Source organism: Microbacterium salsuginis (genome assembly GCF_012524205.1).
Taxonomy (GTDB): Bacteria; Actinomycetota; Actinomycetes; order Actinomycetales; family Microbacteriaceae; genus Microbacterium; species Microbacterium salsuginis.
The window spans coordinates 455,572-511,603 of the sequence record NZ_JABACI010000005.1 but is presented as its reverse complement, the minus strand read 5'-3'; the positions used below and the strand labels follow the sequence as shown (position 1 = coordinate 511,603).

The window sequence follows — 56,032 nt, the reverse complement described above, 5'->3', positions numbered from 1 at the left end:
CTCGCCGTGCTGGACGCCGTCCGCGAGGACGGCGACCTTGCGGGGCTGCCTCGGTGCACCGCGCGGTGAGTCGCCCGGGACTCATCGACTTCTCGCGGATTTCGCCCAGCGCGGACTCGGCGGCCGCCCAGAACCAGCCGCCTAGGATGGGACGGTGACCACGACCTCCGCGCCGACCTCGGCCACACCCTCCCGCTCTCGCCGCGTCATCGCCATCACGCTCGCCATCATCGCCGCGCTCGTGGTGGCGTTCTTCGTCTTCGCCAGCCTGTACGCCGACTGGCTGTGGTACGACCAGCTCGGATTCGACTCGGTGCTGCTGACCCAGTGGGGCGCACGCGTCCTGATGTTCGTCATCGGCTTCCTCGGCATGGCGGTGCCGGTGTGGCTGGCGATCCAGCTCGCCTACCGGCTGCGCCCGGTCTATGCCCGCCTGAGCTCGCAGCTGGATCGCTATCAGGAGGTCGTCGAGCCGCTGCGCCGCCTGGCGATGTGGGGAATCCCGGTCTTCTTCGGCTTCTTCGCCGGTTTCGCCGCCTCGGCGCAGTGGGAGACCACGTGGCTGTGGTTCAACGGCGTGGCCACCGAGACGACCGACCCGCAGTTCCACCTCGACACCGGGTTCTACATGTTCGCGCTGCCGTTCTGGGGCGCGCTCGTCGGATTCACCTCGGCCGTCCTCCTGGTGTGCCTGCTGGTCACGGCGCTGGTGTCGTACCTGTACGGCTCGGTGCGCGTGGGGCAGCGCGAGCTGCGCATCTCGAAGTCGGCGCGCATCCAGCTCGCGGTGATCGCGGGCCTCTACCTGCTGGTGCAGGGCGTGAGCCTGTGGCTGGACCGGTACCGCACGCTCGTCGAGCCGGGCGCCGCCGGGCGCATCACCGGACCCGGATACACCGAGGCCAACGCCGTCATCCAGGGGCAGACGATCCTGGCGTTCACCGCCGTGATCGTCGCCGTGCTCTTCTTCGTCACCGCGGTCATCGGCCGGTGGCGCTACCCCCTCATCGCGACGGCGCTGCTCGTGGTCTCGGCGATCGTGCTGGGTGTCGGCTACCCCTGGGTGGTCCGCACGTTCCAGGTGCAGCCCAACCAGCTGCGCCTCGAGAGCGACTACTACCAGCGCAACATCGAGATGACCAAAGAGGCCTACGGCATCGACGGTCTCGACAAGAGCGACTTCGAGGCGGTCACCGACGTGGAGCCGGGCCAGCTGCGTGAAGATGCCGAGACGACCGCGTCGATCCGCATCATGGACCCCGCGATCATCAGCCCGACGGTGCGCCAGCAGGAGCAGTACCGCGCGTATTACCAGTTCCCCGAGACTCTCGACGTGGACCGCTACGAGATCGACGGACAGTCGCAGGACACGATCGTCTCCGTCCGCGAGCTCGACGTCGAACGCCTCGGTGCCGCCTCGAACTGGCAGAACACCACGGTCGTCTACACACACGGCTACGGACTGGTCGCGGCCAAGGGCAACGCCCGCACCGACGACGGCTTCCCCGAGTTCATCGAGCGCGGCCTGCCCACGACCGGCGTGCTGTCGGCCCAGGAGGACTTCGAGCCGCGCGTGTACTTCGGCGAGAACTCGCCGCCGTACTCGATCGTCGGAGCACCCGAAGGATCCGAGCCGGTCGAGCTCGACTATCCGTCCGGAAGTGACGGTACATCCGAGAACGAGACCCGCACGACGTTCGAGGGCGACGGCGGTCCTTCGGTCGGCAATGTCTTCAACCGTCTGATCTACGCGCTGAAGTTCCAGTCCGAGCAGATCCTCTTCTCGGACTACGTCAACGAGGAGTCGCAGATCCTCTACGACCGCGACCCGCTCTCGCGCGTGCAGAAGGCGGCTCCGTACCTCACGCTCGACAGCGACCCGTACCCGAGCGTCGTCGACGGCCGCATCGTCTGGATCGTCGACGGATACACGCTCAGCGCGAACTACCCGTACTCCTCGACGGTGAGCCTGCAGCAGGCGATCTCGGACTCGAGCAACCCCGCTCCGCGGTTCGCGCTCGACGACATCAACTACGTGCGCAACTCGGTCAAGGCGACCGTCGACGCGTATGACGGCTCGGTGAAGCTGTACGCGTGGGAGCCCGAGGACCCGATCCTGCAGACGTGGCAGAAGGTGTACCCCAACACGATCGAGCCGATCACCGAGATGTCGGGCGAGCTCATGAGCCACGTCCGGTACCCGACCGACCTCTTCAAGATCCAGCGGGCACTGCTCGGCGTCTACCACGTCGATGACGCGCGCGCGTTCTTCCAGCGCGACAACGCGTGGGCGACGCCGGAGGACCCGCAGGATGCCGGCACCTACCAGCCGCCGTACTACCTCACGATGCAGATGCCGGGGCAGGAGCAGCCGACCTACTCGATGTTCACGACCTTCATCCCGTCGTCCGAGGGCGGGGCGAGCCGCAACGTCATGATGGGCTACCTCGCGGTGGACTCCAACGCCGGAAGCGAGGCGGGGAAGAAGAGCGACGACTACGGCAAACTGCGCATGCTCGAGATCGCCGCCGACACCCCGGTGCCGGGTCCCGGCCAGGTGCAGAACACCTTCAACGCCGATCCTGCGGTCTCGGCCGAGATCAACATCCTGTCGCAGGGCCAGTCGGACGTGCTCAACGGCAACCTCTTGACCCTGCCTGTGGGCGGCGGCCTGCTGTACGTGCAACCGGTCTTCGTGCAGTCTTCGGGCAGCACGCAGCTCCCGACGCTGCAGCGCGTGCTCGTGGCCTTCGGTGACCGCATCGCCTTCGAGAACACGCTGGACGAGGCACTGGACGTGCTCTTCGGCGGCGACTCCGGGGCGGATGCCGGCGACGGCGAGATCACTCCGACGCCGGGACCGACTCCGACGCCGGGTCCCACCGACCCTGCACAGCCCACGGAGCCGACCGAGCCCGCCGAGCCGACCGACGAGTACCAGGCGGCGCTTCAGGAGGCGCAGCAGGCGATGCTCGACAGGGATGCCGCGCTGCGTGAGGGCGACCTCACGGCCTTCGCCGAGGCCGATGACCGTCTGACAGCCGCCGTGGAGCGACTGATCGAGCTCGGCGCGCAGTAGTAGCGCTTTCACGAACGACACTGAGGGCCGGCCCAATCGGGCCGGCCCTCAGTGTCGTGTCGGGGAGCACCGGAGACTGTGCGTCACCGCGTGGCGGGTCAGTCGGTGAGGACGGCGTACCAGATGAGGAGCAGCGTGATGAGGAAGCCAGCGACCTGGTTGAGCCACAGGAAACGGCGCCAGCCGCGTGTCGCTGCCGCAGCGTTCTCGTCCGCGATCGAGCGGTATGGCCACACGGTCACGAGATAGGGGAGGGTCACGAAGGCGGCGAGCGGGCCGGGCCACTCGGTGCCGAGCATGATGACGCCCGCCAGGGTGTAGCAGGCCAGGGCGAATCGGGCCGTCCACGCGGCGCCTCGGAAGGTCGCTATGGACGAGATGCCCGCCGCGCGATCGGCCACGACGTCCTGCACCGCACCGAAAGCGTGCGAGGCGATGCCCCACAACGCGAAAGCGAGAATGATCGCCACCAGCTGCCACGTCCATACCGCGCCGGCGAGGACGAGCCCGTAGACGGCCGGCGAGAAGAAGTGGATGCTGCTGGTCACCGAGTCCGCGAACGGGCGCTCCTTCAGCCGCAGCGGGGGCGCACTGTAGAAGACCAGGAAGAACAGGCTCGCCGCGAGCACCAGCCAAGACGTCGGCGACCCAATGGCGACGAGGTAGATCACGAACGGCGCGCACGACAGACCGGCCGCCCACAGGGTCGGCCGATGAAGGCGGCGCTCGAGGACCGCGCCGTGGACGCCGCCCTTGCGCGGGTTGCGCACGTCGGATTCGTAGTCGAACACGTCGTTGATGCCGTACATGGCGAGGTTGTAGGGCACCAGGAAGAACAGCGTTCCGGCCACGAGGGCCACGTCGATCTCGCGTGCCGTGAGCAGGTACGCGGCCGCGAAGGGATACGCCGTGTTCACCCAGCTCACCGGGCGTGAAGAGACCAGCAGTCGTCGGGCGAGGGCGCCGACGCCCAGGGAGGATGCGGCGCTCATGAGCGTTCCTCGGCCGGCGGGACTCGCCGGCTCGGCAGCAGTGTGAAGACGGCGGGTACGAGGAAGGCGGCGCACACCGCGTAGGAGAAGTCCTCGATGGGTGCGAGCCCGATGCGCACGCCGGAGATCTGGTCGGGCGGGTAGGAGAACAGATCGGCGGCGATCATGACGTTGTCGAACACCGCAGTGAGCACCACGACAACGGCCGCGGCGATGCCCGATGCCGCCATGCGGCGTCCGAAGCGGGGGCGCCGAAGTGTGAACAGGACCGCGATGACCGTCACGGCGGCGAACGGCAGCACGATGAGTCCGTACGTCATGCGCGGTCCGATCCTGCCGGTGCCGAGGCATCCGTCGTCCGCCTCTCGATCCCGCGGAGCGTCGCCCCCCACGTCACGAGCGCGAGATAGCACAGGAACGCCAGGAACAACGGCTCCTCGAGCGGAAGGTGGGGAGCGAGGTCGATGCCGAGCAGCAGCGGGCTCTCACCCTTGACGAAGACGCCGGCCGCGATGCCCGCTGCGTCCCACGCGAGGAAGAAGCCGGTGCCGACAGCGACCGCGACGCCGGTGCGAACGGGCGAGCGCCAACCCGCCAGCGACCAACGGCGGTCGAGAAGCGCGATTCCCGCGGCGGAGAGCAGGATCGCGCCGAGGTAGAGACCGGGCACGCTCACACTCTCGCACGTTCGGCGATCGGACCGGGGGAGCGGTCGCCGCGCAGGCGCTTGACCACCAGTTCGGCGGAGATGAGGCACATCGGCAGCCCGATGCCCGGCAGTGTGGACGCGCCGACGTAGGCCAGCCCCGGGACCTTGCGGGAGGCGTTGCGGGGCCGGAAGACCGCGCTCTGGCCGAGGGTGTGAGCCAGACCGAGGGCGTTCCCCCGCCACGCCCCGAAGTCCGCCGCGAAGTCCGCCGGGCCGACCGTGCGGCGCACCACGGCGCGCTCCTTCAGCCCCGGGATGTCGCACCAGTCCTCGATCTGACGGATGGCACGATCGGCCGCCGCCTCGATGCGCGGGTCACCGGCACCCTGCTCGCCGCCCCGGCCCAGCGAGGTGTCGGCGGGCACCGGAACGAGCACGAACAGGTTCTCGTGCCCTGCCGGAGCGACGGTCGAGTCGGTCGCGCTCGGCCGGCACACGTACAGCGAGGCAGGATCCGGCACGCGCGGGCGAGGTCCGAAGATGTCGTCGAAACCCGCGCGCCACTCGTTCGCGAAGAGCAGCGTGTGGTGCGTGAGCTGCGGCACCTCTCCTTCGACCCCGAGGAGCACCAGCAGGGCTCCCGGGCTGGGCGTGCGGCGACGCCACCACCGCTCGGGGTAGCTCTGCTGGGCTCGGGGGAGGAGCTCGGTCTCGGTGTGGTGCAGGTCCGCGCCCGACACCACGAGGTCTGCCGACAGCCGGCGTCCGTCTTCGAGCACCACCCCCGAGGCCTCGCCGCCCTCCGTCGTGATCGCGGTCACCCGCGCACCCGTCTCGATGACGGCTCCGAATGCCTCGGCAAGCCGGGCGATGGCGCGCACGATCTCGACGAAGCCGCCGCGGGGATAGAGCACGCCGTCGTCCAGGTCGAGGTGGCTCATGAGGTGGTACAGGCTGGGTACACCGTACGGCGACCCGCCGAGGAAGACCGCGGGATACTCCAGGATCTGTCGTAGGCGCGGATCGGCGAAGCGCCGCTCGACGTGGGAGGCGAGCGTGCGGGTCAGCAACGGCGCCAGCTGGGGCATCCGCTTCACCAGCGCCGGGTCCCGCAGCCCGGCGGTGGTCTCGTAGGTGTCGTAGAGGAAGCGTGTCGTCGCGAGCTCGTACGCATCGGCGGCCGAGTCGAGGTAGCGCGAGAGCTGGGCTCCGGCGCCCGGCTCGACGCTCTCGAACAGGGCGGTGGCCGCCGCGCGACCCGAGTGCACATCGAGCGGCTCGGCGCCGGTCGCGGGGTCGGAGTACACGCGATACGCGGGGTCCAGCGGGACGAGGTCCAGCTCGCCGGCGGCAGTGGTGCCGAGCAGCCGGAAGAAGTGCTCGAAGACGTCGGGCATGAGATACCAGCTCGGCCCGGTGTCGAACCGGAAGCCGTCGCGTTCCCAGCTGCCCGCACGTCCGCCGAGCTCGTCCCGCGACTCGAGCACCCGGACATGCCAGCCGTCGGCTCCGAGCAGCGCGGCGGTCGCCAGGCCGGCAACGCCACCGCCGATCACGATCGCCTCTCGGCCCGCTCCGGTGCGCATCGCCGTCATGCCCGGGCCGCCCGCGGCGCGAAACCCAGCCACGCTCGCGCGGCGAGCCGGGCCTTCACCGAGTCGGGCACCCGCACGCGTCGCAGGTCGCCGTCGTCGGCGCGCAGTCTCGTGGACAGCTCGGCGAACAGATCGTGCGCCGCCGTGACCGCACGGCGGCAGTCCGGAGGCAGGAACGGGATCGTCGCGGCCGCGGCCGCCAGGTCGGCGTCGATCCGGTCCAGGACTGCGGTGCGCGATCGCCTCGGGTCAAGACCGAGGTAGTCCCGACCCAGCGCCGTCGCATCGTGGTCGAGGTCACGCAGGAAGTTCACCTCCTGGAAGGCGGCACCCAGTCGGCGGGCGCCCTCGGTGAGGGTCGCCGACGGCTCGAGCGGCCGCGGAGCCCCGGCGTTCACGAACACGCGCAGGCACATCAGTCCTACCACCTCGGCCGAGCCGTACACGTACGCGTCGTGCGAAGCCCGGTCGTGCCGGCTCGTCGACAGATCCGTACGCATGGACGTGAAGAAGGGTCCCACGAGCCGCTCGTCGATGCCGCACTCGCGGGCGGTCGCGGCGAAGGCGTGCACGACGAGATTCGCACTGTAGCCACGGCCGATCGCCGCGAGCGTCTCGTGCTCCAGGTCGTCGAGCACGGCACGGATGACGTCGTCGTCGAGTCCTGCGGTGCGAGCGGGTCCGTCCACGATCTCGTCGGCGATGCGCACGAGCGCGTAGACCGACCGCACATGCGGCCGTGGGCGAGGCCCCAGCAGCCGGCACGCGAGTGAGAACGAGGTCGAGTAGCGTGCGATCACGGTGGCCGCAGCATCCCTCGCCGTCTCGTCATAGAGGGCGAGCCCCGTCGGGCCACCGCGTCGTCGGCGCGCGAGGCTCATGGGATGCGTCCCTCGATCCCGCCGGCGAGTGTGCGGAGCAAGTGGCCTGTGGCGGTCGGCAGCACAGGATCGAGCGATGTGTCGCGCACCTCCGCGAGTGTCTGATCGATCACCGCACGCAGCCGCTCGCGTGCCCCGCTGGCGTCCAGTGCCCGCCGTGCATCCTGCACCGCGACGGGGCCGGTGCGCGCGAGGACGAGAGTCGCGTCCACGTCCGACCACTGCGCCGACTCCCGCGCGAGCGCGACCAGCGGAGTGCGTTTGCCCTCACGGAGGTCGCCGCCGCTGTCGCGTCCCGCCTGCTCCGGTGTGCCGAAGGCGCCGATCAGGTCGTCGACGAGCTGAAAGGCGAGACCGAGGAGCCCGCCGGCATGGCCGAGGACGCGTACGGCGTCGGAGGTCGCGCCCGCCAGCACGGCCCCCGCCTGGAGCGGGGCTTGGAAGGAGTACACGGCCGTCTTGTTGAATGCGGCATCGAAGATCTGCTCGGCGGGGGCGCAGTCCGCCGCGACGCTGTGCTCGACATCGGCGAGCTCGCCGGCTGCCGAGACGAACATCGCGTCGTCGACGAGCGCGAGCAGGCGCTGGCGCACGGGCGGCTCGACATCGGCCATCGCCACGAGGCGGATCGCTTCATGCAGCAGCAGGTCGCCGGCCAGGATCGCGGCGGCATCGCCCAGCTGCGCGGCGCCCTGTTCGTCGGCACCGCTGCGGCGCCCGCGCACCCGGAACTCACCCGCGACGTTCGGAACGCCACGGCGGACGACGTCGTGATCGATGACATCGTCGTGCACCACGAACGCGGTATGGAGCAGCTCGAAGGCCGTTGCGACGCTGAGGACCGCGGGCGTGTCGCGCTCGCCCGCCGGAAAGGAGCGGAAGGATGCCGCCACCAGCGCGGGCCGGAACCTCTTGCCGCCCCGCGCGGCACGCGTGATCGCATCGCCGAGCGCCTCGAAACCGGGGCCGACCCCTGCGGCGCGGTCGCGGATGCGCGTCAGGGCGCCGTCGATCGCGATGTCGAGTTCGGCTGCCTCCGCGACCTCGATCACGAGGCTCTCCGCCGCGACGATGTGCCGAACAGGTTCAGCTGCTGCGCCTGGAGCACGAGCCACGGACTGAACGCCCAGGGCGTCGCCTCGATCGCCACGGCGAGCGCGGTGGGATCCACCCACTGAGCGTCGACGACCTCGAGAGGGTTGAGCACCGGCTCATCGTCGGTGAAGGCGGTGTAGACCGGGCAGACCTCGTGCTCGACGATGCCGCTGGCATCGGTCGCACGGTAGCGGAACAGGGGGAGGGCCAGCTCGAGGTCGGTCAGCGTGAGGCCCAGCTCGAAGTCGGCCCGTCGGCGGACCGCCGCCACGACCGGCTCGGCCGGGCGAGGGTGGCCGCAGAAGGAGTTGCTCCACACGCCCGGCCAAGCGCGTTTGCCGAGCGCTCGGCGCGTCACCAGCACGTGACCGTCGCTGTTGACGACATGGCAGGAGAACGCCAGGTGCAGCGCGGTCTCGGTGCCGTGCACGCTGCTCTTGGGTGCAGTGCCGATGGCCTGCCCCTCGTCGTCCAGCAGGATCACGTGGTCGGTGTCCACCATCGCTCGCTCCTCGCCAAGTCGCTAGCCTATCTAGCGACTTCTCTTGTGCGATGCTACAACGTATGGGGAGGCAACGTCCATGACGTCCGAGCGCTGGATGCCGCAGACCGACCACGATCACGCTGTGATGGGCGTGCTCACGTCGGTCCGTGCGTTGAGCGACGCGATGGATCGCATGCACAGCGGCATGAAGGGCGACATGGACATGAACTCCACGGATCTCGCCGCCCTCCGGTTGCTCATCATGCGTGAACAGGCCGGTGTGCCGGTCAGCCCGCGCGAGATCGCGGCCCACCTTCGAATCACCACGGCCTCCACCACGAAGCTGCTGGACCGCCTCGAGCTGTCCGGTCACATCGAGCGGCGCGCGCATCCCCGTGATCGGCGCGCACGCGTGGTCGTCTTGACGGATGCCGCGAAGCAGGCGTTCTTCCGGACGTTCGGCGCACACCTCAAGGCGATGCGCGGCGTCGCCACGCACTACGACGAGGGCGAGCTGGCCGTGATCCGCCGCTTCATGGATGAGTTGTCGGGCGCCATCGATCCGCAGCGCTGACGCAGGTTCGCGGGGACAGGATTTGGCCACGCCGCCCCTCCACGCGCCGCTGGCGCGTCGCGCGGAGCCTCTGGCGGCGCGGGACCCCCTGAAGGAGGTTCGCGGGCGCCGGACCTCGGAACAGAAAACGAAGGAAGGCGCCCCCTAGAGGGGACGCCTTCCTTCATTTTCTGTTGCGGGGACAGGATTTGGCCACGCCGCCCCTCCACGCGCCGCTGGCGCGTCGCGCGGAGCCTCTGGCGGCGCGGGACCCCCTGAAGGAGGTTCGCGGGCGCCGGACCTCGGAACAGAAAACGAAGGAAGGCGCCCCCTAGAGGGGACGCCTTCCTTCATTTTCTGTTGCGGGGACAGGATTTGAACCTGCGACCTCTGGGTTATGAGCCCAGCGAGCTACCGAACTGCTCCACCCCGCGGCACAAGAAGTAAGCCTAGCACGGATATCAGGAGGGCTCGACACGGGGCGGGCGTGGTTGCTGCCACGGTGTCGACGAGGGGAGGATGATCGCATGCCTCACGAGCGGGACACGCCCCAGACCATCGCGCGCGACGAACGGGCAGACGGCCGCGACGAGACGCCCGCCGAGCGTGCCGACCGCAACTGGAACGAGGTCCTGCAAGAGCTGCGCGTACTCCAGACCGGCACGCAGATCCTCACCGGATTCCTGCTCGCCCTGGCGTTCCAGCCGGCGTTCGCCGATCTGTCGGACGGCCAGCGCATCGCGTACCTGGCTCTGGTGGTGCTGTCGGCGCTCAGCTCGATCATCGCCCTGGCACCCGTCGCGCTACACCGGGTGCTGTTCCAGCAGGGCGCGAAACCGGCGGTCGTGCGATACGGTCACGCAGCGCTCATCACCGCTCTGCTGACCGTGTCAGTGCTCGTCGTCGGCGTCGTCGCGTTCGTCTTCGACGTCGTCGTCGGCGGCGCGACGGTCTGGTGGGTGCTGCTGGCGCTGGCCGTCGTCATCGTGGTCCTGTGGCTGATCGCGCCGGCCGTGATCCGTGTGCGCGTGCGCGCGAACGGGGGCGCCCAATGACCGACGCGCTCGCGGTCGGTGTGGCGCAGTTCGCGCCGACGGCCGACACCGAAGCCAATCTCGAGGCCATCGAACAGCTCGTGGCGACCGCATCCGGTCGCGGCGCCCGCGTGGTCGTCTTTCCCGAGTACTCGAGCTACTTCGTCGACCCGTTCGACGAGTCGCTGGCCGTGAACGCGCAGGAGCTCGACGGGCCGTTCGTCCACGCGCTCGCCCGCATCGCGACCTCGCACGACGTCGTCGTCGTCGCCGGCCTGCTGGAACGCGCCGAGGACGGACGGCGGGTGCGCAACACCGTCGTCGCGGTGGGGCCGGAAGGCCTGCGAGCGCACTATCGCAAGCTGCATCTGTACGACGCGTTCGGGCAGCGCGAGTCGGACTGGGTCGAGGCGGGCGACCTCGGAGAGCCCCGGACGTTCGAGTTCGGCGGCCTGAGGTTCGGGCTGATGACCTGCTACGACCTGCGCTTCCCCGAGGTGGGTCGGCTTCTCGTGGACGCCGGGGCGGACGTGTTCCTCGTCCCGGCGGAGTGGGTGCGCGGGCCCCTCAAGGAGCATCACTGGCGCACCCTCCTGCATGCGCGCGCCATCGAGAACACCGTCTTCGTCGCCGCGGCAGACCATCCGCCGCCGCTCGGTGTCGGCAATTCGCTGATCGTGGATCCGCAGGGTGTGGAGCTGGCTGCCGTCGGCACTGCAACGGACGTGGCCGTGGCGCACCTCGACATCGGTGCCGTCGCCCGCGTCCGTCGCGTCAACCCCGCGCTTCACTTGCGTCGTCTCGGGGTCGTGCCGCGCGGCTGATCGGTCTAGCCGGCGAGAGAGGCGAGACGGGATGCCGCCTCCTCGAGCACCTCGATGCGCTTGCACGCGGCGAACCGGACCAGAGTGGCGTACTCCGAGCGCCGCGCCGGCGTCGCGAATGCGGTGAGAGGGATGGCGACGACCCCGGCGCGTTCGGGGAGGGTGCGGCAGAACGCCGCGGCATCCGTCGCCCCCAGCGGGGCCGCGTCGGCCACCGTGAAGTAGGAGCCTGCCGGCGCGGACACCTCGAAGCCGGCCGCGCGAAGGCCCTGTCCCAGTCGATCACGCTTGCCACGCAGCGCGTCGGCGATGCCATGGAAGAACGCGTCGCCGAGCCGCAGTCCGGTGGCGATGGCGGGCTGGAACGGGCTGCCGTTGACGTAAGTGAGGAACTGCTTCACCGCCAGCACCGCATCGACGAGGTCGGCGGGCCCCGTGATCCACCCGATCTTCCAGCCCGTGGTCGAGAACGTCTTGCCGCCGGAAGAGATCGAGAGGGTACGTTCCCACGCGCCGGGAAGCGTCGCGATGGGCACGTGGCGCTCCTGGAAGACGAGATGCTCGTAGACCTCGTCGGTGACGATCACCGCGTCATGGCGCTCGGCCAGCCGTACGATCTCATCACGCACCTCGGCGCTGAACACCGCGCCGGTCGGATTGTGCGGGTCGTTCACGAGAATCACGCGGGTGCGGCCCGTCACCGCCGCCCGGAGCTGCTCCACATCGGGCTGGAAGGACGGCCACGGCAACGGCACAGTGACCAGCCGTGCACCGGCGAGCGCCGCCACCGCGGCGTACGAGTCGTAATACGGCTCGAAGACGACGACCTCGTCGTCGGGTCCCGCCACGAGCGCCAGCAACGCGGCGGCGAGCGCCTCGGTGGCTCCCGCCGTCACCAGAACGTTGCGCTCGGGATCCAGACGCTGCCCGTAGAACCGCTGCTGGTGCTCGGCGATCGCTGCCAGGAGGTCCGGAATGCCGCGTCCCGGCGGGTATTGGTTCACGCCGTGGGCGATCGCGGACCGGGCCGCCTCCAGGACTTCGGCGGGACCATCCTCGTCAGGGAACCCCTGCCCGAGATTGATCGCGCCGGTTCTGGCCGCGAGAGCTGACATCTCGGCGAAGATGGTGGGGTGGATCGAACCGTCGGAACCGACGAGTCCGGCGCCTGCCGCGGTGCGGCGCCATGCTCCAGGGATCTCTCGCATCGCTTCACGGTACCCGGCAGACGGCTCGGGATGCTGGGCCGGCTCAGGTGGATCACATAGACGGGTCCCATTCGCGACATAAGAAACGCACAGCATCGGTGGGCAATGTGGTCAGTGCTTGGCAGAAGGAGCAATCATGAGCGACATCCAGGGCGATCGCCCGGAAGACCAGACCCCCGCGACCGACCACGAGGTCTCCGCCGAGTCGCCGTCCGCGGCGCCGTCGCAGACGCCCGCCGACGCGCCGGCCGTACCGCCCGCGCCGCCGATGCCGCCGACCGCGCAGCCCGCGGCATCCGTGCAGCCAGCAGCTGCGCCGCCGGTCCCGCCCGCGGGGTATCCGACCGGCGCCCATGCCTACGCCCGTCCGCAGGGCTATGCCGGTCAGCCGGCGCCGCACCCTCACTCGTACGCGGGGCAGCCGTCCTCCGCCCCGGGTGCCGCCTTCGGTGCCCGCCCCGCCGACACGCAGCCCACCGTCCCCCTGGCCGGGACCGGCGCGGGGCACAACGCGGGCGAGACCTCCGCGCGGGACACAGCCGGCGCCGGGCCCAAGAAGCCGTCGGGCGCAGGCAAGGTCGTCGGGCTCATCGTCGCCGCCGCCATCGTCGGCGGCGCGGCGGGCCTGGGCGGCGCCTACGCCGGGGTGAACTGGTTCTCGCCGACCGGTACGGCACCGATCGCCGGGCCGAGCACGGTGACGGTCAACGACACCGAATCGGTGAACCAGACCACCGCGATCGCGGCGAAGGTCGTGCCGAGTGTCGTCACGATCGCCGCGACCAGCTCCGCCGGCAGCGGCACGGGCTCGGGCGTCGTGCTCACCGAGGACGGCTACGTCGTCACCAACACGCACGTCGTGACACTCGACGGTGCCAGCGGCGACGCGTCGATCCGCGTCACGACGGCCGATGGCCGGGTGTACGACGCCGAGGTCGTCGGCACCGATCCCACCTACGACCTCGCGGTCATCAAGCTGACGGATGCCGAGGGCCTGACTCCGGTCGAGTTCGCCGACTCCAGCGAGCTCAACGTCGGCGACTCGACGATCGCCGTCGGTGCGCCCCTGGGGCTGGCCAACACGGTGACCACGGGCATCGTCAGCGCGCTCAACCGCTCCATCTCCATCGCCTCCTCGGCGGCGCCCGACTCGGGCGACCAGCCGCAGGAGCAGCCGGACGAGGGCGAGGGCGAAGAAGGACCCTTCCGGTTCGACTTCGGCCAAGGCCAGCAGCAGCAGGCGCCGACGCAGACCATCTCGATCGCGGTGATCCAGACCGACGCCGCGATCAACCCGGGCAACTCCGGCGGTGCGCTGGTCGACTCCGAGGGCAAGCTCATCGGCATCAACGTCGCGATCGCGACGGCCGGTGGCTCGGCGACCGAGGGCTCCGGCTCGATCGGCGTCGGCTTCTCGATCCCGTCCGACATCGTCCAGCGGATCACCGACGAGATCATCGAGAACGGCGAGGCGACGCACGGACTTCTGGGCGCCAGCGTCCAGCCGGCGGCAGCTGTCGAGGATTCCGACATCACCGGCGCGTACATCGCGGAGGTCGTCGACGGGGGAGCAGCGGCCGAGGCCGGTCTCGAAGTGGGCGACGTGGTCACCGGGTTCAACGGGGTGCCGATCACCGATGCGACGGATCTGACGGCTCAGGTGCGTGCCGCTGCCGCCGGAAGCGACGCCGAGGTCACGTACGTCCGGGACGGCGAGACCCGTACGGTCGAGGTCACGCTCGGAACGCTCGAGCAGTAATCCCGCCCACGACGGACGCCACCCCTCGAGTCACGCCCACACACGGGCGATAGGCTCGAGGGGTGGCGTCCTTCTCGTTCGGGGCGGGTAATGCGATCAAGCTCGCGACGATCCCGCTGTATGCCGCGGGGCGCATGCTGACCCTCCTCGTCCCGCGCTCGCGCGACGAGTGGGTCTTCGGCTGCGCGGTGGGCATCGCCGACGGCGCCCTCGCGCTGTGGAATGTCGCGGCGGCCGACGGGCGACCGGCGGTGTGGCTCGTCGCGAACGCGCGCGAGGCGGAGGATGCCGCGACGCGCGGCATCCCCGCCGTCTCGAAGAACTCGCTGCGCGGCCTGTGGCGCACGGCGCGGGCACGGGTGGTGGTCGTGACGCATGGATTCGGCGATGTGAACCGCTACGCGGTCTCGGGCGCGCTGATCGTCCAGCTGTGGCACGGGATCCCGCTCAAACGCATCGGGCTGGATTCGCCCGAGACGCTCCGGGTGCCGCGGGTCTTCGCGCGGACACCCCTCGCCGGGCCCGTTCGCAGCGTGCTGCGCACGATGTACCGCGCCGCCCAGCGCAGGATCCGCGTGCTGCCGTCCGCCTCGCATGTCGTACGCGGCCGGCTCGAGTCGGCCTTCGGGCTCTCGGATGCACGGGTTCCCGTGACCGGCGAGCCGCGTGTCGACGTGCTCTCGCGCGGCACGCCCGAACAGCGTCGCGCCGAGGCCCGGGCAGCCATCGTCCAGGCATGCCCACGCGCGGATCCCCGAATGCGCTTCATCCTCTACGCTCCGACGTGGCGCGACGGCGCAGCGGATCCGGCGGTGCCGACAGTTCCCGAGTGGGAGCGCATCGTCGAAGTGCTGACACGTCATGATGCGGCGCTGCTGGTGCGATCGCACCCGCTGGGCGCGGGGGAGTACGCGCCCCCCTTCCCGACCGACCGCATCCACGCGCTCGGCGCGGATCTGGTGTCGGACGTGACGCCGTTGCTGCCCGGCATGGACGCCCTGGTCACCGACTACTCATCGCTCGTCTTCGACGCCGCGCTCGTTCCGCTGCCGGTCGTGTTCCTCGCTCCGGATCTCGACGGGTACGCGCGCAGGCGGGGCTTCTACGGGCGGTACAGCGACGTCGCCGACGACGACTGGACGTCGGACTGGGCAGGAGCGGTCGCACAGCTGGACGATGTTCTGGGCGACCCGGCAACGCGCGATGAGCGGCTCCGTCGTTCGCGCGAGCTGAGCGCCCGTATGCACAGCCACCGAGACGGCGGCAACGCTGAAAGGGTGTACCGTGCGATCCTGGCCGGACTGGACGAACCCGACGGAGCATTCGTGCCCATGGAAGGACCCCGATGACCCACGCGCTCTTCACGATCGACGGGGGGCCGGCGCTGGTGCTCTCGGGTGAGGGCGAACGCCCGTCCGCGGTGGAGCTCATCGGTCCGAGGGCCCGGGTGGTCGCCACCCTGACCGGGCGTGGCAAGACGTGGCGGGCGGTCCTGCCCCTGCGCGCCGCGCGCTGGGGCGGGCCGGAGCTGCCGCTGCCCAGCGGCGTGTACGACGTGCGCGTCGCGGATGCCGAGAGCCGCAGCATCCCGTCGCCCGATGCGGTGCCGTTGACTCAGCTGGGGACGCTGCGCGCAGAGCTGGATGGCTGGACGCTGCGGGTGGGTCCGCCGATCGATCCGGCGTACGACTCCGGTGAGGGGCAGGACGCTCTCGAACGTCGGTACGCGACCCGACCCACCGGGTTCGAGAACGCCGTCTTCTTCGAGAGCTTCTACGGGCGCAACGCCAGCTGCAACCCGCTGGCGATCGACCGGGAGCTGGCGCGCCGTGCCCCCGGTGTCACGCGCTACTGGAGTGTGGTCGATCTGTCGGTCGCCGTGCCCGAAGGCGCGGTCGCGGTGGTGGAGGGCAGCCCGGAGTGGTGGCGTGCCCGCGGCGCCGCGCGTCTGCTGGTGGTCAATGACTGGCTGCGGCGGCGATTCGTTCGCCGCAAGGGGCAGGTCGTCCTGCAGACCTGGCACGGCACCCCGCTCAAGCGTCTCGCGCTGCACCGTCCCGGGTTCGATCCGCGGCGGATGGTGGCCGTCATCCGCGAGTCCCGGCGCTGGAACGTTCTGCTGGCGCAGAACCCGTACGCCGCGACGATCCTCGGCAAGGCCTACGCGTTCCTCTCCCGTCCGATCTGGGTCGAGGGCTACCCCCGCAACGACGTCCTCGCCCGCGATGCGGACGCATCCGCGACACGTGCGGCCCTCGGTATCCGTCCTGGGGAGCGCGTGCTGCTGTATGCGCCGACATGGCGTGACGACAGGGATGAGATCGTCGACTTCGTCGATCCGGCGGCTCTGGCCGCCGCAGCGGATGCCGTCGTGCTCGTCCGCGGGCACTCTCGGACGCTGTTGCCCGGGCGGGACGCCGAGGGTCCGCGGGTCGTGGACGTCACCGGCTTTCCCGACACCTCGCAGCTGCTGCTGAGCGCCGACGCGCTGATCACCGACTACTCGTCGGTGATGTTCGACTTCTCGGTGACGGGAAAGCCGATGTACTTCCTCGTCCCCGACATGGAGCACTTCCGTGGGGAGCTGCGGGGGTTCTACTTCGACCTTGCGGCGCATGCACCGGGTCCGGTGGTGCGCAGTCAGAGCGAACTGGTGGCCGCTCTGGCGCGGGATGACGCCGAGGCCTACGCGCAGAAGTATGCGACCTGGCGTGCGAAGTTCAACACGCGCGATGACGGCAGCGCCGCCGAACGGGTGGTCTCGCGGATTCTCGACCAGGGCTTCATCGATCCCGCCGCGCCGCTCGCCTGAACCGAGCGACGCGCTCAGGGAAGCGGCGTGTTCCTGCTGCCCAGTCGCGAGGTGTCGACGGTGTCGTGGGCCCCGCGCACGAGGCCGACGACGAAGCCCCAGCCCCACGAGAGGTGCATCGTGGGCAGCACGGCGGCCGTCCACAGTTTGTCCCGCCAGCCTCGCCCGCCGCCGGGGCCGATCGCGACCGCCGCGATCAGCGCCGCGTACGCGACGATCGGGAGATAGACGACGGATGCCGCGACCGACGCCCATCCGTGGATCACTCCGGTGAGCTGAAGGACGCCGACGACCACGGCGAGCAGGATCGTGAGCACCAGGGCGGGCGGCGCGAAGAAGCGGAGCGAATTGCCGCGGCCGAATCGGCGGACCAGCTCGCCGCGCCACCTGCCGGTGGCCGAGAACTGGCGAACCAGACGTGTCCAGCTCTCGCGCGGCCAATAGGTCACGGCCAGTGAGGGATCGAACCAGACGCGGTAACCGGCGCGGCGGATGCGCAGGTTCAGTTCCCAATCCTCGCCGCGCCGGATCGTCTCGTCGAAGAGACCGACTTCGTCCAGCACGGCACGGCGCATGACGCCGAGGTACGCGGACTCCGCCTCGCCTTCCTGTGTACCGCCGTGGTAGGCGCCACCACCCAGGCCGATGGGCGAGTTGTAGGCCCGTGCGACCGCGCGCTGGAACGGCGTGCGCCCCTCGGCTTTCATGACGCCGCCGACGTTGGCCGCGCGCGCACGATCAAGTGCCGCGAGCGCCCGCGTGGTGTAGTCCGGCTCGAGTTCGGAATGCGCATCGACCCGCACGATCGTCGGGTAGCGCCCGGCGCGGATGGCGAGATTCAGTCCCACCGGGATGTCTGCGGCCGGGTTGTCCACCAGCACGACCCGCGCGTCCTGACGAGAAAGGTCGCGTGCCAGGTCGGACGTGCCGTCCGTCGAGGGTCCGAGCGCGAGGATCAGCTCGGTCGGGCCCGCGACATCCTGCGCGAGGACGGTCTCCACCGCACGCCGCAGATACCCGCGTTCATTGAGCACGGGCATGACGAACGTCACGCCGGCCGCGGGAGGGACGACCGGAGCGTCCCGGCGCCCACGATGCTCGACATGCACGCGTCGATCATGTCATGGGCGCCGCCGTGAACCCGCTGACCGCCCCGTGGCGCGATGCGCGCCGCGGTTAGGCTAGAGGCGTGGGTCTTGTCTCGGATGGGAAGAAGGCGGTCGCCCTCGTCCGCAAGGCGGTGAGGAACCGCTCTGCGGTGATCGACGTCCGGCGAGCGCTCGCCTCTCGGCCGCAGCATCCGGCGTTCCACTATCGCGTCGCGGTGTACTTCGCCGACGGCGCGGTCAACATGTACCAGATGCGGCAGTGGTACAAGCCGTTGGCCGAACTCGCGAAGACCTGGCCCGTCGTCGTCCTCAGCCGCGCAGCGACCGGAGCGCGCGCGATGCTCGCCGAGGACGCCCCGCCGGTCGCCTTCGTTCCCACCGTGCGAGATCTGGAGAGCTTCCTCGCCCAGCAGGACATCCGCGTCGTGCTGTACGTGAACCAGAACACCCGCAACTTCCAGATGTTCCGCTACGGCAGGCGCTGGCACGTGTTCATCAACCACGGCGAGTCCGACAAGATGTACATGACCACGAACCAGTACAAGGCGTATGACTACGCACTGGTCGCCGGCGATGCCGCCCGTGAGCGGCTCTCCCGCGTGCTGTGGGATTACGACGTCGAACGTCGTGCCCTCGAGATCGGCCGGCCGCAGGCCGACCACTACTCCGGGACGCTGCCGTATCGGCCGGACGACCGCACCGTCGTGCTGTACGCCCCCACGTGGGAGGGAGATCGACCGTCGGCCCACTACGGTTCGGTGCTCTCGCACGGCGAGGCACTCGTCGACGCCCTGCTGTCCACCGGCCGGCACCGCGTGATCTACCGGCCGCACCCGCGGTCGGGTGTGGTCAACGCGGAGTACGGCGCCGCGAATCGCCGCATCATCGCGGCGCTCGCCGCAGCGAACGCCGCCGACCCCTCCGGCCAGCACGTGTACGACGACGGACCGGAGCTCGGATGGCAGCTCTCCGCGGCCGACGTCGCCATCGTCGACATCTCGGCGATGGTGTACGACCGGCTCGCCGCCGACAAGCCGCTGATGATCACGCGACCCGCGGATCCGGCTGCGGCGATCGACACGCACGGCTATCTCTCGGCCTGCGAATGGCTGGACGCGTCCGCCGCGCCCGCGATCGTCGCCGAGACCGAGCGGGTGCTCGCGGATCCCGAAGCCGTTGCGCGCCTGGAGCGATGGGTGCGTCACTACTTCGGCGACACGGCGCCTGGTGCGGCGACCGCGCGATTCCACGGGGCCATCCGTCACCTCATGGCGGAGTGGGATCGCTGGTACGCGCAGTCGGTCGAGGAGACCGACGAAGAGGGCCGCGAGCAGGACGAGGCAGAGCTCGACGACGCCCTCGAGGGCTGAACGCGGTCAGGACACGGCGGCGGGGCGCTCGACGAGCCGCGCGATCGCCCTCAGCGGGATCGCCACCCACGTGGGCCGGTTGCGGGATTCGTAGATGGCCTCGTACACGGCTTTGTCCAGCTCGAAGGCTGCCAGCAGCGGATGACGCGGATCGAGGTCTGCACCCGTCGTGGCGGCATAGGCCTCGACGAACGCCCGTCTCGCACCGCGCGCCCACTCGCGCACGGATTCGGCCGAGCGGTCCGGGTCGTCCAGACGCAGCGATCCGGCCACGTAATCGAACGAGCGGAGCATCCCGGCGACGTCTCGCAACGCGAAGTCGTGCTGCGTACGCTCGGCCATCGGTCGCAGCGGCTCGCCTTCGAAGTCCAGCAGCACCCAGCCGCGGCCCGGCACATGCAGCACCTGCCCGAGGTGATAGTCGCCGTGGATCCGCTGCAGTGGAGGCCACTCGACGTCGAGGGCACGCCGGTACAGTGCTTCGGCCGCCTCCTTCCGCTCGGCCACCTCGGGCACCTCGGCGATCGCGATCGCCAGACGCCGCGCCCACGTCGAGGCCACGGCGCCGCGGTCGGCGGCGGTCGCGGAGCGGGTGGGGAAGAGCTCGGCCAGGGCGAGGTGGACGTTCGCAGTCGCGGTACCGAGGTCCGCCGCGGGCGACCGGAAGTCCTCGTCACGTGCCGCGGCCAGGAGGGCGACCCGCCACGCATCCTCGACGTCCGGCAGGAACTCCTGTGCGAATGCCAAAGAGCCCGTGACAGTCCCGTGGGCGGTGGTCAGGTCGGGCCAGGTTCCCTCGATCCAGCCGATGGACGCCGGCACGCGCGTGGAGCCGGCGTTCGAGAGCGCACTCTGCAGTTCGATGTCGGGATTGAGCCCGGGATGCAGCTGTCGGTACATCTTGCAGATGATCGGAGAACCGCCGCCTTCGTAGATCACGGAGGTGTTGGACTGCTCGCTGCTGACCACTCGCGCGACTCGCGCGGCCGGGGCGCTCATCGCCGACACTGAATGCCCTGCCGCGGTCGTCTGCGGCCCTTCCGCGGTGCTGCCGGAGAGTATGAGCGTGAGCAGCGCATCGGTGTACGCCGCGTCGAATGGCCCGTCGATGAACGTCGTCCCGGGCTCCGGGCTCCCGATGACGTGCTCGGGGTCGCAGACCACGGTCTCGGTGGCGCGCGCGACGATGGGAAGCTGATAGAGCACGGCCGGCAGCGCGCCCTCATCCGCCACGAGGAACGTGCGTATGTGTATCTCGCCGCCCGTCGCAGACGAGGGCAGGTCCCACCACGACACCAGGCGAAGGCTCGGTGGGCGTCCTTTCGCGGCGTACCACCGCTGCCGCGGCATCCAGGCCGCAAGGCACGCCAACGTGCTGTCCATACCTGTGAGGGTATGCCCCGCGTGCGCTAGCTGTCGAGAACCGGCTGCAAGCGCTTGCAGTGTGTCGGATCGCGGCTACTCGTCCTCGCCGGACTCCAATGGCTGGGCGATCTCGATGACGGGAGCGACGGGGATCACGATCGACTCGACCGCACCGCCTCCGCCCAGACCGACGAGATCGAGCGATCCGGCGTCGATGGGCGCGGCATCCGCAAGCCGTTCTGCGGCCGTCTCCGCGCGCAGCGGTTCGCCCGGAAGCCCAGGAAGTTCGTCGTTGTGCTCCGGTCGCTGCATGAACAGACCCATACCGACATTCTCGCCCCTGCTCGCGTGGCGCGGGTCACATCACGAACCGCCACAGGTACTCCTCGCCGTCGCCAGGACGGAACCAGGCCAGCGTCACGATCGTCTCATCGGGCTCTGCATCGCACAGGCAGAGTTCCGCAGTGTCGCCGGGCGGCATCTGTCCCCAGTGCTCCGTGACGGCGCTGCGTCCGAGGTCGAGGAAGACGCGCACGAAATCCACCGCGGCGGGGCCGACGTTCGTGACGAGCGGATGCCGATCGTAGATGCGATCGACCCGCCAGGGCACGCGGTAGGCGAGTGGCGGGCGCGGTTCCTGGGGCTCGAAAGCGTGCAGCATGGCCGCCACCGTAGGGGCCGGAGCCGACGCCACGAACCGGATTTCGCGCGGATCAGAGGGCGCTGTGCAATCTCCGCCGCGGGGTCTCGCGACGGCACAACGGGGGAGGAACCGCGGATCTCAGCGGTCGTCCGGGCGAACCCCGGGATCAGGCGCGTCCGCGTCCGGATCCGGTCGGAGCTCGTCCGGTGCGCTCGTGCCCTCGATCGCACGCCGCGGCCGATGCACCACCCTGCTTCCCAGCCGACCGACCGCACCCGCGCTCCGCGTCACCCCGCCGACCACCGCGTGTCCCGCTCGACGGATGCCGAGGCTGGCCGCACGCTCCAGGCGCTGGGCCCCGGGGCGGGGTTCGAGATCGGGCGGGAGGATCGCCGGAGGCGGGCCGAATGCGCGGCGCGCGTTGACCAGCACGCGCCTGCCCAGGATGTTGTTGCCCGCCCCGCCGATCGCCGCGCCGATGCCGAACGGCAGGGCCTTGCCGATCCAGGATGCTCCGCCCCGCGCGGCGAACTGATGGATGAACGTGGTCTTGAGCCGGTCGACGAGGGGGCCGACTGCGGCGCGGGGGAGCGTCTTGGTGACGAGCTCACCCCAGTACTTGTCGCGAGACGGGCCGCGCCCGGCGACCTGACCGGCGAGCTGGGCCACGAGATCGACGCCTTCCTTGCCGAGCATGAGCGTGAGCACGAGGGCTCGGGCACGGTCCGGATCCGCCACGGGAATGCCGTGCACCTCGGTCACGGACTGCGCGAAGAGCGCCGTCGCCTCGAGGAATGCCACCGTCTCGACGCCGCTGAGAGCGAGAGTGACGCCCGTGCCGATGCCCGGCACGACGGCGGTGGCCCCCACCGCGGCGCCACCGGTCGTCACAGCCGCGAGATAGCGGCGCTCGAGGATTTGCACGATGTCCGCGGAGGAGGCATCCGGATGCCGAAGGCGGATGCTTCGCAGATGCGCGAGCACGACCGGGCGCTGGATGGCGAGCACTCGATCGAGTGCCCGGATCGATCGAGGATGTTCGTCCGAGCCGGCAGGCGGCAGCCCGCCCTGCCACGGAGAGTCCTCGGGCAGGGTGTGGATACGGTGCACCTTCTCGGCCATCGCGCCGATCCTAACCGCCGCGCCTGTCGATCAGCGGGGGTTGACACGCCCTGTGAGGGCCGCGCGACCGAGGGTCAGACGAACAGGTTCGCGCGCTCGAGGTCCTCGGCGAAGTCGACCTCGACGGCGTACAGGTCCGAGATGTCCAGCGGCTCGAGAAGAAGCCCGTCCTCGACGATCGCCAGCTCGAGTCCGCGCTCGAAGTAGTCCTGGTCGTCGACGCGGCTCAGCTGCCGCATGAACGCCTTCTTGTCACGGCTGGAGATGTAGTTGATACCCACGGCTTCGCCGATCCCGCCCTTGACGGTCTTGGAGAGCTCGTTGATGTGGCCCTCGGCCGTGACCGTGTACTTCACCTCTTCGTCGCTCACCTTGGACGTGTTCACCGTGACGAAGGACTGATCGCGCTCGATGAGCTCGATCGCGCGCCCGAGGACGCGGGGGTCGAAGACGACATCGCCGTTCATCCACAGCACGCCACCCTTGCCGGTCTTCGCGAGGGCGCGAAGCAGGCTCTTGGACGTGTTGGTCTGGTCGTAACGGTCGTTGTACACGTAATGAACGTCGGGGAACGCCTCGACGATCGCCTCAGCGCGATACCCGACAACGGTGGTGATCTCGGCGTCACGGCCGAACGCGGCACGGATGTTGTCGTGCTGCTGCTGCATGATGCTGCGGCCGTCGCTGAGCTCGGTCAGCGGCTTGGGCAGGCTGCGCCCGAGTCGCGAGCCCATTCCGGCTGCGAGGATGACGGTTTGAAGGGTCAATGTAACTCCTGAAGTCCACGATTCACTGCCGGTTCACCGACAAGACACCCCTTCGTGCCTGGCCCATGGTAGCGATGACGCCTGGGAACGTGCAGAATGATCGGCCGCCGTTGCTGATTTGTGACATAACGCGGATGCTGAGATTCGGCGTCACCGACTTCCCCGTCTGACGGAGGCCCTTGATACGTTTGTTTGGTGACAGCCTCCCTCCCGGTGCCGAATGACATCGATCCGGAAGAGCCGGACGGTCACGCCAGTGCGCCGGTCGTCCGGCTTCCCGCGACGGTGAAGCCGGCCTCCGACGCGCACGAATCGCCCCGCAAGCCGCGGCCCAAGGGCGGGCGCAAGCCCGCCGCCAAGACCAAGCGTCCGACGCAGGCCGCGGCTCCGGTCGCGGATCCCGGTCCGCCACCCCCGCTGCCGACGGACCTGGATGTCGCAGCGATCGTGGCGGCTGACATCGTGGTCCCCCCGAAGCCGCCGCTCCCCGCGCCGCTGACCGAAGCCGTCCCCTCGGCGGTCGAGGAATCCGAGACCGGTGCCCTGGCCGAACCCGAGTCCGTCTCGGTCGAGCCCGAGATCGAGCCGGAACCCGAGGCCGAGCCTCAGGTCGAAGGCGAGCCTCAGGTGGAAGGCGAGCCTGGAGTCGAGACCGAGTCCCAGGTCGAAAGCGAGCCCCAGGCCGGAACCGAGCCCGAAGCGCACGCGACGGCCGTCGTCGAGCGTGAAGCCGATACGGTCCGGGCCGCGACAGTGGTCGAGGATGAAGGCGCCGCGCCGGTCGAGCACGAGGCGGAGGTCGGGCCGGAGCACGTGGTCGCACCGGTCATCGTGCCTGGCCGCGAGCCTGAGCCTGAGCCCGAACCAGAGCCTGAGCCCGCGGCCGCACCGGTCGTACCGCCGCCTGCGGCCGCGGCATCCGGTGACGTGCTCGTTCTTCGCGGGGTCACGAAGCGGTTCGGCGGTACGCATGCCGTCGAGGGCATCGACCTGACCGTCCCCGCCGGCACGTTCTATGGTCTGGTCGGCCCGAACGGTGCCGGCAAGACCACGACGCTGTCGATGATCGCGGGGCTGCTGAATCCCGACCGCGGCACGATCCGGGTCGGTGGCGTGGACGCCGCGGCGAAGCCGCTCGCGGCGAAGAAGCTGATGGGCGTCCTGCCCGATCGCCTGCGCACATTCGATCGCCTCACGGGGCGGCAGCTCCTCTATTACTACGGTGTTCTGCGCGGGCTCTCTCCGGCGGTCGTGGAAAGCCGGACAGCCGATCTGGCGCGCGCGTTCGATCTGGAGGGCGCGCTGGGGCGCAGCGTCTCGGACTATTCGGCGGGCATGCTCAAGAAGGTCATGCTCGCGGGAGCGCTGATCCACTCTCCGCGCCTGCTCGTGCTCGATGAGCCGTTCGAGGCCGTCGACCCGGTCTCGAGCGCCATCATCCTCGACATCCTCTCCACGTACGTCGCGCATGGGGGGACGGTGATCCTCTCGAGCCACGGCATGGAGCTCGTGGAGCGCGTCTGCACGCGCGTGGCCGTGCTGGTGGCCGGGCAGGTGCTTGCTGAGGGCACCGTCGACGAGGTGCGCGGCGAGCTGACGCTCGAACAGCGTTTCGTCGAGCTCGCCGGCGGCCTCAGCGACGTGGAGGGCCTGGAATGGCTGCACACGTTCTCCGACTGAGGCTGGCGCTGCTCTTCGGGACGCTGCGCGGCCGCCCGTCGCATGTGATCCGCGTCGTCGCGGGGCTGGTGATCCTCGCCGGGGCGACCGCTGCGGCGTGCTGGGCGATCCTGACCATGCGGGACGCCGACACCGATGTCGTCCTCGCCGTCACGGTCCTCGGCGGCTCGGGCGTCACGCTCGGATTCGCTCTCGCACCGCTCATCGGCGCGGCGGAGGATCCGCTGGACCCGCGACGTTTCGCACTGCTCGCACCGTCGCGAGGCCGGCTCGCCGCGGTGCTCGCCGTGGTGGGCCTGATCAGCGTGCCCATCCTCGTTCTGCTCGCGATCGCCGTCAGTGCCGCCGTGGTGTGGTCGGAGTCGGGCGTGCCGCCCGTGTTCACGATCCTCGGGGTGGTTCTCGGAATCGTCACGTGCTCCCTTCTCGCGCGGGTGTGCATGGCCCTCGCGGCCCTGTTCCTTCGGGAGCGCCGCTCTCGCGAGCTGTCGGGCGTGTTCGTCCTGGTGGTGCTCGTCGTGGTGGTTCCCGTCGGCGTCTTCCTGGCATCCCTCGAGTGGGAGGGCACCGTCCCGCCGCAGCTGGTCGAGGCCGTCTCGACACTTGCCCTGACCCCGCTGGGAGCCGGGTGGGCACTCCCGGGAGTCGTGGCGACCGGCGGCAACCTCTGGCTCACCGTCGTCGTCGCCGTCGCGACGGTCGCGGTCCTCGGCCTGCTGTGGACGTGGGCCGTGCACCGATTGCTCACCACGACCGAGCGCCCCCTGTCCACCCGCGACCGCGGCGGTCTCGGCTGGTTCGCCGTGGCGCCGGGCACACCGGGTGGCGCGATCGCCGCACGCAGTCTGCACTACTGGTTCAGGGACAGGCGCTATGTCGTCAACGCGTTGATCATCCCGATCGCCGCCGCGATCACGGTCGTCCCTCTGCTGATCGCCGGGGTTCCCCCCGAGCTCGTCGTGCTGGTGCCCGTGCCGTTCGCGGCGCTCTTCCTGGGATGGCTGCCGCACAACGATGTCGCATACGACTCGACGGCGGTGTGGATGCATGTCGCCAGCGGCGTGCGAGGGATCTCGGACCGCGTCGGTCGCCTCGTCCCCGTCGTCCTCATCGGCGTGCCCCTGTTGGCCGTCGCGATCCCCGTCGCGATCTCCCTGCATGGCCGATGGGCGCTGCTTCCCGCGATGGTCGGCGTGTGCGCCTCGCTCTTCCTCGCCGGTCTCGGATTATCGAGCGTCTCGTCGGTGCTGGCCCCCTATGCGGTCTCACGCCCGGGCGAGAGTCCCTTCCAGCAGCCGCAGCGCACCAGCGCCACGGGCGCGATCGCGCAGGCGCTCGTGATGCTCGGCGGGCTCGCGCTGGCGATCCCCGCGCTGTGGTGGTCGTGGCGCGCTCTGAACGGCGAGGCGGATGCCGCGACCACGGCGATGTGGACGGGCATCGGTGTGGGACTCGGTGTCCTCGTCGTGGGAGTCGTCGTCGGATCCCTGGCATTCGAGCGACGCGGCGGGCGGATCATGGAGTTCGCGGAGGCGACGTGAGCCGGGTCCCGCGCGCTGCCGACGGGCTAAACTGACTCACCATGAGCACACCTGTCGAAGGCCCCGATCAGGGTGGACTCGCGACCCTCGACCGCGAGCTCGAAGAGCTCATCCGCGAAGAGAGCGTCGAGCCGGGCGATCATGAGCGCTTCTCGCACTACGTGAAGAAGGACAAGATCCTCGAGTCGGCCATCACCGGCAAGCCGGTGCGCGCGCTGTGCGGGAAGAAGTGGACGCCGGGCAGAGACCCCGAGAAGTTCCCGATCTGCCCCACCTGCAAAGAGATCTACGAGTCCCTCGGCGGCTGAGCATCCGGCTGGGCCGGCTCACTCCGCGTCGACGTAGACCGTGGGGATCGCCGGATCGGAGCGGCTGAGCGCGAGAGCCCGTACCGGCAACTCCTCGCGTACGCGTGCGTGGTGCGCGCGCGCGGCCTCGACGCCCGCGGCTCCTTCGTACGAGGCATCCGGTTCCCCCTCGGCCATGAGCGTGACCTGCAGCGCACGCGCTCCGGGATGTGACGCCACGGTCTGCAGCTGCTCGAAGCCGTCCGAGACGGCGATCAGCTCGCTCGTGGCCGTGCCGTCGTCGAGCGTGCGGAAGGCGGCCTTGCGGCCGCCCTTGGATCCCTTGTCGGTCGAGGCCTTCGCCACCGCGACCCAGCCGCCGGCGTCGTCCTGCCGCGCGACGAGCTTGTAGACCATACCGGCCGTCGGGCTTCCCGAGCCGGTGACCACCGAGGTCCCGACCCCGTAGGAATCGACAGGGGATGCCGCCAGCGACGCGATCGCGAACTCGTCCAAGTCGCTCGTCACGGTGATCCGGGTGCCGGTCGCGCCCAGCTCGTCCAGTTGGGCACGCACATCGGCGGCCACCGTCGGCAGGTCGCCCGAGTCGATGCGGACGCCGCCGAGCCCGGCACCCGCGACCCGGACCGCCGTCGCGACGCCCTCGCGGATGTCGTAGGTGTCGACCAGAAGTGTCGTCTCCACGCCGAGCGCCTCGATCTGCGCGCGGAACGCAGCCTCTTCGCTGTCGTGCAGCAGGGTCCACGAGTGCGCAGCGGTGCCCATTGTCGGGATGCCCCAACGCCGTCCCGCCTCGAGGTTCGAGGTCGCGCCGAAGCCGGCGATGTATGCGGCTCGCGCGGCGGCGACGGCCGAGGACTCGGCGGCGCGCCGCGACCCCATCTCGGCCAGCGGGCGCTCTCCGGCGGCGACGCTCATGCGGGCGGCGGCCGTGGCGATGGCGGAATCGTGGTTGAGGACGCTGAGGGCGAGGGTCTCCAGAACGACGGCCTCGGCGAACGTGCCCTCGACGGTGAGGATCGGCGAGCCGGGGAAGTAGAGCTCGCCCTCGCGGTAGCCCGTGATCGAGCCGGTGAAACGGTATTCCTCGAGGAAGTCGAGGGTCGCGGCATCCACCACGTTCTCGTCCTTCAGGAAGCGCAGCTCGTCCTGGCCGAACCTGAAGTCGCGGATCAGCTCCAGCAGGCGCCCCGTTCCCGCGACGACGCCGAACCGTCGTGCCCCCGGCAGACGGCGGGCGAACAGCTCGAAGACGCAGCGTCGCTCGGCGGTGCCGTCGCGCAGCGACGCGTCGAGCATCGTGAGTTCGTAGCGGTCCGTCAACAGCGCGGTCGAGGGACCGCCGTCCTGAGCCTGTCGAAGGGTCATGCGGGTCAGCCTAGTGATCGGCTGGCGTAGGCTGGGGCATCGTGACCCTTCGGCAGGCTCAGGACGGCGCGGACGCGCCGATCGGAATCTTCGATTCCGGTGTCGGCGGGCTCACCGTCGCCCGTGCCGTCTCGGCTCAGCTGCCGCGCGAGTCGATCCTGTACATCGGCGACACCGCGCGATCGCCGTACGGGCCCAAGCCCATCGCGGATGTGCGCCGCTACTCGCTCGAGATCCTCGACGCGCTCGTCGATCAGGGCGTGAAGATGCTCGTGATCGCGTGCAACACCGCCTCGGCGGCGATGCTGCGCGACGCGCGGGAGCGCTACGACGTCCCGGTCGTCGAGGTGATCGGGCCGGCCGTGCGCACCGCGATGTCGACAACCCGCAACGGCCGCATCGGGGTCATCGGCACGGCCGGGACCATCGGATCGGGCGCCTACCAGGACATGCTCGAGGTCAACGAGAGGCTGACGGTGTTCGCGCAGGCGTGCCCGCGCTTCGTCGAGTTCGTCGAAGACGGCGTCACCGACTCGCCCGAGGTGCTGGCGGTCGCCGAGGAGTACCTCGCGCCGCTGCGTCACGCCGGCGTCGACACGCTCGTGCTGGGCTGTACGCACTACCCGTTCCTCGAAGGCGCCATCAGCTATGTGATGGGCCCCGAAGTGAGCCTCGTCTCGAGCGACACCGAGACCGCGAAGGACGTCTACCGGCAGCTCGTGTCGCGCAACCTGCTCGCGGGACCGGATGCCACGCCCCGCCACGTCTACGAGGCCACCGGCGCGTCCGCCGATGAGTTCCTCGACCTCGCTCACCGGCTCATGGGCCGCGAGGTGACCGCCGTCCGGCTCGTGCAGACCGGCGCCATCGACCTTCCGACCGCCTGACCCGAGGAGCCTCCATGACCGAACTTGTGCGCGCGGACGGTCGCGCCGCCGACCAGTTGCGTCCCATCACCATCGAGCGCGGGTGGTCGAGCCACGCCGAGGGCTCGGCGCTCATCTCGTTCGGCGGCACCAAGGTGCTGTGCACCGCGTCGTTCACCAACGGCGTGCCGCGCTGGCTGGTCGGCAAGGGCAAGGGCTGGATCACCGCGGAGTACGCGATGCTGCCCCGCGCCACCAACAGCCGCAACGACCGCGAGAGCGTCAAAGGCAAGATCGGTGGGCGCACGCATGAGATCTCCCGGCTGATCGGCCGGGCGCTGCGCGCCGTCGTCGACACCAAGGCTCTGGGTGAGAACACCATCGTCATCGACTGCGACGTGCTGCAGGCGGACGGCGGCACCCGGACCGCGGCGATCACCGGCGCCTACGTCGCGCTCGCCGACGCGATCGAGTGGGGTCGCGCGAAGAAGTTCATCGGTCAGAAGGCCACGCCTCTCCTCGACTCGGTCGCGGCGGTCTCGGTGGGCATCGTCGACGGCGAGCCCCTCCTCGACCTCGCGTACGTCGAGGATGTCCGTGCCGAGACCGACATGAACGTGGTCGTGACCGGCCGCGGACTCTTCGTCGAGGTGCAGGGCACGGCCGAGGGGGCGCCGTTCGACAAGCGCGAGCTCGACGCGCTGCTCGAGCTCGGCGTGAACGGCTGCGCGGCGCTGCGCGGCCACCAGCTCGCCGCCCTCGAGCCGGTCGCTTCGGAGTGACGGACGTGAGCCGGTCGTTGAGCGAGCGAAGCGAGTCGGAACGCAGCATCGTGCTCGCGACGCACAACCCGCACAAGGTCGAGGAGTTCCAGGCGATCGTCGCGGGGACCCGCCCCGACCTCCAGGTGATCGGCTACGACGGACCCGAGCCGGTGGAGGACGGCGTCACCTTCGCTGAGAACGCCCTGATCAAGGCCCGGGCCGCGGCCGCGCACACCGGGCTCCCGGCTCTCGCCGATGACTCGGGCATCTGCGTCGACGTGCTCGGCGGAGCGCCCGGTGTCTTCTCGGCGTATTGGGCCGGACACGCGAAGGATGCCGCCGCGAACCTGAACCTCCTGCTCGACCAGCTCTCCGACATCCGGGATCCCCACCGCACCGCACAGTTCGTGTCGACGATCGCCCTCGTCGTGCCGGCGGGGTCACCGGGATCGGATGCCGGCGTCGAACACGTCGTCGAAGGCATCTGGCCCGGACGCCTGGCCACGGCGGCCGCCGGGGCCGGCGGGTTCGGGTACGACCCCGTGTTCGTGCCGGACGGCCAGCCCGCGGATGCTGAGCGGACCGTGGGCGAGTGGACCGCGGCGGAGAAGAACGCGGAGTCCCACCGCTCGCGCGCGTTCGCCGCTCTCGCGCCGCTCCTGGCCGGACTCTGACCCGGTCCCGCTCAGTCGAGTGAGGCGATCGGCAGCTCGAGCGCCGAGGGATGCCCGGCGCCCGCGTGCACGGTGCAGGTGATGCGCGGGCTCGAGCGGTAGAGCGCAGGGAAGGATCCCCACAGCGGATTGCGCGGCGACAACGAACGCCCGCCGACGTGAAGGCGCAGCTCGTCGCCCGCACGGAAGAGCGTCGCCGATGGTGCGAAGTCGATCTCCACCGGCTGCGGCTCTCGCGTCGCAAGGACCCGCCGAAAGCCCGTTGCGACGTAATCCCGTCCGAATCCGTACGAGCCCTCGAAGGGGATGAAGCGGTTCGCGGTCCATTTGGACAGCCCCGCGAACAGCGACAGAGGCGCTTCCTCGGCCGCGCTGATCCACAGCCGCACGCGAGCCTCGCCGGTGACCTCGGTGTCTTCGTCGAAAGTCCACGAGAAGGCCGCCGCACGACGGCGTGCCGGAAACGTGACCGGGGAGGCGTGCTCGGGCACGGCAGTGTCGAGCGCGCCGTGGCCGCTCAGATGGAGCGTGCGGGTCTCGCCGGGCGGGGGCCATCGGTCCTCGTGGCGGACCGCGAGCACCGCGTCGCGTCGCTCTCGCACCTCCAGCCGCACGCGGGGCAGGGTCTGCGCAGCATCCTGGAGATGCGTCTGCAGAAAGGCGAGCTGCGCCGCCTTCGCCTCGTCGCCGTAGAAGGTCGCCCACTTGCCGCCGCGGTGCGTGTAAAGGTGGCGCGCCGAGGACGAGACCTCGCGGAAGGCCCGGAAAGACCCCCTCGTGTGCAGATTCGCGTCCGAGAAGCTGCCGCACACGAGCATCGGCACGTCGATCCGCCGCAGGTCGGGCACGAGCGAATCCCACCACGCATCTTCGTCCGGACGTGCCGCGACCTCGGCGCCGAGGTCCGGCGCCATGCGCGCCGATCGGCGCACGAGCGTCGTCCACAGTCGTGAGAAGCCGACTTCGCGGACGCCGCCGGGGTAGAAGAAGTCCTGGTACGCGTTCGTGAACCCCTCCCAGGGAGCGATCGCCCGCAGGTGTGGCGGGCGCGTCGCCGCCACCTTGTACTGCGAAATGGCGAGATACGACACGCCCAGCATGGCCACGCCGCCGTCGCACCATTCCTGCTGTGCGATCCACTCGATCGCGGCATGGAGGTCCTGCGCCTCCGCGTCGCTCATGAGAGATCCGACCCCGTCGGAACGACCGGCCCCGCGCACGTCGAGGTTGACGAGCGCGAATCCGCGCGGAACCCACCACGACGGGTCCGGCGCCTCCCAGCTCGTCTCGTCCGAGATGTGGATCTGCTCGGTCTGGCGCAGAAACCGGAACTGCGGGTTGATGCGATACCCGCGCCGGGTACGACGGGGAAGGACGTCCTTCCCATAGGGGTGTGCGCAGAGGATGGCGGGCACGGGTCCGGCGCCGGCCTGCAGATAGACGTTGGCCCGCAGGATGGTGCCGTCCCGCATCGGGATCTCGACGTCCTGCTGCTTGCGCACGCGAGGATCCATCGGCGTCACGACGACCGGGGGTCGCAGCATCCGGGAGACCCGTTGGAGGGCGTACTGCGCGGCGCCGGAACGTCGCCAGGGCCGATCGGTCGTGGGCGTCGTGCGCTGCATCACAGCGGCACGCTAGCACCCACCCGCACCGCCGGGGTGAGAAGGACACTCATTCCCGAGTACGTGAAGTGCGCCGCGCGGACGGAGTCCGCCGCCTAGCCTGGAGACATGCACGACCATGCGCCGAGCGGCGTCCGCGGGGCGGGTAACCGTCGCCTGCTGGCGATCTCGCTCGCGATCACCACGGTGGTCATGGTGGTGCAGATCATCGGCGCCGCTCTCTCGGGTTCGCTCGCTCTCCTCGCCGATGCGGCGCACATGTTCACGGATGCCGCTGCCTTGGTGATCGCCCTGGTCGCAAGCATCGTCGCTGCGCGGCCGGCGAACGATCGCCGCACCTTCGGGTACCAGCGTGCCGAGGTGTTCGGAGCCCTGGTCAACGGCATCATCCTCATCGCGTTGTCGGCGTGGGTCGCCGTCGAAGGCGTCTCGCGCCTCTTGTCACCCTCCGATGTCGAGGTCGCCGGCGGACTCATGCTGGGCGTCGCCATCGTGGGTCTCGTCGCCAACGCGGTGGCGATGTGGTTGCTGAGCTCGGCGCAGCGGCGCAGCATCAATGTGCGCGGCGCCTACCTCGAGGTGCTCGGCGACCTCATCGGCTCGGCCGCGGTCATCGTCGCGGCGATCGTGATCCTCGTGACCGGGTGGGCGCAGGCCGACGCGATCGCGTCGCTGTTCATCGCGGCCATGATCATCCCGCGAGCGATCGGACTGATGCGCGAGGTCGTGTCGGTCCTCGCCGAGTCCGTGCCGAAGGGCACGCACGTCCGTGAGATCCGCGAGCACATCCTCGGGACCCCCGGTGTCGTGGATGTGCATGACGTGCACGTGTGGCAGCTGACGCGCGGCGCCCCGGTGTTCTCGGCCCACGTGGTGGTCGACGAGGCGGCGCTGCAGGACGGCAGGGCATCCGGCATCCTGAGTCAACTGCAGACATGTCTGTCGCAGCACTTCGACGTCGCGCATTCGACCTTTCAGCTCGAGCCGGCCGGTCACGTCGAGCACGACGCCCACGCGTGACCCCGCGGGCCTCAGTTCTCGCGTCGCACCTCTGCCGGTGACTTGTCGGGACGCAGACCCCGCCACCGCGGGTGGCGGAGGATGCCGCCCGGCGTGAACTCGCCGTACTCGACCTCGCCGACGAGTTCGGGCCGCACCCAGAGCGCGTCTCGGGCGTCGAGCGGCGGCACGCCGACGAGGGGGCTCTCGTCGGTGCGCAGGGGAGTGAGCTTCTGCAGCAGCGTGGCGAGCATCGAGTCGCTGAATCCGGTGCCGACGCGGCCCGCGTACTGCAGCCCGTCAGCCCCCGGAATGCCCAGCAGCAGCGAGCCGAACGTGCCGCTGCGTCCGCCCTTGCCGGGACGGATGCCGGCGATCACCACCTCCTGGGTGTGCGTGATCTTCACCTTGAGCCAGGACTCCGATCTGCCTGCCCGGAGGTACCGCGACGCCGGATCCTTCACGACGATGCCCTCCAGTCGCAGCTGCCGGCTGACACCGAGCGCCGCATCGACGTCGTCGAACACCGGCGGAACCGCGATCGCGTCGACGGTGTCGTCCGCGATCGCTTCGAGCACGTCCCGTCGCTCCCGCAACGGCAGGACGGCCAGGTCGTCCCCGTCGTGCGAGAGCACGTCGAACAGGTAGTAGCGCACGGGCGTGCGGCGCGCCTCGCGGGCGATGTCGCCGGCCCGCTCGAGGTTCATCCGGGTCTGCAGCAACGGAAAGCTCGGCCGTCCGTCCGGTTCCAGCGCCACGAGCTCGCCGTCCACCACCGCCGGCTCGTCGCCCAGGCCGGCGTCGACCGCCGTCAGCTCGGGGTAGCGGTGGGTGATCTCGTTGCCGCTGCGCGCGTAGAGGCGCAGTCGCGAGCCGTCCCACGAGCCGACGGCGCGGATGCCGTCCCACTTCATCTCGACCCACGACGGCTCGCCCCATCGCTGCGCCGACTGGCGGGCCGCGGCCGGGGTCGCGGACGTCGCCAGCATCGGCCGGAGGGCGTCCGCAGGTGGAGCGGCAGCGGCGGAAGGTGCGACGTCGGTGCGCGGTGCCGGCCCGGGTGGGGAGCGGCGGGCGGATGCCGCGGGCCGAGGCTCGTCGGCCTGCGGGCTGGGCTCGACGGGGATGCCGTCCGGCTGCGGCCGGCCGTCGGCATCCGTCTTCATCCGATGCAGCAGCCAGCTGGACTTCTCACCGTCGCCCTCGGTGCGGATGAGGGCCAGCCGGACGCGTCCGAGCGGACCTCCCGGTCGACCTTCGAGCGTCGCGATGATCTCGTCATCGCGCCACTTCTCGAGGTCGTACCGGCCGTCGTCCCAGATGGTCACCGTGCCGCCGCCGTACTCGCCGGCGGGGATCGTGCCCTCGAACGTGGCGTACTCCATCGGGTGGTCCTCGGTCTGCACGGCGAGGTTGTTGCGCTTGTACGAGTGCGGCACGCCCCGGGGCACCGCCCAGCTGACCAGCACGCCGTCGCGCTCCAGGCGGAAGTCCCAGTGCAGCCGCGTGGCGTGATGCTCCTGGATGACGAACTGCGGCTTGTCGTCCGTAGGGGCCGCCCCGAGCGGATTGCGCGGCACCGGCTCGGGGGTGCGGTCGGCGCTGCGCTTGGCGATGTAGGGCGCGAGCGGGCCGGTCTCGGCTTCGCGACCGCCGGCGTGGAAGCCCAGCGGCGCCATCGGGTCGCCGATCTCGTCGATGCGCTCGAGCACCTCGGTGAAGTCGAGGTGGCGCAGGTCGGGGTCGTCCAGCTCTTCCCACGTGCGTGGAGCGGCGACCGTGGGATGCATGCGCCCGCGCAGAGAGTACGGCGCGATCGTCGTCTTAGAGCCGTTGTTCTGGCTCCAGTCGATCAGTACCTTGCCGCGTCGCTCGGACTTCTTCATGCTGCTGACCACGAGGTCGGGATGATCCGCCTCGATCGCGCGGGCGAGCTCGTTGGCCAGGGCCGACGCCTGCTCGCTCGACTGCCCGGGCGGCAGTGCCGCGTAGAGGTGGATCCCCTTGCTCCCGCTGGTCACCGGGTAGGGCTCGAGGCCCATGCCTTCCAGGATCGTCCGTGCCCAGCCGGCGACCGTGGCGCATTCGGCCAGGCCGACGCCGGGGCCCGGGTCGAGGTCGAGCACGAGACGATCGGCATCACCGCGTGCGCCGTCCGGAGCGAAGCGCCACTGCGGCACGTGCAGCTCGAGGCTCGCGACCTGCGCCAGGTACACCAGCGTGGGCACGTCGCCCACGAGCGGATAGTCCTTCGGTCCGGTCGAGTGGGGGATCGGCATCCGTCTCACCCAGGAGGGTGCGCCCCGCTCGAGGTCCTTTGCGAAGAAGACCATGCCGGGATCGTCCTCGGTGCCGACGCCGTCTGGCCACCGTTTGCGGGTGACCGGGCGCCCGACCACGTGCGGGATCATGACCTCGGCGATGCGCGTGTAGTAGTCGATCACCTCGCCTTTGGTGGTGCCCGTCTCGGGGTAGAGCACCTTGTCGAGGTTGGTGATACGCAGTCGCCTTCCGCCGATCCGCACCAGTTGCTCTCCGCCGGGCATGGGTTCAGGGTAGCCGTGACCGGTGTTACCGGTGTGTACTTGTGGGATGAGGGCGATCTGGAAGGGTGCACTGACGTTCGGGCTCGTGAACGTGCCGGTCAAGGTGTACTCCGCGACCGAAGACCACGATGTCTCGCTGCATCAAGTGCACAACAAGGACGGCGGACGCATCCGCTATCAGCGCGTGTGCGAGATCGACGGCGAGGTGGTGCCGTACTCCGACATCGACAAGGCGTACGACGACGGCGAGAAGACCGTCGTGCTCACCAAGGACGACCTCGCGTCGCTCCCGGCCGAGAAGAGTCGTGAGATCGACGTCGTGGAGTTCGTGCCGAGCGACCAAATCGATCTGCTGACGCTCGATCGCGCGTACTACCTCGAGCCCGACTCGGCGTCGCCCAAGGCGTACGTGCTCCTGCGCAAGACGCTGGAGCAGACCGACCGGACCGCGATCGTCCGCTTCTCGCTGAGGCAGAAGACGCGCCTGGCCGCGCTGCGGGTCCGCGGTGACGTGCTGGTGCTGCAGACGCTGCTGTGGGCCGATGAGGTGCGCGAGGCGGCGTTCCCGGCCCTGGACGAGTCGGTGCGCATCTCTGCGAAAGAGCTCGAATTGTCGGCATCCCTCGTCGAGAGCTTCGCCAGCGACTTCGATCCCGAGGAGTTCACCGACGAATACCAGGCCGAGCTCCGCACGCTGATCGAGGCGAAGCTCGAGAAGGGCGACGCCGTCGACACCGCCGAGACCTTCGGCGACCACGAGGAGGAGGAGACCGGCGGCGAGGTCATCGACCTCATGGCGGCTCTGCGGGCGAGCGTCGAGAAGTCACGCGCGGCGCGCGGCGGCTCGGACTCGAAGGAGTCCACGAAGAAGGATGCCGGGGGCTCCGCGAAATCCGAGAGCAAGGCGTCCGGCTCGTCGGCCAAGAAGCCGGCGGCCAAGAAGACCGCCGAGAAGAAGCCGGCAGCCAAGAAGAAGGCTTCCTGACGCGACGACCCGACTCCGGGTCCCGGTTCAGCCCTTCGGGGCCTCGCCGTGCTCGGGCCCGCGCTCGAAGACCTCGGGGTCGAGGACGAGTGCCTCGGCCTCGGCCTCGTCGGTGACGACGTCCTTGCCGGCTGCGGCGGCCTTCTTGGCCTTGCTGCGCTCGCGAAGGTAGTGCCACAGCGTGACCAGGGCGGTGCCGCCGACGGCGATCAGCAGAATGATGTCGATGTACTCGGTGACGAGGTCACGCACGAACGGGATGAAGCCGATGGCGTAGCCGAACATCGTGAGGCCGAAGCCCCACAGCACGGCCCCGATGAGGTTGTAGAGCGTGTACTTGCCCTTGTGCATGTGGCCGACGCCCGCCGCGACCGGCGCGAAGGTGCGGACGATCGGCACGAAGCGGGCGAGGATGATCGTCAGGCCGCCGAAGCGCTCGAAGAACGCGTTGGTGCGCTCGACGTTCTTGACGCTGAACAGACCGCTCTCTTTGCGTTCGAAGACCGCGGGACCGGCCTTGTGGCCGATGAGATAGCCGACCTCCCCGCCGACGAACGCGGCGAGCCCGATGAGGAGCGCCACCCACCACACGCTGATTCCGAAGACGCCGTTCGGCGCCGCCGCGGTGGAGTGCGACAGCAGTCCCGCGATGACCAGGAGGGTGTCACCGGGCAGCAGGAAGCCGACGAGCAGGCCCGTCTCGGCGAATACGATGAAGCAGACCACGACGAGGGCCCACGGGCCTGCCCATGCGATGATCGCGGCCGGATCGAGCCAGGGGATCAGGGCGGTAGGAACTGCGTGCACGGTGGGATTCCCGTCGGTCGAGGTGTCGGCGGTCTGCGAACGTCCGCGTGCGGAAGGTGGGACTTGAACCCACACGCCCGGAGGCACAGGAACCTAAATCCTGCGTGTCTGCCAATTCCACCACTCCCGCGAGTGGGATCAGTCTACTGACGCCGCTGGGGGTCGGCTGTGGGGCCGACCCCCGTATTCGTGCACTGGTCAGCGCGAGAGAACCGTGTTCCCCTCCGCCGCGAGTGCCGCGCGCACCCGCTCGGCGCGTCGCGTGTCCTTGACGAGCCACCGGTGCGCGCCCGGCTTGCGCGCCTCCGTCTTGATCTGCGAGATCGGGCTCTTGCAGGCCTCCTCCTTGAGGAGCGCGCCCAGGCGCCCGGGCACGTGCAGGCGGATGGCCGTGTCGTCGAACCGCGCGAACTGGAAGATGCCGTAGTCCCGCCCGAGGCTCACGCACATCGCGCCGATGCCGCGGTCGAAACCGGCCGGTTCCTCGCCGGAGATGCGGTTCAGCACGGTGTCGGCCGCGTGCGAGCCGAGGGGCAGCGCCGCCTGGCAGCTCATGCGCAGCGGCACGTGCGACGGGGAGGCGGCGTCACCGGTCGCGACGATGCGGTCGTCGTCGACGCTGGTGAGCGTCTCGTCGGTGACCAGCCGGCCTTCCGCGTCGGTAGTCAGCCCGCTGTGGCGGGCAAGGCCCGCGGCGGCGAAGCCCGCGGTCCAGATCGTCACGGCACTGGTCACCGTGCGCCCGTCCGCCAGTTCCACCGCGTCGGGCGTCACCGCCGCGGCAGTCGCGGCATCGCCCTCGAGCAGGACCACGTGCAGGGCCTCCAAGCGGCGGCGGATGGTTCGACGCGCGCTCGGGTGGCTGTACGGGCTCAGGATTCGACCGCATACGAGCGTGACGCGACGACCGAGCTCGGCCAGTTCTGCGGCCGTCTCGATACCGAGGGGTCCCGATCCGACGACGACGACGGGGGAGTCCTTCGGGGTGCCGGCGAGGACCCCGCGGACGCGCTCGGCCTCCTCCAGGGTCGAGATCGGCAGCGCGAACTCCGCCGCACCCGGCACCTGCAGCGAGGCGCTCGAGCTTCCCGCCGCGTAGACGAGATAGTCGTACGACAGCGGTTCGCCCTTCTCGAGGGTGACGCGTCGCCGCGCTGGGTCGATCGCGGTTGCTGTGTCGACCACCAGCTTCACCTCGCCCGCCAGCAACTCGTTGAACGGCATCACCGCATCGTCGGATCCGCCGACGAGCTGGTGCAGCCGAATCCGCTCGACGAAGCGATCGCGCGGGTTCACGAGCGTCACCGACACATCGCTCCGCTGCGTGAGGCGGTTGGCCGTCATCACTCCCGCGTAACCGCCGCCGATCACGACGACGTCGATCCTGTGTCCTGTTGCGCCCAGCATGGGTGCCTCCTTCGTGTCGATTCCTTCGACATGGAGACACCGCGCAGCGGGAGGATGTGACATCCCGCCGCCGGGCACGTCTCAGCGGCGAATGCCGAACACGAAGTAGCTGGCCGGACCGATCCAGTTGATGAGGATCGCCGGGATCCATGCGGTCTTCGGCCCGCGCACGTCGTCAGGGTGGCGGTTCGCAAGGTCCCAGAACGCCAGGAAGGCGAACACGACCTGCACGATCCCCGCGACGCCGAGGCCCGCCTTCGTACCGGGAGAGAGCTCCATCTTGGTCCTGCTCATCATGGTCCTTCCGTCTCTGAGACCATCCTGCCTCGCGCCCGCTCCGTGCGCATCTGTGGATAACTTCCGGATGCTCCCGCCCCGACTTGCGAGGATGCTTCGGTGACCCTCGCGCCCACGCCCGTCTCGACGCTCGTCGCCGAGCGCGTCCGGGAGCGGCTCCGGGCGGAGCGCGCCGATCCCTCGCGGGACCCCGATCTGGCCGCACAGATCGCCCGCGCCGAAGTGCGCAGGCACAACGACTTCGCACTCGCGAGGGGGTTGGCTCCGGTCGACGACGAGGCCGCCTGCGTGCGGGACGTTCTCGCGTCGGTCGCCGGATACGGCCCGCTGCAGGCCTACCTGGACGATCCCACGGTCGAGGAACTGTGGATCAACGCGCCCGACCGCATCTTCGTAGCGCGCGGGGGAGTGCCGGAGCGCACGCCGCTCGTGCTCACCGAGACCGCCGTACGCGATCTCGTGGAGAGGATGCTGCAGTCCAGCGGCCGTCGCGTCGATCTCAGCCAGCCCTTCGTAGACGCCTCGCTGCCTGATGGCTCCCGTCTGCACGTGGTGATCCCGGACATCACCAGGCGCCACTGGGCCGTCAACGTCCGGAAGTTCCTGCCCGCGTACCGCGACCTCGGTCGCCTCGTCGCGGCCGGCTCTCTCGATCCGTCGGCGGCGCATCTGCTGCAGGAGGCGATGGTGCAGGGCCGCTCGGTGCTCGTCTCGGGCGCGACTCACGCGGGCAAGACGACCCTGCTGGGAGCGCTCATCGCGGCCTGCCCGCCCACGCACCGGATCGTCACCGTCGAGGAGACCTTCGAGCTCGCGGTGGCCGCCGCCGACATCGTCTCGCTGCAGGGCCGCCAGCCGAGCCTCGAAGGAACGGGCGAGGTGACGCTGCGGCGCCTGGTCAAAGAAGCACTCCGCATGCGCCCCGATCGTCTCGTGGTCGGCGAGGTCCGCGACGCCGAGGCGCTCGACCTCCTGCTGGCACTCAACACCGGTGTGCCGGGCGCGGCGACCATCCACGCCAACTCGGCCCGCGAGGCGCTGAGCAAGCTCGCCGCCCTGCCCCTGCTCGCCGGACGCAACATCGACTCATCCTTCGTGCTGCCGGCGGTCGCGGCATCCGTCCATCTCGTCGTCCACTGCGAACGCGACGCGTCCGGCGCTCGCCGCGTCGTCGAGATCGTCGCCCCGGCCGGGGTGGACGGCGGCATCATCGCAGCCAGGACGCTGTACCGAGCGGGCGCAGCATGACGTTCGTCTGGGGAGCAGTGCTCGCAGCAGGTCTCCTGCTCGCGCTGTCTCCCTGGCTATGGCCGTCCGTGGTGCGCGACGCATCGGATGCGAAGCCCGGCCGGCTTTCGCGGCTGCTCGAGGACTCGGGGATGGCACGCATGTCGGCGACGTCGGTGGTCGTGGTCGCCGTCTGCTGCGCGGCGGTGGCCGCCGCGACCGCGTGGCTCGTCACCCAGGTGGCGGTCCTCTCCCTGGTCGCTGCGGCAGCCGGCGCACTCGCGCCCTTCGCATGGCTGCGCGCTCGACGTTCGCGACTGCTGCGCACGCGCCGCACCCTCTGGCCGGACGTGTGCGACCTGCTGATCGCATCGGTGCGTGCAGGCATGTCGCTCCCCGACGCCGTCGCGAGCCTCGCCGACTCCGCTCCGGCGGAGTTGCGGCCCGCTTTCGCCGCGTTCGCACGCGACGTCTCGGCCTCGGGCCACTTCGATTCCAGTGCGCAGCGACTCAAGGCGAACCTCGCCGATCCGGTCGCCGACCGCATCGTGGAGACGCTGCGCATGGCTCGTCAGGTCGGCGGCACGGAGCTCACCGCCGTGTTGCGGGCGTTGGCGACGTCCGTCCGCGCCGACGCCGCCCTGCGCGCCGAGGTCGAGTCGCGTCAATCCTGGATCCGTGGCGCCGCGGTGCTCGGTGTCGCCGCGCCGTGGGTGATCCTGGCGCTCCTGGCCATGCGCCCCGAAGGCGCGAAGGCGTACGGAAGCCCCGAGGGCATCGTCCTCATCCTCGCCGGTGCCGCGGTCTCGTTCGTCGCCTACCGCGTGATGATCCGGCTCGGCCGGCTTCCCGAGCCGCGGCGGTGGTTCGGGTGATCGGCGGCGTCGCGGGGGAGGTCGCTTACGCGGTCGTGCTCGGCACGGCGCTCGGAGTCGGGGTCTGTCTGCTGCTCTCGCTCGCCCCGCGCTGGGGTGCACCCAGCCTTGCCCGGCGCATCGCCCCGTACATCCGCGACGTCACCGATCCGCGCGGGCTCGATGTGACGACCGGCCCGGGGTACGACCCGACTCTGGCGTGGGCGGTGCTGCAGCGCCGGTTCGCGCGCGTGATCGGCGGAGACGAAGCGGTGACTCGGCGCCTGCAGCGGGCCGGGTGGACGATGGATGCTGCGCGCTTCCGTGGCAGGCAGCTCGCGTGGGCGGTGGTCGGGCTCGCGGTGGGCGGGGCGCTGGTCGTGGGGCTCGTGCTGCTGGGCCGTGGTTCGCCTGCCTTGGGCCTGCTGCCGCCGCTCGCCGCGGTCGGCGGTGCGTTCGCGTGCGACGCGTGGCTCACCCGCGCCTCGCGGGCGCGAGTCGGCCGCATCGAAGAAGAGCTGCCGACGGTGCTCGAGTTCCTCGCACTGTGCCTCTCGGCGGGCGAAGGGATCCTCGACTCGCTGCGGCGCGTCGGAGATGTCGGGGCGGGTGAGCTCACCGCCGAGTTGCGCGGCGTCGTGGTCGCCGTGGGAACCGGATCGCCGCTGTCGGAGTCGCTCGGGCGGATGGCGGCGCGCCTCGAGATTCCGGCGCTCTCGCGGTCGGTCGACCAGCTGGTCGCGGCGATCGATCGGGGCGCACCGCTCGCGCACGTGCTCCACGCACAGGCTCTCGATGCGCGCGAGGACGCCAAGCGCGGCCTCATCGAGCGGGCAGGCCGCAAAGAGATCTACATGTTGGTGCCGCTGGTCTTCCTGATTCTGCCGTTGAGCGTGCTGTTCGCGGTGTTCCCCGGGATCTTCATGCTTCGACTGGGTATCGGCTGACCTCACGGTCGGAAGGAGAAGGAGATGAACATGACGTGGATGCGTCGAGCGATCGACAGGCTGCGCGCCTCGGGGCAGGACCTCGCGGATGACGAGCGAGGCGATGTGCCCGGCTGGGTGCTGATCACGCTCATGACGGCGGGGCTGGTCGTGGTGATCTGGGCGCTCGCCGGCCCGGCGCTGGCGGGGCTGTTCGAACAGGCCATCGAGCGGGTCTCGGGCTTCTAGGACGTGCGCGGATTCCGTGCCCGTCTCGCGACGGGCCTGCGTGCCCGCTTCGCGGCGGCGGGCAGGGATGAAGAGGGCTCCAGTCCGGTCGAGTTCGTGCTGGTCGGCACACTCCTGACAGTGCTGACGCTCGGTGTGCTGCAGTTCGGCCTCGCCGTGTACGTGCGCAACGTCGTGCACGATGCTGCGGTCGAGGGCGCCTACCATGCGGCGCTGGCCGACACGTCGCTCGATGAGGGAGCAGCGCGCACGCGCGACATCGTGACGCGGACCATCGGTGCCGAATACGCCGCCGATGTGAGCGTCCGCGAGACGACCGACCTCGGGCACGCCGCGGTGGAGGTGCGGGTTGCCGCGACCCTGCCGCTGGTCGGCCTGCTCGGGTCTCCGAGATCGATGGAGGTGATCGCCCATGCGCCCATCGAGTCGTTCGACTGACACCGATGCCGACCCGGACCGCGCGGACGATCGGGGCTCTGCAGCACTGGAGTTCATCCTCGTGGGTCTGCTGATGCTGGTGCCCTTGGTCTATCTCGTCGTCGCACTCGGGTCGATCCAGCAGCAGTCTCTCGGCGCCGAGGCCGGGGCGCGGCACCTCGCGCGCGCGATCTCGACCGCGGTCGACGCCGCCGATGCCGACGCGCGAGCCGAACGCGTTCTCTCCTCGGTGCGCGACGAGTACGGACTCGACGACGTCGACGTCGATATCACGTGCCGGCCGGCAGGCGTGTCGTGCCCCGCCGCCGGAGCAACGCTGATCGTGACCGTTCGCAGCGCCGTGACACTGCCGCTCGTGCCGCCCGTGCTGGGCCTCGACCAGATCGCGTCGATCCCGGTGGAGGGATCGGCAGCACACAAGGTCTCGCGATTCTGGGGGGCGTCGTGACACGCGTGCGCGACTCCCGCGCCGAGCACGGACAGGACGACGAGGGCAGCATCCTGATCCTGACCCTCGGCTACGCGGTGCTCGCGCTCGTCGCGATCCTCATCTGCGTCGCCGCGACGAGCCTGTACCTGTCGCAGAAGCGATTGGATGCGCTGGCGGATGCTGCCGCCCTCGCTGCGGCGGATGGCTTCGAGGTGACAGTGGTCGACGGTGCACCGCTCGCAACCCTGACGGATGCGGCAGTCCGACGGCAGGCGGAACTGATGGTCGCCGAGGTCGGCCGGGACGCGGTGCTCCTATCGGCCGAGACGCCCGACGGCGTCTCGGCGCGGGTGACGGTCGCAGGCACATGGCATCCGCCCGTCGTCACGCTGTTCGTGCCCGACGGCGTCGCGCTCGAAGCGACCGCCACGAGTCGTACCGCGCTGCGCTGACACGTACGGTTTGTCGAACGATCCAGCCCGTCACCAGCCGTGCAGGTTGAACCACTCGCGTCGGCTGCCGGCCTCGGCATCCGTTTCGAGCGCATCCGTCGTGTCGTGCTCGGCGAGTCGTCCGGCACCGTCGAGGGGCACGAACCGCTGGCAGCGCGCGCACAGCGCTCGGCCGTGTGGGTAGCCGTCGGGCAGGCGAGCGGCCGGCTCGCCCGGCTCGCCGGAGCCCGGGCATCGCGGTGGGTCGGCAGAGGCATCCGTCCACATGATCGTGCGATGGCGATGCAGCCCGGGGTGCCCGAGCGGCCGCGTGCAGCGACGACCCGCGCTGCGACTGCGGCAGAAGCGGACGACACCACCGCCGGTCGCATCCGATCCGCTCATGTGCACGAAGGTAGCGCGACCGCTGGTGCGCGGGAGCGGAATGTCGCTAGAGTGAACGCCGCACCGGTGCGCCGCACCCCGACCGGAAGGAGGAACACGATGGCTGTCTTCGCCATGTCTCGCGTCAGTTCCCTTTCCCGCGAGGCCGCCCGCACCCACTGAGATCGGCGGCCTCCAGTCACTGGAGTCTTCCCCGATGTCATCTCTGCGCTTCGACGCAACGTTTCCTTCGGACAGCCCGCTTCTCGAGCCGGGGCCCGATCAACGCTGGACCACCTGGCCGGCATCCTCTCCCACCCAGCGCGGACCGCTGCCGTATCCCGAATGGGTGGTCACCGAGGCCGGCGCCTTCGACACCGAGCTCGGCATCGTCAAGACCGGCAAGGAGGCCGACCTCTACCTGATCGAGCGCGCGGTTCCCGGCACGACCGGCACCCTGCTCGCGGCGAAGCGCTACCGCAGCACGCATCACAGCGACTTCCACCGCTCCGGAAGCTACGAGGAGGGGCGCGTGATGCGCAACACGCGCGACGTGCGCGCGGTCGGCCGCAAATCGGCGCACGGCCGCTCCGTGGCCGCCGGGCACTGGGCGGCGAGCGAGTTCGCGGCGCTGTCGCTCGCCTGGCGGTCAGGCGTGCCGGTGCCCTATCCGGTGCAGGTGAGCGACACCGAGGTGCTGATGGAGTTCATCGGCGACGGGCGCGCGGCCGCGCCGCGGCTCGCGCAGTCGCGGTTGCACGGCGGGGAGCTCGCCGATGCGTACCGCCAAGTCGTCGAGATCCTCACGGCGTTCGCTCGCGCGGGGTTCGCGCACGGCGACCTGTCGCCGTACAACCTGCTCGAGCACCACGGCCGCATCGTGGTGATCGATCTGCCGCAGATCGTGGATGTCGCCGCCAACCCGCAGGGCATGGACTTCATGTACCGCGATGTCATCAACGTCTCGACGTGGTTCGCGCGCCGTGGCCTCGACAACGACCCCGAGTCCGTGTTCGCCGACCTCGTCGCCGCGATGTGGTGACCCGCGCGGCATCGAACCGTCGCACGTGGCCACTCCGATTCGCCGGGTCACGGCCGCTTGCGACGGACGACAGGGCGGTGGGAGGCGGGGGAGACGGGGCAGGGGCTCCACCCGCCGAAGCGGATGGAGCCCCTGCCGGTGGCGAGTGGGATCAGCCCCTGCCGTTGCCGCCGCCCTTGACGGGCGTCGCCTGGAACGCCTTCTCGATCTCCTGTGAGAACGTGTTGCCCTCGGCATCCGTCGCCGTCACCCGCAGGTCGACCCAGCCGCCCTTGTCGGACACCGGGATCTGAGCGGCGTACCCGCTGACCCACGCGCGAGACGTGACGAAGATGTCGCCGTCGCCCTCGACCGGTCCGGTCGGGGCGTCCGTGGTGGCCGGTGCGAGGGACACCGGCACCCACTCGCCCCCGGCGGTACGGGCCTCGAGCGTGGCGTCGGTGATCGCGCCGGCGGGTACCGTGCCGGCGACGTGGCCCAGTTCGAGACCGAGTGGGATGCTGGAGCCCTTGCGTCGTCCCTCACCCACGAGGTTCTCGGCGTTGACGTCGACGTCGTAGAACGCCTGGATCATCGGCAGGAGCCGGTTCTCCCAGTCGCCGAGCTGCCCGGCCGAACGGAAGGTCCACTCGCTGACGGTCCTCGTCGAACCGGTGAGGTGCGCTCCGTCATGGGTCGCGGTGCTCACCACGCGCCAGTCCTGCTCGCCGTCGGGCAAGTCGTACAGGCTCGCACCCTGGGCGCTTGCCTGCTTGACCAGCCGACCGTCGATGTACACGTCCGTCAGCTGCTGCACCGTCGCCGGCTCCATCCAGGTGTCGAACGCGCCGGTGTGGTCGGCGCTGCCGCCGTCCGCCCAGCTCGGAACGTTGATCTGGGCGTAGTCCGACACACGGTAGGGCACCCAGTAACCGAGTCCGACGTAGGGACGCACGATCCCGCCGAAGTACTCGGCCTCGAGCTCCTGGCCGGGCTCGTACGTGCGGAGGATGTCGCGCATCTCCCATCGGACGGACTCCACGCCGACGCCCTGGTTCCAGCGCAGATCCTCGGTGTTCACCCACTCCTCCCGGGTCACTCCCCGTTCGGCGATCATGAAGTACCCCGCCCCGTACTGCGCGCCGGGCACGAAGTCGTACCGGAACTCGCCGAGCAGCTCGGTCTGACCGTGGTAGGTCGTATCGATGCGCGTCAGGTTCGCGGGCGCGTAGGCCAGGTCTTGCGGGATCTCGCCCTCGCTGTAGCGGGCGATGTCGTACACCACGTCTGCGTACTCGTCGCCGACTGCGGTGACGGTCACCTTCTTGTTCGCGATCTGCGCGAGCAGTTCACGGCCCTCGACGCCGCTGACGGCGGCGACCGCGATGGGCGCGTCGGACTCGAAGTCGTCCGAACCCACCCAGGTGCTCAGCTCGCCGTCCGCGTCGTTGACCAGGATGAGCAGCTTCGCACCGGCGGATGCCGCGTTGGCGGCCGCCTGTCCGGGCGTCACGGTCTCGGAGCGCGTCACGACAGCGACCTTTCCCTCGACGCCGGCCGCGGCGATCTCGTCGACGGTTCCCTGCCCGGCATCGACAGCTGCAGCCTTGATCTCGCCGTCGAGGAACGTCGATCCGACCTGGAGCACGATGTCGAGCGGCTTCTTGCCGGCCGCGACCGTCAGCATCGGCTCCCACAGGCGCCAGCGCGTGGTGAAGTCGAATTCAGCGTCGTCGACCTTCATGGGCTGAGCCCACAGCTCGTCGACGAGAACGGGCACCATCGCGCTCGCGGTGAACTCGTCGGCCTGGAAGTCCATGCGGGCGAAGGACTGCTCGAGGTCGTCACGTCCGACGTCGACCGTCACTTCCTCGGCCGCGCGGGCATCGAGCGCCACCGTCGAGTCCTCGGTCAGCGAAAGCTTCGGGTCACCCGTCAGCACCATCGCGAGCGTGTCCGGCGTCCGATTGACGTCCATGTACGACATGACCGAGTAGTCGCCCTTCCGCAGGCGCAGCGTCGTCTCGCCTTCGACGAGGACCGGCTCGACCCACTGGGCCGCGGCATCCCACACCATCGCGTACGCGTTCACGGGGTTGCCCTCGAAGTCCGTCGCCGTGATGGTGAGGTCGTAGCGCTCGGCCTCGGCGATCGTGCCGAGCGCCGTGCGCGTCACGGCCACGCCGTCCACTGACCCGACGAGCGCACCCGACAGTTGCGTGCCCGCAGGGACCTTTGCCGGGTCCACGGTCATGGTGACGGTCGCGCTTGCGCCCGCGGGAATCGTGAGCGTGTCCGTTCCGAGCGTCAACGCGTCGAACGCGATGCCGGCTGACAACGGACCAGGTGCCGCGTCGCCGCCGGGCGTGGTGTCGGTCAGCGTCGCGGTGAGCGCGACCGTGATCTCGGCATCCGTGCGGTTGGTGTATTCAATGGCGCGCTCGACCGGCGTCGGCTCCTCGCCCCACATCAGCATGCCGAAATCGCCGGAACCGGATGCCACGACGGGAGCCTCGAGCGCGGCGTCCACGTCGATGACCCCGGTGCCGCCCTGGTACGCGGTGTACCCGAGGTCGGTCGCGGTGCTGGCCAGCGCGGCCTTCAGCTGCTCCGTCGTGTAGTCCGGATTCGCGCTGAGCAGGATCGCCGCGGCACCCGCGACGTGCGGCGTCGCCATCGACGTGCCGCTCATCGCGATGTAGGCGCCTTCGCCGCCGCTGTCCGCCGAACGCGCAGCGGTGACGTCGTTGCCGGGGCCGGTCACATCGGGCTTCAGGGCACCGGAGCGCGAGAGCGGACCCTGGCTGGTGAAGTACGACAGCGCACCGGACGGGTCATCCACCGAGCCGACCGTGAAGGCCTGTGCAGCGGACCCGGGGGCGCCGATCGACTCGGGCGAACCCGCATTGCCTGCAGCGACCACGAACAGGGCGCCGGTGGATTCGGCGATCTGGTTCAGCGACTCCGCCATGAGGTCCTTGCCGTCGGACGGCGACATCGACCCGAGGCTCATCGACACGATCGGCGCGTTCTGGCCGGCCCACTCCATGGCGTCGATGATCCAGGAGTCCTGTCCGTAGCCGTCCGCACCCAGCACCTTGCCGATCAGCAGATCGGCGCCGTCGGCGACGCCACGGTGCGTGCCGTCCGAGGCGGCGCCGGTGCCTGCGACGGTCGAGGCGACATGCGTGCCGTGACCGTTGGGGTCGTCGGCGACCCCTTCGCCGGGCACGAAGCTCTGCGAGCCGGCGAGGATGCGACCCTGCAGATCAGGGTGGGTGTCGTCGTATCCGGTGTCGAGCACGGCCACCGTCACGCCGTCACCGGTGTAGCCGTCCGCCCATGCCTCGGGGGCGTCGATGTAACCGACGCTCCCGTCGAGCGAGGCCTTCACCTTGCCGTCGAGGTGGATCGCCTCGATGCCGTTCGCGAGCGCAGGGGCGGCTGAGAACGAGCGCGCGCTCGGCGCAGTCAGCGCGCTCCACGCCGATGCGGCTTCGGCGTGCCCGACGGTCGCGGCGGCGCCGCCGATGCTGGGCAGCTCGGCCTGCACCTCGAGACCCGGCGCGGGTGCAGAGAAAGCGCGAGCGGTGTCGGCATCCTGTTCCAGAATGATGGGCGTCGCATCCACCGACGCGTCGTCGTAGCCGAACTCGATGAGCAGCGAGACGTTGAAGAGGTCCTGATCGAGTGCATCGGAGGCCAGGTAGGGCAGTGCAGCGTCGGGCACCACGTGCAGCTCGTCGCCCACCTGATACGTCCGGACGCCGGCGCCGGGCACGGCCGTCTCGACGTCGACGGTGTGCGTGCCGTCGGACAAGTCGGTCACCGTGACGCGATCGCCGGTGATCAGCGTGACGGAGTGAGAACTGCCGGCGACCGCCGCGGCGGGGGCGGGGGGACCGTCGACATCGGTGACGGCGGTCGCCGGAAGCGTGGCGAGGCCGATGCCTGCGATGCCGATCGCGAGGCCGCTTGTGGCGGCGACGCTCGGGCGCACGCGGCGGCCGATGGGCTGGGGTCGTGACATGCGTGAGCCTCTCTGGGGGTAGGGGTCGATATCGAGCATCGTCCCCCGCGGGCCTAGAGTGGTGGCGGAGAAATGCCATGGCCACCATCCGCCATGCCGCGCAGGCGACGATGGACGCATGGGGAAGGTCACTGTGCTCGAAGCACTCGGACTCGATGAGGCACACACTGCCGTCTACCGGCGGGTGCTGCAGCAGCCGTCCGCCTCGACCGCCGAGATCGCCGGCAGCCTCAGCATGTCGCTGCCACGCGTGCAGCCGATCGTCGATGAGCTCGAGCGCCTCGGATTGCTCGCACGTCAGGCGGCGAGCAGCGATCGATTCACGGCATCCCCACCCAACATCGCCCTGCGCCCCTTGCTCCTCGAGCGCGAGCGCGGCATCAGCCGGGCGCACGAGGCACTCCTCGAGCTGAGCGACCTGTACCGCCGCTCGGCGGAGCAGCGCAGCGTCGCCGATGTGGTCGACGTGGTGATCGGCGACGACGCGGTCCGGCAGCGTGTCGCCCAGCTTCAGGCTGCCTCGACCACGCAGGTGCGAGTGCTGGTGCTGAACGAGATCGCGTTGCTCAGCGGGGAGGAGAACATCGAGGAGGATCGGGCTCTCGCGCGCGGCGTGCGCTATCGCGTCATCGTCGAGAGCGCGGTGCTCGAGCGCCCCGGCTTCCTCGCGGCGGCGCGAGACATGTCGCAGATCGGCGAGGAGATCCGCGTCCTTCCGACGCTCCCGACCCGCATGTTCATCGCCGACGATCAGATGGCGCTCGTGCCGATGCACTCGCAGGGCGAGGACGACGGATTCGGCGCGCTGCTGATCCACCCCAGCGGCCTGCTCGATCTCGTCGTGTCGATCTTCGAGGAGTACTGGCGCGCCGCGACGGAGTTCCTGCCGCTGGCCGCCGCCCCTGTCGCCGAAGACATCGACCGCGATCTGCTGCACCTTCTTCTCATGGGAGTGACGGATGCCGCAGCGGCAGGGCAGCTGGGAATCTCGTTGCGCACGGTCCAGCGTCGGGTCGCCGACCTCATGGACATCGCAGGTGTGACCACGCGCATGCAGCTCGGAGCCGAAGCCGTGCGCAGGGAGTGGGTCTGAGCAGCCCGCAGGGACCTCGTCAGCCCCGAGCGCGCGGAACGAAACGCGGAACCCATCGCACGAACGCGAGGGCGCCGACCAGTCCGATCGCTCCCATGACGCCGCTCGCGACGGCGAGCGTCGCGGTCGCGGCGATCGCCGAGACGAGCAGCGGAGCGACCGCGCCGCCGGCGTCCGTGAGGGTGCGCCACGAGCCGAGGAAGGGCGCCGGGTCGGTCTTGGGTGCGACGTCGGCCCCGAGGGTCAGCAGGATGCCGCTGGAGAGGCCATTGCCGACCCCGAGCACAGCCGCGAACATCGCGAACCACATCGCGGACTGGTCGGTGTCGTGCGTGAAGGACAGCGCGATGAATCCCACGCCCATCAGCAGCATCGCGGGAAGCGCGGCCCACAGCCGGCCGAAGCGATCCATGACCTGGCCGCTGGCGTAGAACAGCGCGAAGTCGATCGCGCCCGAGACCCCGACGACGAGGGCGATCGTCTGGGCGTCGAGCCCGATCGAAACTCCCCACAGGGGAAGGACGACTTGCCGCGCCGAGCGGACGGCGGAGAGGGATGCCGCGGCCAGGCCGAGCCGCGAGAGCACGTCGCGGTGACGCCACATGGTGCGGAACACGCCGGTGCGGGGCGTGCGCCGGGACGGCACCGGAATCGTGCCTGTGACCGGCTCGCCGGTGTCTTCGGCGAGGGCCGTGTCGGCGGCATCCCGTGTCGCGGTCGACGGCAGGAAGTGCGTCTCGGGGTCGGGTCCGAGCAGCACGAGCAGGATCGTCGCGACGAGGCAGATCCCGAAGAACCAGATCGTGACGTGCTCGTCGCCGAAGACGGCGATGAGTGCGGCGGCGACGAAGGGGCCGACGAACATGCCGAGACGGAACGTCCCGCCCAGCAGCGACAGTGCCCGTGCGCGGAACGCCAACGGCACTCGCGTGGTCATGAAGGAGTGGCGTGCCAACCCGAAGGCGGCGGCACAGAACCCGATGAGGAACACGGCGACGGCGAACAGCCCGAGAGAGGGTGCGAGAGCCATTCCGAGGATGCCCGCGAGCGAGACGACACCGGCGAGCGCCATCGTGAGGCGCTCGCCGATGCGGGCCACCGCCCAGCCTGCGGGGATGTTGCCGCACAGCTGGCCCACCACCAGCGCCGACGCGACCAGCGCCGCCACGGCGAGGTCGGCGCCCAGATCGGCCGCGATCACGGGGATGACGGGCAGCACCGCGCCCTCGCCGAGCGCGAAGAGGACGGTGGGCCCGTACACCATCGGCCCGAACCGCCACAGCACGTCACGTGCGGTGGGGGAGTCCGGACGATCGGCCATGTCCAACCACGTTAGTCTGGAGTGTCATGCTCGACTTCGATCCTTCCGCCGACATCCAGGCGCTGCGTTCCACGTTCTCCGACATCAAGTCCGTGGTCGACGTCGACGCACTCACCGCCGAGATCGCGCGTCTGAGCGAGGAGGCCGGCGCTCCCAATCTCTGGGACGACGTCGAGAAGGCGCAGAAGGTCACCAGCGCCCTCAGCCACCGCCAGACCGAGCTCAAGCGCATCACCGATGTCGAGCAGCGCCTCGACGACCTCGACGTGCTCGTCGAGCTCGCCAACGAGATGGACGACGAGGACTCCGCCGAGGAGGCCCGCCACGAGATCGCCGAGCTCGAGGACATCATCGGTCAGCTCGAGGTGCAGACACTCCTCGACGGCGAGTACGACGATCGTGCTGCCGTCGTCACGATCCGCTCCGGCGCCGGTGGCGATGACGCGACCGACTTCGCCGAGATGCTGATGCGCATGTATCTGCGCTGGGCCGAGCGCCACAAGTACCCGGTGAAGGTCCTCGACACGTCCTTCGCGGAGGGCGCTGGGATCAAGTCCGCGACGTTCGAGGTCGACGCTCCTTACGCGTACGGCACGCTGTCGGTCGAGGCCGGCACGCACCGGCTCGCGCGGATCAGCCCGTTCGGCTCGGCAGACAAGCGTCAGACGAGCTTCGCGGCCGTTGAGGTCATCCCGGTGATGGAAGAGGCCGTCGAGGTCGACATCCCCGAGGGCGACCTACGCGTCGACGTCTTCCGTTCCTCCGGTCCGGGCGGCCAGTCCGTCAACACGACGGACTCGGCCGTGCGCCTCACGCACCTCCCGACCGGAATCGTCGTGTCGATGCAGAACGAGAAGTCCCAGATCCAGAACCGCGCCGCGGCCATGCGCGTGCTGCAGACCCGCCTGCTCCTGCTCAAGAAGGAAGAAGAGGCGGCCAAGAAGAAGGAGCTCGCCGGTGTCATCACCGCGAGCTGGGGCGACCAGATGCGTTCGTACTTCCTCTACGGCCAGCAGCTGGTGAAGGACCTGCGCACCGGTTACGAGGTCGGCAATCCCGCGGTCGTCTTCGACGGCGATCTCGACGGCTTGATCGCCGCGGGCATCCGGTGGCGCAAGCGCAAGACCGACGACTGATCCGGATGCCTCGGCACCGGGTGTCGCAGGCGGGTCGGGCGGGGCATCCGCATAGGCTCGTTAGGCCATGATCCGGTTCGAGAACGTCACGAAACGCTTTCGCGGCACCGCGAAGCCTGCCCTGAGCAACGTCGACTTCGAGGTGCAGCGCGGTGAGTTCGTGTTCCTCGTCGGAGCGTCCGGCTCGGGCAAGTCATCCTGCCTGCGCCTGATCCTGCGGGAGGAGACGCCGTCCGAGGGGCGCGTCATCGTGCTCGGGCGCGACCTGCGCACGCTGTCGAACCGCAAGGTGCCCTACTTCCGCCGTCACGTCGGCGCGGTCTTCCAGGACTTCCGGCTGCTGCCGACCAAGACGGTCTTCCAGAACGTGGCGTTCACGCTGCAGGTGATCGGCTCGTCGAGGGCGTTCATCCAGCAGGCCGTACCCGAGGTGCTGGCGCTTGCCGGCCTCGCAGGCAAAGAGAAGCGGTTCCCGCACGAGCTGTCCGGCGGTGAGCAGCAGCGTGTCGCGATCGCCCGTGCCCTGGCGAACCGCCCGCAGGTGCTGCTCGCCGACGAGCCGACCGGAAACCTCGACCCTGGCACCTCGGTCGACATCATGCAGCTGCTGGCGCGGATCAACGCCGGTGGTACGACGGTCGTGATGGCGACGCACGAGGCGGGGTTCGTCGACCAGATGCAGCGACGCGTGATCGAGCTGAGCTACGGCGAGATGGTGCGCGACGAGCGGCACGGCGGCTACGGCGACACGTCGGGCCTGCCGAGCCTCGCGCCCGAGCCAGAACGCGGTGCCGCCGCCGTGGCCGCGCTGACGGCCGTGCTCGAGGTGCAGCGCGAAGCCGCCTTGGCGGCGGCAGCGGGGTTGGATCCCACGGTCGTCGACGCCGACGACGATGACATGACGGATGCCGCAGCCCTCGCCGCTGCGCCGCGCGCGAGCGCTGCCGAGCCCCGCCTCGTACCGGAGCGCCCGGAGCCCGAGCCCGAGCCCGCCGATGCCGGGCGACCCGTGCCGCCGGCGTCACCGGCATCCGATCCCGTCGCCGAACCCGCTGAGGAACGCACCGCCGAGCCGCCTCGGCCCGAGGCTCCCGTCGCGCCGGCGACGCCGAGTCACACCCAGCCGATCCCGGTCGCCGACCTTGCCGAGATCGACGTCGCCGAACTCGGGCTCGCCGACCGGCTGGGCCTGGGCGAGACCGATCCTGACGACGAAGTGGGGCCCACGTCATGAGGTTCGGTCTGATCATGTCCGAGGCCTTCACGGGCCTGCGGCGCAACCTCTCGATGGTCGTGTCGGTCGTGCTCGTGACGTTCGTGTCGCTCACGTTCGTGGGTGCCGCGATCCTCATGCAGATGCAGATCGGCAAGATGCAGGACTACTGGGCCGATCGCGCCCAGGTGCAGATCTTCATGTGCACCTCGATCTCGCAGACCGACACGTGCGCGGCGGGAGTCGCGACCGAGGAGCAGGTCACCGCGGTGCGTGAGCAGCTCGAGGGGGAGGCGCTGTCTCCTCTGATCCGCGACCTGCGCTTCGAGAGCAGCCAGGAGGCCTACGAGAACGTCGTCGAGCTGCTCGGCGAGGACTACGCAAGCGTCATCACGCCCGACCAGATGAACCAGACGTTCTGGATCAACCTCGTCGATCATCGCCAGTCCGACGTCATCAGTGAAGCGTTCACAGGGATGCAGGGCGTCGAAGAGGTCAAGGACGAACTGCAGTACCTGGAACCGCTGTTCTCGGCACTCACGATCGCGACGTACATCGCGGTCGGCATCGCTGCGCTCATGCTCGTCGCCGCGGTGCTGCTGATCGCCACGACCATCCGGCTGTCGGCCTATGCGCGCCGGCGAGAGCTCGGCATCATGCGCCTGGTGGGAGCATCCAACCGCTTCATCCAGACGCCGTTCATCCTCGAGGGCGTGTTCGCGGCGTTGATCGGGTCTCTGCTGGCCAGCGCGGCGGTCATCGCCGGCGTGCACTTCGGTGTCGACCAATACCTGCGCAACCGTGTCGAGTTCGTGACCACGTGGGTCGGCATGGGGGAGGCGTGGCTCGTCGTTCCCGCCATCATCCTCGTGGGTGTCGCGCTGGCGGCCCTGTCGGCGGGCTTCGCGATCCGGCGCTGGCTGCGCGCGTGACGCATGGCGCACGTGGCGAGGTAGACTGACAGGCTGCCGCGCGACGGGTGCGGTCCGGATCGAGGAGCAGTCATGCCCAAGGAACGCGGTGAGAAGGTCGTCGCGACCAATCGTCGCGCGCGTCACGAGTACGCCATCGAGAAGACGTACGAGGCCGGTCTCGTGCTCACGGGCACCGAGGTGAAGTCGCTCCGCGAGGGCCGCGCCAACCTCAGCGACGGCTACGCCTACATCGACGGCGGCGAGGCGTTCCTCGACGCGGTGCACATCCCGGAGTACTCCCAGGGCCATTGGACCAACCACTCCGCCAAGCGCACGCGCAAGCTGCTGCTGCACAAGGACGAGATCATCAAGCTCTCGCACGCGGTATCGGCCGGCGGTTACACGCTCGTGCCGTTGAAGCTGTACTTCTCGGACGGTCGGGCGAAGGTCGAGATCGCCGTGGCGAAGGGCAAGCGAGAGTTCGAGAAGCGGCAGACGATCCGCGAGCGCGAAGACAAGCGCGAGGCCGAGCGCGCCATGCGTTCGCGCAACCGCCTGGGCGAATAGCGCGACGTCTCAGCGGGCGCTGAATCGGGCCTCGACGGCCGCCGAGACGACGATGTCTTCCGGCTGCAGCTGTACAGCCGGTCCCGAGCCGGCATCCGCGGCGAACGACGCCTTGGCCATGAGTGCGCGAGGCGCGGGACCCGACTCCGGCCGGTCCTGACGTGACAGCAGACCGACGTCGGCGATCTCGAGAGGCGTGACGTTCTCCAAGCGCAATGCGTTCGCATACGCGGTCGCGCGGGTCACCGCCACGCCGACGGCCTCGGTGGCGACGTCGCGTTCAGTGATCGCACGCGTCTCGGGCGTGAGCTGCCACTCGATCCAGCCCAGCTGCACGCCCTCGCGCTCGGCGACATCACCGGCCCACCAGGACAGGACCGCGAAATCCGTGAACGTCGCCGAGAAGTCCACGCTCGCGTAGTGCACCGGCGCGAGGCGCTTGCCCTCGTTGTTCCACGGGCGCTCGGACCACACCGAGACCCGCTGGCTCGTCCACTCGACGACCGTGCCGGCGGACTTGCGGGAGGCCAGATCGTCTCGGACAGGCTCGGTGAGGGCGGCCATGCGCTCGACGACGGCGCCGCGCTCGG

Annotated in this window: 54 protein-coding genes and 2 tRNA genes (2 of these 56 running past the window's edge); 30 read left to right on the top strand and 26 right to left on the bottom strand. The window is 69.9% G+C overall.

Annotation, left to right across the window (positions count from 1 at the left end; translation table 11 throughout):
• Positions 1 to 69, top strand: partial view of a S16 family serine protease gene (locus HF576_RS18515; RefSeq protein ID WP_168914284.1) — the 3' portion only. It extends 1,056 nt beyond the left edge of the window; 69 of the gene's 1,125 nt are visible here — the last part of the coding sequence; its start codon lies beyond the left edge, outside the window; its stop codon occupies positions 67 to 69.
• Between the two features lie 85 nt (positions 70 to 154).
• Entirely contained in the window at positions 155 to 3,079 is a 2,925-nt protein-coding gene (locus tag HF576_RS18510) for a UPF0182 family protein (RefSeq protein ID WP_168914283.1), read from the top strand.
• A gap of 98 nt (positions 3,080 to 3,177) precedes the next feature.
• Here HF576_RS18510 and HF576_RS18505 read toward each other — a convergent pair whose 3' ends face one another.
• Genes HF576_RS18505 through idi form a run of 7 tightly spaced genes read right to left on the bottom strand, consistent with a single transcriptional unit; the run spans position 3,178 to position 8,793 of the window.
• Entirely contained in the window at positions 3,178 to 4,071 is an 894-nt protein-coding gene (locus HF576_RS18505; protein ID WP_168914282.1) for a prenyltransferase, read from the bottom strand.
• Positions 4,068 to 4,391, bottom strand: a complete 324-nt coding sequence (locus tag HF576_RS18500) for a lycopene cyclase domain-containing protein (RefSeq protein WP_168914281.1) — start codon at positions 4,389 to 4,391, stop codon at positions 4,068 to 4,070. The genes HF576_RS18505 and HF576_RS18500 overlap by 4 nt, the downstream gene beginning before the upstream one ends.
• Positions 4,388 to 4,741: a lycopene cyclase domain-containing protein gene (locus HF576_RS18495; RefSeq protein WP_168914280.1), complete on the bottom strand. Its 354-nt coding sequence runs from the start codon at positions 4,739 to 4,741 to the stop codon at positions 4,388 to 4,390. The genes HF576_RS18500 and HF576_RS18495 overlap by 4 nt, the downstream gene beginning before the upstream one ends.
• A 2-nt stretch (positions 4,742 to 4,743) precedes the next feature.
• Positions 4,744 to 6,306 (bottom strand): phytoene desaturase family protein, encoded by a 1,563-nt coding sequence (gene crtI, locus HF576_RS18490; protein ID WP_168914350.1) that lies wholly within the window; start codon positions 6,304 to 6,306, stop codon positions 4,744 to 4,746.
• A 5-nt stretch (positions 6,307 to 6,311) separates the two neighbouring features.
• Positions 6,312 to 7,196, bottom strand: a complete 885-nt coding sequence (locus HF576_RS18485) for a phytoene/squalene synthase family protein (RefSeq protein ID WP_168914279.1) — start codon at positions 7,194 to 7,196, stop codon at positions 6,312 to 6,314.
• Positions 7,193 to 8,248, bottom strand: coding sequence for a polyprenyl synthetase family protein (locus HF576_RS18480; protein WP_168914278.1), 1,056 nt, complete (start codon positions 8,246 to 8,248; stop codon positions 7,193 to 7,195). Before HF576_RS18480 ends, HF576_RS18485 begins: the two co-directional genes overlap by 4 nt.
• Positions 8,245 to 8,793: an isopentenyl-diphosphate Delta-isomerase gene (gene idi, locus HF576_RS18475; protein WP_168914277.1), complete on the bottom strand. Its 549-nt coding sequence runs from the start codon at positions 8,791 to 8,793 to the stop codon at positions 8,245 to 8,247. Before idi ends, HF576_RS18480 begins: the two co-directional genes overlap by 4 nt.
• Positions 8,794 to 8,872: 79 nt before the next feature.
• Here idi and HF576_RS18470 point away from each other — a divergent pair, with 79 nt between their 5' ends.
• Positions 8,873 to 9,349 carry a MarR family winged helix-turn-helix transcriptional regulator gene (locus tag HF576_RS18470; protein WP_168914276.1) on the top strand — a complete coding sequence of 159 codons (477 nt, stop codon included), beginning with the start codon at positions 8,873 to 8,875 and terminating at the stop codon, positions 9,347 to 9,349.
• A 339-nt stretch (positions 9,350 to 9,688) separates the two neighbouring features.
• On the opposite strand, the gene HF576_RS18465 is transcribed toward HF576_RS18470, so the two are convergent.
• Positions 9,689 to 9,762: transfer RNA gene (locus HF576_RS18465), tRNA-Met, on the bottom strand.
• 93 nt (positions 9,763 to 9,855) lie between these two features.
• Here HF576_RS18465 and HF576_RS18460 point away from each other — a divergent pair.
• The gene (locus HF576_RS18460; protein ID WP_168914275.1) at positions 9,856 to 10,383 is read left to right on the top strand and encodes a DUF6328 family protein; all 528 of its coding nucleotides are present in this window, start codon (positions 9,856 to 9,858) and stop codon (positions 10,381 to 10,383) included.
• Positions 10,380 to 11,186, top strand: coding sequence for a carbon-nitrogen hydrolase family protein (locus HF576_RS18455; protein ID WP_168914274.1), 807 nt, complete (start codon positions 10,380 to 10,382; stop codon positions 11,184 to 11,186). Before HF576_RS18460 ends, HF576_RS18455 begins: the two co-directional genes overlap by 4 nt.
• Positions 11,187 to 11,191: 5 nt before the next feature.
• Here HF576_RS18455 and HF576_RS18450 read toward each other — a convergent pair whose 3' ends face one another.
• The gene (locus HF576_RS18450) at positions 11,192 to 12,394 is read right to left on the bottom strand and encodes an aminotransferase class I/II-fold pyridoxal phosphate-dependent enzyme (RefSeq protein WP_168914273.1); all 1,203 of its coding nucleotides are present in this window, start codon (positions 12,392 to 12,394) and stop codon (positions 11,192 to 11,194) included.
• Between the two features lie 136 nt (positions 12,395 to 12,530).
• Between HF576_RS18450 and HF576_RS18445 the strand changes: the two genes are divergently transcribed.
• The 3 genes from HF576_RS18445 to HF576_RS18435 all read left to right on the top strand — a co-directional run bounded on the left by HF576_RS18445 (position 12,531) and on the right by HF576_RS18435 (position 16,965).
• Positions 12,531 to 14,153 (top strand): S1C family serine protease, encoded by a 1,623-nt coding sequence (locus tag HF576_RS18445; RefSeq protein ID WP_168914272.1) that lies wholly within the window; start codon positions 12,531 to 12,533, stop codon positions 14,151 to 14,153.
• 62 nt (positions 14,154 to 14,215) lie between these two features.
• Complete coding sequence (locus tag HF576_RS18440) at positions 14,216 to 15,502, top strand: CDP-glycerol glycerophosphotransferase family protein (protein ID WP_168914271.1); 1,287 nt, start codon at positions 14,216 to 14,218, stop codon at positions 15,500 to 15,502.
• Complete coding sequence (locus HF576_RS18435) at positions 15,499 to 16,965, top strand: CDP-glycerol glycerophosphotransferase family protein (RefSeq protein WP_168914270.1); 1,467 nt, start codon at positions 15,499 to 15,501, stop codon at positions 16,963 to 16,965. Before HF576_RS18440 ends, HF576_RS18435 begins: the two co-directional genes overlap by 4 nt.
• A gap of 14 nt (positions 16,966 to 16,979) precedes the next feature.
• Here the strand turns inward: HF576_RS18435 and HF576_RS18430 are convergent, their stop codons facing one another.
• Complete coding sequence (locus HF576_RS18430) at positions 16,980 to 18,005, bottom strand: glycosyltransferase (protein ID WP_168914269.1); 1,026 nt, start codon at positions 18,003 to 18,005, stop codon at positions 16,980 to 16,982.
• A gap of 149 nt (positions 18,006 to 18,154) precedes the next feature.
• On the opposite strand from HF576_RS18430, the gene HF576_RS18425 reads away from it, so the two are divergent.
• Positions 18,155 to 19,444: a CDP-glycerol glycerophosphotransferase family protein gene (locus HF576_RS18425; protein WP_168914268.1), complete on the top strand. Its 1,290-nt coding sequence runs from the start codon at positions 18,155 to 18,157 to the stop codon at positions 19,442 to 19,444.
• Between the two features lie 6 nt (positions 19,445 to 19,450).
• Here HF576_RS18425 and HF576_RS18420 read toward each other — a convergent pair whose 3' ends face one another.
• From HF576_RS18420 to HF576_RS18400, 5 genes are all read right to left on the bottom strand, one after another.
• A complete protein-coding gene (locus tag HF576_RS18420; RefSeq protein ID WP_168914267.1) occupies positions 19,451 to 20,827 on the bottom strand; it encodes a maltokinase N-terminal cap-like domain-containing protein in 1,377 nt (458 codons plus the stop codon).
• A 75-nt stretch (positions 20,828 to 20,902) separates the two neighbouring features.
• Positions 20,903 to 21,133: a hypothetical protein gene (locus tag HF576_RS18415; RefSeq protein WP_168914266.1), complete on the bottom strand. Its 231-nt coding sequence runs from the start codon at positions 21,131 to 21,133 to the stop codon at positions 20,903 to 20,905.
• A 34-nt stretch (positions 21,134 to 21,167) separates the two neighbouring features.
• Complete coding sequence (locus HF576_RS18410; RefSeq protein WP_168914265.1) at positions 21,168 to 21,470, bottom strand: hypothetical protein; 303 nt, start codon at positions 21,468 to 21,470, stop codon at positions 21,168 to 21,170.
• Between the two features lie 120 nt (positions 21,471 to 21,590).
• Positions 21,591 to 22,574 (bottom strand): hypothetical protein, encoded by a 984-nt coding sequence (locus tag HF576_RS18405; protein ID WP_240949013.1) that lies wholly within the window; start codon positions 22,572 to 22,574, stop codon positions 21,591 to 21,593.
• 74 nt (positions 22,575 to 22,648) lie between these two features.
• Positions 22,649 to 23,341: a phosphocholine cytidylyltransferase family protein gene (locus tag HF576_RS18400; protein WP_168914264.1), complete on the bottom strand. Its 693-nt coding sequence runs from the start codon at positions 23,339 to 23,341 to the stop codon at positions 22,649 to 22,651.
• Between the two features lie 195 nt (positions 23,342 to 23,536).
• Here HF576_RS18400 and HF576_RS18395 point away from each other — a divergent pair, with 195 nt between their 5' ends.
• Genes HF576_RS18395 through HF576_RS18385 form a run of 3 tightly spaced genes read left to right on the top strand, consistent with a single transcriptional unit; the run spans position 23,537 to position 26,870 of the window.
• Entirely contained in the window at positions 23,537 to 25,021 is a 1,485-nt protein-coding gene (locus tag HF576_RS18395; RefSeq protein ID WP_343234346.1) for an ABC transporter ATP-binding protein, read from the top strand.
• Complete coding sequence (locus HF576_RS18390) at positions 24,997 to 26,562, top strand: hypothetical protein (RefSeq protein WP_168914263.1); 1,566 nt, start codon at positions 24,997 to 24,999, stop codon at positions 26,560 to 26,562. Before HF576_RS18395 ends, HF576_RS18390 begins: the two co-directional genes overlap by 25 nt.
• Positions 26,563 to 26,603: 41 nt before the next feature.
• Complete coding sequence (locus HF576_RS18385; protein ID WP_168914262.1) at positions 26,604 to 26,870, top strand: DUF3039 domain-containing protein; 267 nt, start codon at positions 26,604 to 26,606, stop codon at positions 26,868 to 26,870.
• Positions 26,871 to 26,888: 18 nt separating this feature from the next.
• On the opposite strand, the gene HF576_RS18380 is transcribed toward HF576_RS18385, so the two are convergent.
• Entirely contained in the window at positions 26,889 to 28,238 is a 1,350-nt protein-coding gene (locus HF576_RS18380; RefSeq protein WP_168914261.1) for a nicotinate phosphoribosyltransferase, read from the bottom strand.
• A 41-nt stretch (positions 28,239 to 28,279) separates the two neighbouring features.
• Between HF576_RS18380 and murI the strand changes: the two genes are divergently transcribed.
• Genes murI through rdgB form a run of 3 tightly spaced genes read left to right on the top strand, consistent with a single transcriptional unit; the run spans position 28,280 to position 30,542 of the window.
• Complete coding sequence (gene murI, locus HF576_RS18375; protein WP_168914260.1) at positions 28,280 to 29,125, top strand: glutamate racemase; 846 nt, start codon at positions 28,280 to 28,282, stop codon at positions 29,123 to 29,125.
• Positions 29,126 to 29,139: 14 nt separating this feature from the next.
• Complete coding sequence (rph, locus tag HF576_RS18370; RefSeq protein ID WP_168914259.1) at positions 29,140 to 29,886, top strand: ribonuclease PH; 747 nt, start codon at positions 29,140 to 29,142, stop codon at positions 29,884 to 29,886.
• The gene (rdgB, locus tag HF576_RS18365) at positions 29,883 to 30,542 is read left to right on the top strand and encodes an RdgB/HAM1 family non-canonical purine NTP pyrophosphatase (RefSeq protein WP_425523020.1); all 660 of its coding nucleotides are present in this window, start codon (positions 29,883 to 29,885) and stop codon (positions 30,540 to 30,542) included. The genes rph and rdgB overlap by 4 nt, the downstream gene beginning before the upstream one ends.
• A gap of 11 nt (positions 30,543 to 30,553) precedes the next feature.
• Here the strand turns inward: rdgB and HF576_RS18360 are convergent, their stop codons facing one another.
• Complete coding sequence (locus HF576_RS18360; protein ID WP_168914347.1) at positions 30,554 to 32,167, bottom strand: CocE/NonD family hydrolase; 1,614 nt, start codon at positions 32,165 to 32,167, stop codon at positions 30,554 to 30,556.
• A 108-nt stretch (positions 32,168 to 32,275) separates the two neighbouring features.
• On the opposite strand from HF576_RS18360, the gene HF576_RS18355 reads away from it, so the two are divergent.
• Entirely contained in the window at positions 32,276 to 33,187 is a 912-nt protein-coding gene (locus HF576_RS18355) for a cation diffusion facilitator family transporter (protein WP_168914258.1), read from the top strand.
• 11 nt (positions 33,188 to 33,198) lie between these two features.
• Here HF576_RS18355 and HF576_RS18350 read toward each other — a convergent pair whose 3' ends face one another.
• Positions 33,199 to 35,712, bottom strand: a complete 2,514-nt coding sequence (locus HF576_RS18350) for an ATP-dependent DNA ligase (RefSeq protein ID WP_168914257.1) — start codon at positions 35,710 to 35,712, stop codon at positions 33,199 to 33,201.
• A 46-nt stretch (positions 35,713 to 35,758) separates the two neighbouring features.
• Between HF576_RS18350 and ku the strand changes: the two genes are divergently transcribed.
• Entirely contained in the window at positions 35,759 to 36,697 is a 939-nt protein-coding gene (gene ku / locus HF576_RS18345; RefSeq protein ID WP_168914256.1) for a non-homologous end joining protein Ku, read from the top strand.
• Positions 36,698 to 36,724: 27 nt separating this feature from the next.
• Here the strand turns inward: ku and HF576_RS18340 are convergent, their stop codons facing one another.
• The 4 genes from HF576_RS18340 to HF576_RS18325 form a co-directional block, all read right to left on the bottom strand.
• Positions 36,725 to 37,504, bottom strand: coding sequence for a VTT domain-containing protein (locus tag HF576_RS18340; RefSeq protein ID WP_168914255.1), 780 nt, complete (start codon positions 37,502 to 37,504; stop codon positions 36,725 to 36,727).
• 48 nt (positions 37,505 to 37,552) lie between these two features.
• Positions 37,553 to 37,634 (bottom strand) — tRNA-Leu (locus HF576_RS18335).
• 68 nt (positions 37,635 to 37,702) lie between these two features.
• Positions 37,703 to 38,911, bottom strand: a complete 1,209-nt coding sequence (locus HF576_RS18330; RefSeq protein ID WP_168914254.1) for an NAD(P)/FAD-dependent oxidoreductase — start codon at positions 38,909 to 38,911, stop codon at positions 37,703 to 37,705.
• An 81-nt stretch (positions 38,912 to 38,992) separates the two neighbouring features.
• Entirely contained in the window at positions 38,993 to 39,205 is a 213-nt protein-coding gene (locus HF576_RS18325) for a PLDc N-terminal domain-containing protein (protein WP_240949012.1), read from the bottom strand.
• 102 nt (positions 39,206 to 39,307) lie between these two features.
• On the opposite strand from HF576_RS18325, the gene HF576_RS18320 reads away from it, so the two are divergent.
• Genes HF576_RS18320 through HF576_RS18290 form a run of 7 tightly spaced genes read left to right on the top strand, consistent with a single transcriptional unit; the run spans position 39,308 to position 43,784 of the window.
• Positions 39,308 to 40,456: an ATPase, T2SS/T4P/T4SS family gene (locus HF576_RS18320; protein ID WP_168914252.1), complete on the top strand. Its 1,149-nt coding sequence runs from the start codon at positions 39,308 to 39,310 to the stop codon at positions 40,454 to 40,456.
• Positions 40,453 to 41,310, top strand: coding sequence for a type II secretion system F family protein (locus tag HF576_RS18315; RefSeq protein ID WP_168914251.1), 858 nt, complete (start codon positions 40,453 to 40,455; stop codon positions 41,308 to 41,310). The genes HF576_RS18320 and HF576_RS18315 overlap by 4 nt, the downstream gene beginning before the upstream one ends.
• Positions 41,298 to 42,236 (top strand): type II secretion system F family protein, encoded by a 939-nt coding sequence (locus tag HF576_RS18310; protein WP_343234344.1) that lies wholly within the window; start codon positions 41,298 to 41,300, stop codon positions 42,234 to 42,236. The genes HF576_RS18315 and HF576_RS18310 overlap by 13 nt, the downstream gene beginning before the upstream one ends.
• Positions 42,237 to 42,275: 39 nt before the next feature.
• Complete coding sequence (locus HF576_RS18305) at positions 42,276 to 42,464, top strand: hypothetical protein (RefSeq protein ID WP_168914345.1); 189 nt, start codon at positions 42,276 to 42,278, stop codon at positions 42,462 to 42,464.
• 36 nt (positions 42,465 to 42,500) lie between these two features.
• Complete coding sequence (locus HF576_RS18300) at positions 42,501 to 42,902, top strand: TadE/TadG family type IV pilus assembly protein (RefSeq protein WP_168914344.1); 402 nt, start codon at positions 42,501 to 42,503, stop codon at positions 42,900 to 42,902.
• Positions 42,877 to 43,350, top strand: coding sequence for a TadE family protein (locus HF576_RS18295; protein WP_168914250.1), 474 nt, complete (start codon positions 42,877 to 42,879; stop codon positions 43,348 to 43,350). The genes HF576_RS18300 and HF576_RS18295 overlap by 26 nt, the downstream gene beginning before the upstream one ends.
• A complete protein-coding gene (locus HF576_RS18290; protein ID WP_343234342.1) occupies positions 43,347 to 43,784 on the top strand; it encodes a pilus assembly protein TadG-related protein in 438 nt (145 codons plus the stop codon). Before HF576_RS18295 ends, HF576_RS18290 begins: the two co-directional genes overlap by 4 nt.
• A gap of 30 nt (positions 43,785 to 43,814) precedes the next feature.
• Here HF576_RS18290 and HF576_RS18285 read toward each other — a convergent pair whose 3' ends face one another.
• A complete protein-coding gene (locus tag HF576_RS18285; protein ID WP_168914249.1) occupies positions 43,815 to 44,168 on the bottom strand; it encodes a hypothetical protein in 354 nt (117 codons plus the stop codon).
• Between the two features lie 196 nt (positions 44,169 to 44,364).
• Here HF576_RS18285 and HF576_RS18280 point away from each other — a divergent pair, with 196 nt between their 5' ends.
• On the top strand, positions 44,365 to 45,189 hold the full coding sequence (locus HF576_RS18280) for a serine protein kinase RIO (RefSeq protein WP_205835398.1): 825 nt from the start codon (positions 44,365 to 44,367) through the stop codon (positions 45,187 to 45,189).
• A gap of 151 nt (positions 45,190 to 45,340) precedes the next feature.
• Here HF576_RS18280 and HF576_RS18275 read toward each other — a convergent pair whose 3' ends face one another.
• Positions 45,341 to 49,198 carry a S8 family serine peptidase gene (locus HF576_RS18275; protein WP_168914248.1) on the bottom strand — a complete coding sequence of 1,286 codons (3,858 nt, stop codon included), beginning with the start codon at positions 49,196 to 49,198 and terminating at the stop codon, positions 45,341 to 45,343.
• Between the two features lie 118 nt (positions 49,199 to 49,316).
• Between HF576_RS18275 and HF576_RS18270 the strand changes: the two genes are divergently transcribed.
• Complete coding sequence (locus HF576_RS18270; RefSeq protein ID WP_205835397.1) at positions 49,317 to 50,291, top strand: helix-turn-helix domain-containing protein; 975 nt, start codon at positions 49,317 to 49,319, stop codon at positions 50,289 to 50,291.
• A gap of 19 nt (positions 50,292 to 50,310) precedes the next feature.
• On the opposite strand, the gene HF576_RS18265 is transcribed toward HF576_RS18270, so the two are convergent.
• Positions 50,311 to 51,612: an MFS transporter gene (locus HF576_RS18265; RefSeq protein ID WP_168914247.1), complete on the bottom strand. Its 1,302-nt coding sequence runs from the start codon at positions 51,610 to 51,612 to the stop codon at positions 50,311 to 50,313.
• 26 nt (positions 51,613 to 51,638) lie between these two features.
• Between HF576_RS18265 and prfB the strand changes: the two genes are divergently transcribed.
• The 4 genes from prfB (at position 51,639) to smpB (ending at position 55,442) form a co-directional block, all read left to right on the top strand.
• Positions 51,639 to 52,748, top strand: coding sequence for a peptide chain release factor 2 (prfB, locus tag HF576_RS18260; protein WP_168914246.1), 1,110 nt, complete (start codon positions 51,639 to 51,641; stop codon positions 52,746 to 52,748).
• Between the two features lie 67 nt (positions 52,749 to 52,815).
• Positions 52,816 to 53,982: a cell division ATP-binding protein FtsE gene (ftsE, locus tag HF576_RS18255; RefSeq protein ID WP_168914245.1), complete on the top strand. Its 1,167-nt coding sequence runs from the start codon at positions 52,816 to 52,818 to the stop codon at positions 53,980 to 53,982.
• On the top strand, positions 53,979 to 54,893 hold the full coding sequence (gene ftsX, locus HF576_RS18250; protein WP_168914244.1) for a permease-like cell division protein FtsX: 915 nt from the start codon (positions 53,979 to 53,981) through the stop codon (positions 54,891 to 54,893). Before ftsE ends, ftsX begins: the two co-directional genes overlap by 4 nt.
• 72 nt (positions 54,894 to 54,965) lie before the next feature.
• Positions 54,966 to 55,442 carry an SsrA-binding protein SmpB gene (gene smpB / locus HF576_RS18245; protein WP_168914243.1) on the top strand — a complete coding sequence of 159 codons (477 nt, stop codon included), beginning with the start codon at positions 54,966 to 54,968 and terminating at the stop codon, positions 55,440 to 55,442.
• Between the two features lie 9 nt (positions 55,443 to 55,451).
• Here the strand turns inward: smpB and HF576_RS18240 are convergent, their stop codons facing one another.
• Positions 55,452 to 56,032 carry the 3' portion of an SIMPL domain-containing protein gene (locus HF576_RS18240; protein WP_168914242.1) on the bottom strand. Its footprint extends 94 nt past the window's final position, so 581 of the gene's 675 nt are visible here — the last part of the coding sequence; its start codon lies beyond the right edge, outside the window; the stop codon is at positions 55,452 to 55,454.

Coding starts and splice junctions, on each gene's coding strand:
- HF576_RS18505 (WP_168914282.1), bottom strand. CDS start 4,071: ATGAGCGCCGCATCCTCCCTGGGCGTCGGCGCCCTCGCCCGACGACTG.
- HF576_RS18500 (WP_168914281.1), bottom strand. CDS start 4,391: ATGACGTACGGACTCATCGTGCTGCCGTTCGCCGCCGTGACGGTCATC.
- crtI (WP_168914350.1), bottom strand. CDS start 6,306: ATGCGCACCGGAGCGGGCCGAGAGGCGATCGTGATCGGCGGTGGCGTT.
- HF576_RS18485 (WP_168914279.1), bottom strand. CDS start 7,196: ATGAGCCTCGCGCGCCGACGACGCGGTGGCCCGACGGGGCTCGCCCTC.
- idi (WP_168914277.1), bottom strand. CDS start 8,793: ATGGTGGACACCGACCACGTGATCCTGCTGGACGACGAGGGGCAGGCC.
- HF576_RS18470 (WP_168914276.1), top strand. CDS start 8,873: ATGACGTCCGAGCGCTGGATGCCGCAGACCGACCACGATCACGCTGTG.
- HF576_RS18460 (WP_168914275.1), top strand. CDS start 9,856: ATGCCTCACGAGCGGGACACGCCCCAGACCATCGCGCGCGACGAACGG.
- HF576_RS18455 (WP_168914274.1), top strand. CDS start 10,380: ATGACCGACGCGCTCGCGGTCGGTGTGGCGCAGTTCGCGCCGACGGCC.
- HF576_RS18450 (WP_168914273.1), bottom strand. CDS start 12,394: ATGCGAGAGATCCCTGGAGCATGGCGCCGCACCGCGGCAGGCGCCGGA.
- HF576_RS18445 (WP_168914272.1), top strand. CDS start 12,531: ATGAGCGACATCCAGGGCGATCGCCCGGAAGACCAGACCCCCGCGACC.
- HF576_RS18435 (WP_168914270.1), top strand. CDS start 15,499: ATGACCCACGCGCTCTTCACGATCGACGGGGGGCCGGCGCTGGTGCTC.
- HF576_RS18430 (WP_168914269.1), bottom strand. CDS start 18,005: ATGCCCGTGCTCAATGAACGCGGGTATCTGCGGCGTGCGGTGGAGACC.
- HF576_RS18420 (WP_168914267.1), bottom strand. CDS start 20,827: ATGGACAGCACGTTGGCGTGCCTTGCGGCCTGGATGCCGCGGCAGCGG.
- HF576_RS18415 (WP_168914266.1), bottom strand. CDS start 21,133: ATGGGTCTGTTCATGCAGCGACCGGAGCACAACGACGAACTTCCTGGG.
- HF576_RS18410 (WP_168914265.1), bottom strand. CDS start 21,470: ATGCTGCACGCTTTCGAGCCCCAGGAACCGCGCCCGCCACTCGCCTAC.
- HF576_RS18405 (WP_240949013.1), bottom strand. CDS start 22,574: ATGGCCGAGAAGGTGCACCGTATCCACACCCTGCCCGAGGACTCTCCG.
- HF576_RS18390 (WP_168914263.1), top strand. CDS start 24,997: ATGGCTGCACACGTTCTCCGACTGAGGCTGGCGCTGCTCTTCGGGACG.
- HF576_RS18385 (WP_168914262.1), top strand. CDS start 26,604: ATGAGCACACCTGTCGAAGGCCCCGATCAGGGTGGACTCGCGACCCTC.
- HF576_RS18380 (WP_168914261.1), bottom strand. CDS start 28,238: ATGACCCTTCGACAGGCTCAGGACGGCGGTCCCTCGACCGCGCTGTTG.
- rph (WP_168914259.1), top strand. CDS start 29,140: ATGACCGAACTTGTGCGCGCGGACGGTCGCGCCGCCGACCAGTTGCGT.
- HF576_RS18360 (WP_168914347.1), bottom strand. CDS start 32,167: ATGCAGCGCACGACGCCCACGACCGATCGGCCCTGGCGACGTTCCGGC.
- HF576_RS18355 (WP_168914258.1), top strand. CDS start 32,276: ATGCACGACCATGCGCCGAGCGGCGTCCGCGGGGCGGGTAACCGTCGC.
- HF576_RS18350 (WP_168914257.1), bottom strand. CDS start 35,712: ATGCCCGGCGGAGAGCAACTGGTGCGGATCGGCGGAAGGCGACTGCGT.
- ku (WP_168914256.1), top strand. CDS start 35,759: ATGAGGGCGATCTGGAAGGGTGCACTGACGTTCGGGCTCGTGAACGTG.
- HF576_RS18330 (WP_168914254.1), bottom strand. CDS start 38,911: ATGCTGGGCGCAACAGGACACAGGATCGACGTCGTCGTGATCGGCGGC.
- HF576_RS18325 (WP_240949012.1), bottom strand. CDS start 39,205: ATGAGCAGGACCAAGATGGAGCTCTCTCCCGGTACGAAGGCGGGCCTC.
- HF576_RS18315 (WP_168914251.1), top strand. CDS start 40,453: ATGACGTTCGTCTGGGGAGCAGTGCTCGCAGCAGGTCTCCTGCTCGCG.
- HF576_RS18305 (WP_168914345.1), top strand. CDS start 42,276: ATGCGTCGAGCGATCGACAGGCTGCGCGCCTCGGGGCAGGACCTCGCG.
- HF576_RS18295 (WP_168914250.1), top strand. CDS start 42,877: ATGCGCCCATCGAGTCGTTCGACTGACACCGATGCCGACCCGGACCGC.
- HF576_RS18285 (WP_168914249.1), bottom strand. CDS start 44,168: ATGAGCGGATCGGATGCGACCGGCGGTGGTGTCGTCCGCTTCTGCCGC.
- HF576_RS18280 (WP_205835398.1), top strand. CDS start 44,365: ATGTCATCTCTGCGCTTCGACGCAACGTTTCCTTCGGACAGCCCGCTT.
- HF576_RS18275 (WP_168914248.1), bottom strand. CDS start 49,198: ATGTCACGACCCCAGCCCATCGGCCGCCGCGTGCGCCCGAGCGTCGCC.
- HF576_RS18270 (WP_205835397.1), top strand. CDS start 49,317: ATGGGGAAGGTCACTGTGCTCGAAGCACTCGGACTCGATGAGGCACAC.
- HF576_RS18265 (WP_168914247.1), bottom strand. CDS start 51,612: ATGGCCGATCGTCCGGACTCCCCCACCGCACGTGACGTGCTGTGGCGG.
- prfB (WP_168914246.1), top strand. CDS start 51,639: ATGCTCGACTTCGATCCTTCCGCCGACATCCAGGCGCTGCGTTCCACG.
- ftsE (WP_168914245.1), top strand. CDS start 52,816: ATGATCCGGTTCGAGAACGTCACGAAACGCTTTCGCGGCACCGCGAAG.
- ftsX (WP_168914244.1), top strand. CDS start 53,979: ATGAGGTTCGGTCTGATCATGTCCGAGGCCTTCACGGGCCTGCGGCGC.
- smpB (WP_168914243.1), top strand. CDS start 54,966: ATGCCCAAGGAACGCGGTGAGAAGGTCGTCGCGACCAATCGTCGCGCG.